General features: G+C 63.1%; 47 protein-coding genes and 5 tRNA genes (2 of these 52 cut by a window edge). 37 read left to right on the forward strand and 15 right to left on the reverse strand.

The genetic code is table 11. The features are described from left to right. Both recQ and ACQKPS_RS18565 read left to right on the forward strand, forming a co-directional pair. Window positions 1–1,418 carry the 3' portion of a DNA helicase RecQ gene (gene recQ / locus ACQKPS_RS18560; protein WP_254484095.1) on the forward strand. It extends 727 nt beyond the left edge of the window, so only the last 1,418 of its 2,145 coding nucleotides appear in the window; its start codon lies off the left edge, out of view; it ends in the stop codon at window positions 1,416–1,418. Between the two features lie 138 nt (window positions 1,419–1,556). Continuing rightward, a complete protein-coding gene (locus tag ACQKPS_RS18565) occupies window positions 1,557–1,994 on the forward strand; it encodes a MarR family transcriptional regulator (RefSeq protein ID WP_054886967.1) in 438 nt (145 codons plus the stop codon). A gap of 32 nt (window positions 1,995–2,026) precedes the next feature. Here the strand turns inward: ACQKPS_RS18565 and ACQKPS_RS18570 are convergent, their stop codons facing one another. Beyond that, a complete protein-coding gene (locus tag ACQKPS_RS18570) occupies window positions 2,027–4,213 on the reverse strand; it encodes a patatin-like phospholipase family protein (RefSeq protein WP_254484096.1) in 2,187 nt (728 codons plus the stop codon). Window positions 4,214–4,280: 67 nt separating this feature from the next. Here ACQKPS_RS18570 and ACQKPS_RS18575 point away from each other — a divergent pair, with 67 nt between their 5' ends. Next, on the forward strand, window positions 4,281–4,562 hold the full coding sequence (locus tag ACQKPS_RS18575) for a SelT/SelW/SelH family protein (RefSeq protein ID WP_054886965.1): 282 nt from the start codon (window positions 4,281–4,283) through the stop codon (window positions 4,560–4,562). On the opposite strand, the gene ACQKPS_RS18580 is transcribed toward ACQKPS_RS18575, so the two are convergent. Then, the gene (locus ACQKPS_RS18580; protein WP_427605302.1) at window positions 4,563–5,453 is read right to left on the reverse strand and encodes a DMT family transporter; all 891 of its coding nucleotides are present in this window, start codon (window positions 5,451–5,453) and stop codon (window positions 4,563–4,565) included. It lies immediately after the preceding gene. 117 nt (window positions 5,454–5,570) lie between these two features. Continuing rightward, window positions 5,571–6,335: a helix-turn-helix transcriptional regulator gene (locus ACQKPS_RS18585; RefSeq protein WP_283723702.1), complete on the reverse strand. Its 765-nt coding sequence runs from the start codon at window positions 6,333–6,335 to the stop codon at window positions 5,571–5,573. A gap of 126 nt (window positions 6,336–6,461) precedes the next feature. On the opposite strand from ACQKPS_RS18585, the gene ACQKPS_RS18590 reads away from it, so the two are divergent. Beyond that, window positions 6,462–7,274, forward strand: a complete 813-nt coding sequence (locus ACQKPS_RS18590) for a UDP-2,3-diacylglucosamine diphosphatase (RefSeq protein ID WP_254484100.1) — start codon at window positions 6,462–6,464, stop codon at window positions 7,272–7,274. Window positions 7,275–7,292: 18 nt separating this feature from the next. Here the strand turns inward: ACQKPS_RS18590 and ACQKPS_RS18595 are convergent, their stop codons facing one another. Continuing rightward, a complete protein-coding gene (locus ACQKPS_RS18595) occupies window positions 7,293–7,604 on the reverse strand; it encodes a DUF962 domain-containing protein (RefSeq protein WP_254484102.1) in 312 nt (103 codons plus the stop codon). Between the two features lie 155 nt (window positions 7,605–7,759). On the opposite strand from ACQKPS_RS18595, the gene ACQKPS_RS18600 reads away from it, so the two are divergent. Then, entirely contained in the window at window positions 7,760–8,821 is a 1,062-nt protein-coding gene (locus ACQKPS_RS18600; protein ID WP_254484103.1) for an AraC family transcriptional regulator, read from the forward strand. Here ACQKPS_RS18600 and ACQKPS_RS18605 read toward each other — a convergent pair. Continuing rightward, window positions 8,778–10,232, reverse strand: a complete 1,455-nt coding sequence (locus ACQKPS_RS18605; protein WP_254484105.1) for a TrkH family potassium uptake protein — start codon at window positions 10,230–10,232, stop codon at window positions 8,778–8,780. The two genes, ACQKPS_RS18600 and ACQKPS_RS18605, sit on opposite strands and share 44 nt — an antisense overlap. 102 nt (window positions 10,233–10,334) lie before the next feature. On the opposite strand from ACQKPS_RS18605, the gene ACQKPS_RS18610 reads away from it, so the two are divergent. Then, a complete protein-coding gene (locus ACQKPS_RS18610; protein ID WP_283723703.1) occupies window positions 10,335–10,892 on the forward strand; it encodes an NAD(P)H nitroreductase in 558 nt (185 codons plus the stop codon). Window positions 10,893–11,008: 116 nt separating this feature from the next. Here the strand turns inward: ACQKPS_RS18610 and ACQKPS_RS18615 are convergent, their stop codons facing one another. From ACQKPS_RS18615 to ACQKPS_RS18635, 5 genes are all read right to left on the reverse strand, one after another. Beyond that, window positions 11,009–12,349: a sensor histidine kinase gene (locus tag ACQKPS_RS18615; protein WP_283723704.1), complete on the reverse strand. Its 1,341-nt coding sequence runs from the start codon at window positions 12,347–12,349 to the stop codon at window positions 11,009–11,011. A 59-nt stretch (window positions 12,350–12,408) separates the two neighbouring features. After that, window positions 12,409–12,825, reverse strand: coding sequence for a Spy/CpxP family protein refolding chaperone (locus ACQKPS_RS18620; protein WP_254484109.1), 417 nt, complete (start codon window positions 12,823–12,825; stop codon window positions 12,409–12,411). Window positions 12,826–12,949: 124 nt separating this feature from the next. Next, the gene (locus ACQKPS_RS18625) at window positions 12,950–13,627 is read right to left on the reverse strand and encodes a response regulator transcription factor (protein ID WP_054886955.1); all 678 of its coding nucleotides are present in this window, start codon (window positions 13,625–13,627) and stop codon (window positions 12,950–12,952) included. A 144-nt stretch (window positions 13,628–13,771) separates the two neighbouring features. Continuing rightward, the gene (locus ACQKPS_RS18630) at window positions 13,772–14,071 is read right to left on the reverse strand and encodes a YciI family protein (RefSeq protein WP_008091826.1); all 300 of its coding nucleotides are present in this window, start codon (window positions 14,069–14,071) and stop codon (window positions 13,772–13,774) included. Between the two features lies 1 nt (window position 14,072). After that, the gene (locus tag ACQKPS_RS18635) at window positions 14,073–14,666 is read right to left on the reverse strand and encodes a septation protein A (RefSeq protein ID WP_254484110.1); all 594 of its coding nucleotides are present in this window, start codon (window positions 14,664–14,666) and stop codon (window positions 14,073–14,075) included. Between the two features lie 67 nt (window positions 14,667–14,733). Here ACQKPS_RS18635 and ACQKPS_RS18640 point away from each other — a divergent pair, with 67 nt between their 5' ends. The 7 genes from ACQKPS_RS18640 to ACQKPS_RS18670 all read left to right on the forward strand — a co-directional run bounded on the left by ACQKPS_RS18640 (window position 14,734) and on the right by ACQKPS_RS18670 (window position 25,859). Continuing rightward, complete coding sequence (locus ACQKPS_RS18640; protein WP_427605303.1) at window positions 14,734–15,594, forward strand: PHP domain-containing protein; 861 nt, start codon at window positions 14,734–14,736, stop codon at window positions 15,592–15,594. A 13-nt stretch (window positions 15,595–15,607) separates the two neighbouring features. After that, on the forward strand, window positions 15,608–16,237 hold the full coding sequence (locus tag ACQKPS_RS18645) for an L-threonylcarbamoyladenylate synthase (RefSeq protein ID WP_427605304.1): 630 nt from the start codon (window positions 15,608–15,610) through the stop codon (window positions 16,235–16,237). 125 nt (window positions 16,238–16,362) lie between these two features. After that, window positions 16,363–17,088, forward strand: a complete 726-nt coding sequence (locus tag ACQKPS_RS18650; protein ID WP_427605317.1) for a segregation and condensation protein A — start codon at window positions 16,363–16,365, stop codon at window positions 17,086–17,088. Then, window positions 17,075–17,842, forward strand: a complete 768-nt coding sequence (gene scpB, locus ACQKPS_RS18655) for an SMC-Scp complex subunit ScpB (protein WP_283723707.1) — start codon at window positions 17,075–17,077, stop codon at window positions 17,840–17,842. The genes ACQKPS_RS18650 and scpB overlap by 14 nt, the downstream gene beginning before the upstream one ends. A 212-nt stretch (window positions 17,843–18,054) precedes the next feature. Continuing rightward, the gene (gene rluB, locus ACQKPS_RS18660; protein ID WP_254484114.1) at window positions 18,055–19,119 is read left to right on the forward strand and encodes a 23S rRNA pseudouridine(2605) synthase RluB; all 1,065 of its coding nucleotides are present in this window, start codon (window positions 18,055–18,057) and stop codon (window positions 19,117–19,119) included. A gap of 644 nt (window positions 19,120–19,763) precedes the next feature. Further along, a complete protein-coding gene (locus ACQKPS_RS18665; RefSeq protein ID WP_254484116.1) occupies window positions 19,764–21,185 on the forward strand; it encodes an amino acid permease in 1,422 nt (473 codons plus the stop codon). 144 nt (window positions 21,186–21,329) lie between these two features. After that, window positions 21,330–25,859 carry an NEL-type E3 ubiquitin ligase domain-containing protein gene (locus ACQKPS_RS18670; protein ID WP_427605305.1) on the forward strand — a complete coding sequence of 1,510 codons (4,530 nt, stop codon included), beginning with the start codon at window positions 21,330–21,332 and terminating at the stop codon, window positions 25,857–25,859. A 31-nt stretch (window positions 25,860–25,890) separates the two neighbouring features. On the opposite strand, the gene ACQKPS_RS18675 is transcribed toward ACQKPS_RS18670, so the two are convergent. After that, on the reverse strand, window positions 25,891–26,775 hold the full coding sequence (locus ACQKPS_RS18675) for a LysR substrate-binding domain-containing protein (protein WP_254484119.1): 885 nt from the start codon (window positions 26,773–26,775) through the stop codon (window positions 25,891–25,893). Window positions 26,776–26,927: 152 nt separating this feature from the next. On the opposite strand from ACQKPS_RS18675, the gene ydiJ reads away from it, so the two are divergent. Further along, window positions 26,928–29,948 carry a D-2-hydroxyglutarate dehydrogenase YdiJ gene (gene ydiJ / locus ACQKPS_RS18680; RefSeq protein WP_427605306.1) on the forward strand — a complete coding sequence of 1,007 codons (3,021 nt, stop codon included), beginning with the start codon at window positions 26,928–26,930 and terminating at the stop codon, window positions 29,946–29,948. Window positions 29,949–30,086: 138 nt separating this feature from the next. On the opposite strand, the gene ACQKPS_RS18685 is transcribed toward ydiJ, so the two are convergent. The 3 genes from ACQKPS_RS18685 to phhA all read right to left on the reverse strand — a co-directional run bounded on the left by ACQKPS_RS18685 (window position 30,087) and on the right by phhA (window position 32,880). Beyond that, window positions 30,087–31,280 carry an MFS transporter gene (locus tag ACQKPS_RS18685; RefSeq protein ID WP_254484123.1) on the reverse strand — a complete coding sequence of 398 codons (1,194 nt, stop codon included), beginning with the start codon at window positions 31,278–31,280 and terminating at the stop codon, window positions 30,087–30,089. Window positions 31,281–31,695: 415 nt separating this feature from the next. Next, window positions 31,696–32,052 carry a 4a-hydroxytetrahydrobiopterin dehydratase gene (locus ACQKPS_RS18690; protein ID WP_060508389.1) on the reverse strand — a complete coding sequence of 119 codons (357 nt, stop codon included), beginning with the start codon at window positions 32,050–32,052 and terminating at the stop codon, window positions 31,696–31,698. Window positions 32,053–32,091: 39 nt separating this feature from the next. Continuing rightward, window positions 32,092–32,880: a phenylalanine 4-monooxygenase gene (gene phhA / locus ACQKPS_RS18695; RefSeq protein ID WP_313201540.1), complete on the reverse strand. Its 789-nt coding sequence runs from the start codon at window positions 32,878–32,880 to the stop codon at window positions 32,092–32,094. Between the two features lie 255 nt (window positions 32,881–33,135). On the opposite strand from phhA, the gene ACQKPS_RS18700 reads away from it, so the two are divergent. After that, window positions 33,136–34,695 (forward strand): sigma-54-dependent transcriptional regulator, encoded by a 1,560-nt coding sequence (locus tag ACQKPS_RS18700; RefSeq protein WP_254484127.1) that lies wholly within the window; start codon window positions 33,136–33,138, stop codon window positions 34,693–34,695. A gap of 88 nt (window positions 34,696–34,783) precedes the next feature. Here ACQKPS_RS18700 and ACQKPS_RS18705 read toward each other — a convergent pair whose 3' ends face one another. Next, window positions 34,784–35,038: a DUF2790 domain-containing protein gene (locus tag ACQKPS_RS18705; RefSeq protein WP_176509054.1), complete on the reverse strand. Its 255-nt coding sequence runs from the start codon at window positions 35,036–35,038 to the stop codon at window positions 34,784–34,786. A gap of 420 nt (window positions 35,039–35,458) precedes the next feature. Between ACQKPS_RS18705 and acs the strand changes: the two genes are divergently transcribed. The 22 genes from acs to mgtE all read left to right on the forward strand — a co-directional run. Beyond that, entirely contained in the window at window positions 35,459–37,420 is a 1,962-nt protein-coding gene (gene acs / locus ACQKPS_RS18710) for an acetate--CoA ligase (protein ID WP_254484129.1), read from the forward strand. A 487-nt stretch (window positions 37,421–37,907) separates the two neighbouring features. Then, window positions 37,908–38,693: an ABC transporter substrate-binding protein gene (locus tag ACQKPS_RS18715; RefSeq protein WP_054887054.1), complete on the forward strand. Its 786-nt coding sequence runs from the start codon at window positions 37,908–37,910 to the stop codon at window positions 38,691–38,693. Window positions 38,694–38,784: 91 nt separating this feature from the next. Further along, complete coding sequence (locus tag ACQKPS_RS18720; RefSeq protein ID WP_027921088.1) at window positions 38,785–39,474, forward strand: ABC transporter permease; 690 nt, start codon at window positions 38,785–38,787, stop codon at window positions 39,472–39,474. Then, entirely contained in the window at window positions 39,471–40,169 is a 699-nt protein-coding gene (locus ACQKPS_RS18725; protein WP_254484131.1) for an ABC transporter permease, read from the forward strand. Before ACQKPS_RS18720 ends, ACQKPS_RS18725 begins: the two co-directional genes overlap by 4 nt. 22 nt (window positions 40,170–40,191) lie before the next feature. Next, entirely contained in the window at window positions 40,192–40,956 is a 765-nt protein-coding gene (locus ACQKPS_RS18730; protein WP_254484133.1) for an ABC transporter ATP-binding protein, read from the forward strand. A 99-nt stretch (window positions 40,957–41,055) separates the two neighbouring features. Then, a complete protein-coding gene (gene argR, locus ACQKPS_RS18735) occupies window positions 41,056–42,036 on the forward strand; it encodes a transcriptional regulator ArgR (protein ID WP_254484135.1) in 981 nt (326 codons plus the stop codon). Window positions 42,037–42,378: 342 nt separating this feature from the next. Beyond that, a complete protein-coding gene (locus tag ACQKPS_RS18740) occupies window positions 42,379–43,599 on the forward strand; it encodes an aspartate aminotransferase family protein (RefSeq protein WP_254484137.1) in 1,221 nt (406 codons plus the stop codon). A 138-nt stretch (window positions 43,600–43,737) separates the two neighbouring features. Next, window positions 43,738–44,757 (forward strand): arginine/ornithine succinyltransferase subunit alpha, encoded by a 1,020-nt coding sequence (gene aruF / locus ACQKPS_RS18745; RefSeq protein ID WP_254484139.1) that lies wholly within the window; start codon window positions 43,738–43,740, stop codon window positions 44,755–44,757. A gap of 63 nt (window positions 44,758–44,820) precedes the next feature. Continuing rightward, window positions 44,821–45,849 (forward strand): arginine N-succinyltransferase, encoded by a 1,029-nt coding sequence (gene astA, locus ACQKPS_RS18750; protein WP_176509048.1) that lies wholly within the window; start codon window positions 44,821–44,823, stop codon window positions 45,847–45,849. Continuing rightward, the gene (gene astD / locus ACQKPS_RS18755) at window positions 45,850–47,313 is read left to right on the forward strand and encodes a succinylglutamate-semialdehyde dehydrogenase (protein ID WP_427605307.1); all 1,464 of its coding nucleotides are present in this window, start codon (window positions 45,850–45,852) and stop codon (window positions 47,311–47,313) included. A gap of 23 nt (window positions 47,314–47,336) precedes the next feature. Next, window positions 47,337–48,686: an N-succinylarginine dihydrolase gene (astB, locus tag ACQKPS_RS18760; RefSeq protein WP_254484146.1), complete on the forward strand. Its 1,350-nt coding sequence runs from the start codon at window positions 47,337–47,339 to the stop codon at window positions 48,684–48,686. A gap of 14 nt (window positions 48,687–48,700) precedes the next feature. Then, complete coding sequence (locus tag ACQKPS_RS18765; RefSeq protein ID WP_054886207.1) at window positions 48,701–48,991, forward strand: hypothetical protein; 291 nt, start codon at window positions 48,701–48,703, stop codon at window positions 48,989–48,991. Window positions 48,992–49,001: 10 nt separating this feature from the next. After that, the gene (astE, locus tag ACQKPS_RS18770) at window positions 49,002–50,009 is read left to right on the forward strand and encodes a succinylglutamate desuccinylase (protein WP_254485541.1); all 1,008 of its coding nucleotides are present in this window, start codon (window positions 49,002–49,004) and stop codon (window positions 50,007–50,009) included. A 323-nt stretch (window positions 50,010–50,332) separates the two neighbouring features. Continuing rightward, the gene (gene alaS / locus ACQKPS_RS18775) at window positions 50,333–52,957 is read left to right on the forward strand and encodes an alanine--tRNA ligase (protein ID WP_283723714.1); all 2,625 of its coding nucleotides are present in this window, start codon (window positions 50,333–50,335) and stop codon (window positions 52,955–52,957) included. Window positions 52,958–53,042: 85 nt separating this feature from the next. Next, the gene (locus ACQKPS_RS18780) at window positions 53,043–54,278 is read left to right on the forward strand and encodes an aspartate kinase (protein WP_099815407.1); all 1,236 of its coding nucleotides are present in this window, start codon (window positions 53,043–53,045) and stop codon (window positions 54,276–54,278) included. A 165-nt stretch (window positions 54,279–54,443) separates the two neighbouring features. Continuing rightward, entirely contained in the window at window positions 54,444–54,632 is a 189-nt protein-coding gene (gene csrA, locus ACQKPS_RS18785) for a carbon storage regulator CsrA (protein ID WP_003254503.1), read from the forward strand. Between the two features lie 72 nt (window positions 54,633–54,704). After that, window positions 54,705–54,795, forward strand: a tRNA-Ser gene (locus ACQKPS_RS18790). 106 nt (window positions 54,796–54,901) lie between these two features. Beyond that, window positions 54,902–54,978: transfer RNA gene (locus tag ACQKPS_RS18795), tRNA-Arg, on the forward strand. 72 nt (window positions 54,979–55,050) lie between these two features. Then, window positions 55,051–55,127: transfer RNA gene (locus ACQKPS_RS18800), tRNA-Arg, on the forward strand. A 71-nt stretch (window positions 55,128–55,198) separates the two neighbouring features. Continuing rightward, window positions 55,199–55,275: transfer RNA gene (locus ACQKPS_RS18805), tRNA-Arg, on the forward strand. Window positions 55,276–55,345: 70 nt separating this feature from the next. Beyond that, window positions 55,346–55,422, forward strand: a tRNA-Arg gene (locus ACQKPS_RS18810). A 378-nt stretch (window positions 55,423–55,800) separates the two neighbouring features. Continuing rightward, window positions 55,801–56,992: the 5' portion of a magnesium transporter gene (gene mgtE, locus ACQKPS_RS18815; RefSeq protein WP_054886203.1), read on the forward strand. It continues 251 nt past the right edge of the window; only the first 1,192 of its 1,443 coding nucleotides appear in the window; it begins with the start codon at window positions 55,801–55,803; its stop codon lies off the right edge, out of view.

A 56,992-nucleotide genomic window follows, 5' to 3' on the forward strand; every position in this document is an offset into this window, starting at 1 on the left:
AAACCGCAGCGTTCCTCTGCGAGCAGGGTTTCCCGGCGTTGCCCTACCACGCCGGCCTTGCCGCCGAGACGCGTGCTGCCAACCAGCACCGCTTCCTCAACGAGGAAGGGCTGATCATGGTCGCCACCATTGCCTTCGGCATGGGTATCGACAAGCCCAACGTACGCTTCGTTGCCCACCTCGACTTGCCCAAGTCGCTCGAGGCCTATTACCAGGAAACCGGCCGCGCCGGCCGCGACGGCTTGCCATCGGATGCCTGGATGGCCTACGGCCTGCAGGACATGGTGATGCTCAAGCAGATGCTGCAGAACTCCGAGGGTGACGAGCGCCACAAGCGCATCGAGCAGCACAAGCTCGACGCCATGCTGGCCCTGTGCGAAGAAACCCGCTGCCGCCGCCAGGCACTGCTGGCCTATTTCGACGAAACCCTCGAACACCCCTGTGGCCACTGCGACAACTGTGTCGACCAGGTGCAGACCTGGGACGCCACCGAGCCGGCCCGCCAGGCGTTGTCGGCCGTGTTCCGCACTGGCCAGCGCTACGGCGTCGGCCATCTGGTCGACGTGTTGCTGGGCAAGGACACCGAGAAAGTACGCAACTTTGGCCATGAGAAGCTTTCGGTGTTCGGCGTCGGCAAGGGCCTGGCCGAAGCCGAATGGCGTTCGCTGTTCCGTCAGCTGGTGGCACGCGGCCTGGTCGACATCGACCTGGATGGCTACGGTGGCTTGCGCCTGTCCGACAGCTGCCGGCCGCTGCTGCGTGGCGAGGTGAACCTGCAACTGCGCCGCGACCTCAAGCCACAGACCGTGGCCAAGACGTCCACCAGCGGCGGCAGCCCGGCCAGCCAGCTGGTGCGCACCGAAGAGCGCGAACTGTGGGAGGCGCTGCGCGCCCTGCGGCGCAAGCTGGCCGAAGAGCACAGCGTGCCACCCTACGTCATCTTCCCCGATTCCACCCTGCTGGAAATGCTCCGCAGCCAGCCGACCAGCCTCAGCGACATGGCACAGGTCAGCGGCGTCGGTGCGCGCAAGCTGGAGCGCTATGGCCAGGCCTTCCTCGAAGTGCTCAACGGCGCCGGGGGCACCGAAGAGGCGCCGAAGGTGGTGCTCGACCTGCGCCACGAACTGGTCAGCCTGGCCCGCGCCGGCATGACCCCGGCACAGATCGCCGGGCAGCTCAACTGCAGCGAGAAGAATGTCTACAGCCTGCTGGCCGAGGCCCTTGGCCGCCAGGAGCTGAGCCTGGAGCAGGCGCTGGACTTGCCGGAAGACCTGATGATGGAGGTGCAGGACGCCTTCCTCGACGGCGAGGGCGAGCTGCCGCCAGTATCGGCAATTGCCCCGTTGTTCGGCGCACGGGTACCAGAAGGCGTCCTGTATTGCGTGCGTGCGGCACTGGCAGCGGAGTTCGAGCTTTGATGGGCGGCATTTCAGTCAACTGCTGATGTTTGTCATCCTTTTTGACGATTATCGGAGGTTTCCGCAGCGGGCAGCCTTGCCTGATGCTCCGGAGCATGGTTAGCTGACTAATAATTAGTTCTAGTCTATGAGTTGCTTATGCCCCTGACCGACAACCAACACCGCTTCGGCATGCAGCTGGCGCAGATGTCCCGCGGCTGGCGTGCCGAGCTGGACCGCCGCCTGGCCGGGCTCAACCTGTCCCAGGCACGCTGGCTGGTGTTGTTGCACCTCGCTCGCTTCGAACAAGCGCCTACCCAGCGTGAGTTGGCGCAGAGCGTGGGTGTCGAAGGCCCGACCCTGGCGCGGCTGCTCGACAGCCTGGAAAGCCAGGGGCTGGTACGTCGCCAGGCGGTGCTGGAGGACCGACGGGCGAAGAAGATTCTGCTGTGCCCACCGGCCAAACCGCTGATCGAGCAGATCGAGACCATCGCCAATGCCCTGCGCCTGGAGCTGTTCACGGGCGTTGATGAGGCTGATCTGGAAGTGTGCATGCGGGTGCATGCAAAGATCCTCGCCAATCTCGAGAAGTCCTGAGCCCTGCGGGGCCGCAAGGCGGCCCCGGCCATCTAGAAGGTATGCCCCAGGTTCAGGTATACCGCCTGCTCATTCGCCGTGTTGGCGCCATAACTCAGATTCAACGGCCCCAATGGCGTTTCCAGCCCCAGGAAGATGCTCGCGGCGTTGATGTAGCCACTGTCGAATTCGTTGTCGTTGTTCCAAGCCCGCCCACGTTCCAGCGACCCGCCGATATACAGCGGGAAGTCCAGCGGCAGATAGGCCCGCGGGGTCAGGCGCCGGTAGTACACCATCCGCAGCAGGCTCACGTTCTGCCCTGACACCGAGCCCTGGCGGAAGCCGGAGAGTTCCCTCGCGCCTCCCATCACAAAGCTTGAGGTCACCACCTCGGTATCGTCCAGCGTGCGCCCATAGCGGCCACCCAGCACGAAGGTGTCCGGGCCAATGCTGAATGCCTTGTCCAGGTTCAGCAGCCACTGCCGGTAGTCCTCGTCAGAATCCAGCGACTTGTCATATTTGCGCACGGTCAGCCCGATGTCCTCGCCGGTGTGCGGGAAGTACACGTTGTCGAGGGTGTCGAACGAGTATTTCAGCTCGTAAAAGCCTTCGTTGAAGCTGACCGAGGGCAAGTCCTGATCGCCGATACGCACTTCGGCCTCGCCCCAGGCCTTGCCTACCCCCAAGCGCACTTCGCCGGAGGTGCCGATCTGGCGGCCGACATTGAGGCCGAAACCGTAGCGCTCGAGGCGGTACTCGGCTATCGGGTCGTTGTCCAGGGTCGCTTCGATGTTCTGCGAGCCAAGGTCCAGGTAAGGCGCGACGAAGTAGCGCGAACCTACGTCCAGCGGCTGGTAGAACTCACTGTAAAGCTCCTGCTGGTCGCCGATCTGGGCGCGTGTCAGCCACTCCGCGCCCAAGCGGTTGATGCCGTTCATGCGGTAGCTGGCGCCAAGGTTGAAGGCACTGTCACCGCGCAGGTCGTCGGACAGGTTCAGGCCCAGGCGCAGGTAGTCGGTGCCGCCGCGCTTGCCACGGGCATTGATCACCAGGGTGTTGTCATCGCCCTTGTGCACCACGCGGTACTGCACCCGGTCGAAGTAGTCCAGGCCATACAGGGTGCCCATGTCGGTCTGCAGGCGGTCGAGCGCCAGCGGCTCGCCGATGGGCTGGCGGATGTAGTAACGGATCACGTCATCGCTGACTTTCGAGTCGTTCTCTATCCTGATGGCGGTGATCACTGGCGTGCGCTGGCCCGGTGAGCGGGCCACGGCCAGGCTGGTGTCATGCTCCGGTTGGCGCAACGCGGCCAGACGCGTGTCGAGCAGGCGAGTCGCGCGGTAGCCGGCGTCGATCATGTCGTGGGCGCGGCCGAAATCGGTGACGCCATAGGCCGCCAGCTGCGGCTGTATGAGGATGTCGTCGCGGTGCAGGCTGGCCAGCTGTTCCTCGGAGTTGCGCCGGGTCATCAGGGTGATCGACTGGTTGAGCACGTCGACCACCGTGGCCAGTTGCTTGCGGTCGCGCAGCGGGGTGCCGATGTCGACCACGATGGCCAGGTCGACGCCCATTTCGCGGGCCACGTCGAGCGGGATGTTGTCGACCATGCCGCCATCCACCAGCAGGCGGCCGTCGAGTTCGACCGGGGCGAATACCGCCGGGATCGACATGCTCGCCCGAATCACCTGCGGCAGGTGGCCGCGGCGGAACACCACCTTTTCGCCGCTGGCGATGTCGGTGGCCACGGCGCGGAAGGGGATTGGCAGCTTGTCGAAGTCGCGGGTGTCGGCCGTGTGGGCCAGCTTGCTTTCCAGCAGCAGCGCCAGGTTCTGGCCCTGAATCACCCCCAGCGGCAGGCCGAGGCTGCCGTCGTCGCGAAAACTCAGCTTCTGCTTGACCAGGAAGTCGCGGTCGTCCTGCTTTCGCCGGAACGGCACGTCCTTGCGGGGTGGCGCGTCGGAGAGCGCCTGTTGCCAGTCCAGTGTGGTGGCGAGTTTCTCCAGTTCCTCGACGCTGTAGCCAGAGGCATACAGCCCGCCCACCACTGCGCCCATACTGGTGCCAGCGATGGCGTCGATGCGCACGCCCTGTTCCTCCAGCGCCTTGAGCACGCCAATATGAGCCAGGCCACGGGCCGCGCCGCCAGACAGCACCAGGCCGACCTTGGGGCGGGCAGGCTCGGCGGCGAATACGGTGAGGGTGGTGAGCGTCAGCAAAAAACAGAGCAGCAGGCGGCGCATCGTGAGTCTCAAACCGAAGGCTAAAGACCGCTAGTATAAGCGGCCCCTCACCTGGAGATGCTTCAGCATGGCCGACAACAAGCCGGAAATCGTCATCACTTATTGCACGCAATGCCAATGGCTGCTGCGCGCCGCCTGGCTGGCCCAGGAACTGCTCAGCACCTTCAGCGACGACCTTGGCCGGGTGGCGCTGGAGCCTGGCACCGGCGGCATCTTCCGCATCACTTGCAATGGCGTGCAGATCTGGGAACGCAAGGCCGACGGTGGCTTCCCCGAGGCCAAGGTGCTGAAGCAGCGCGTGCGCGACCAGATCGACCCGCAGCGCGACCTGGGCCACAACGATCGCTGATCAGGCGCCCTCGGCCGCGACCTTGTGCCGCGGCGGTTGCTCGGCGGCCATGCGGCTCGACAGCACGATGGCGAAAATGATCAGCACGCCGCCCAGCAGCATGCGCAGGGTGGGCGTTTCGGCGAACACCGCCCAGGCCACGGCGATGCCGTAGACCGGTTCCATGGCAAACACCACGGCGGCGGTGCGCGCCTTGATCACCCCCAGGCTGGCCACGAACAGGCTGTGGGCGACGCCGGTGCAGAAGACCCCGAGCAGGGCGATCCACAGCCAGTCGATGCGGGCGACCTGGCTCAGCCCCGGGCCGGCGAAAGGCAGCAGGCACACGCCGATCACCAGGTTCTGCCACAGCGCTGCCTGCACGGCCGGCAAGCGCCCGGAGCCGGCACGGTTGGTCAGCGACAGCAGCGAGAACAACAAACCGGAGAGCAAGGCCCAGAGCAGGCCACCGGTGGCCTGGCTGGCCAGGTCGAACTGTGGGGTGACCAGTATCAGGCCGATGCTGACCAGCACGACCAGCACACCTTCGTTGCGGCGGATGCGCTCGCGGAACAGCAGGCCTTCGAGGATCACGGTGAACGCCGGGAAGCTGGCGAATCCCAGGGTGGCGATGGCCACGCCGCCGACCTTCACGGCGATGAAGAAGCTGACCCAATGACCGGCCAACAGCACGCCGCCGAGCAGCAGGCGGCGTATGTCATGGCCGCTCAGGCGTCGCCAGCCGGGGCCGGTGAGGCTGGCGAACAACGCCAGGGCCAGCACGGCGAAGGCGGCGCGGCCGAAGACGATGATCGTCGGGCTGGCGCTGGCGGCCAGTTTGCCGAAGACGCCGGTCAGGCCGAAGAACAGCGCGCCGATGTGCAGGGCGCCGAGGGCGGTGCGGTGGTTCATTGCAAGTCCTTTAATTCTTTACGGGCTGTACGGGCCCTTTCGCGGGTTCACCCGCGAAAGGGCCGGTACAGCACAGTGTAAAGCCACAGGCCAACAGGTTCTGTCGCCATCCTGCCGTCAGTTGTCGCCAGACGCTCGCCGCAGCGCCAGCGGCGAGCAACCGAACGCCCGCAGCATCGCCGCCGAAAATGCACTCTGCGAGCTGTACCCCACCTGCGCCGCGATCTCCCCGATCGGCAGCAAGGTCTGCGTGACCAGCCGCCTGGCCTTGAGCAGGCGTCGCTGGCGAATGTAGTCCATCGGCGTCATGCCACATTCGGCGCTGAACCGTGCATGCAGCCGGGTACTGGACAAGCCGGCGATGCGCGCCAGGTCGGCCACCTGCAAGGGGTACGCCGCGTGCTGTTCGATATGCACATCGAATGCGGCATAGGGCAGGCGGTGGCTGGGCGTGACGATGGCCGAAGCGCTGGGGTTGAGGCTGGCCAACAACAGTACCGCGCCTTGCCGGGCGATCAGCGGGTCGTCCATGGGGCTCGCCGCCAGCCAGTCCACCAGTTGCTGCTGGCGCTCGTTCAGCCCTCGTGCGCCAGGCTGGTCGAGCAGGCGCCGGCTGGCATCGGCATGCGCGCCCAGCTGCTCGTGCAGCCAGTGTTCGTCCGGTACATCCAGCACCAGGCAATCGCTGCCGACGTCACTGCCGCACGTGTGGTGGGCACCAGCGGGCACCACCACCAGCCCCTGGCGGGCGACCTTGGCGCTGTGGCCCTGCACCTCGAAGTCCAGGCGGCCGTGCAGGCCGAACACCAGTTGCGGGTGTTCGTGACTGTGGGCGATCAGCTCATCGCGGTAATGACGCATGGAAAGTATCGGGCCGGCCATGGGGCTTCCTCGTGGGGCTGCCCGCCATTGTGCCGCATTCCTGGCAGACCATCACTCGTCACATCCCTGCCACCAACCTGTCATCTGTGCCTGCCAGTCTCCAGCAAACAGCGCCGGAGCCTGCCCATGACCCATGTCGAACTTTCTCGCCCGTCACGCAAGCAGCGCGTGCGCACGCTGTGGATATCCGATGTGCACCTGGGCACGCGAGACTGCCAGGCCGAACACCTGTCGCAGTTCCTCAAGGGTTACCAGGCCGACCGTATCTACCTGGTCGGCGATATCATCGATGGCTGGAAGCTGCGCAGCGGCATCTATTGGCCGCAAGCCCATACCAATGTGATCCGCCGCTTGCTGACCATGAGCAAGCGCGGCACCGAGGTGATCTACGTCACCGGCAACCATGACGAATTCCTGCGCCGTTATTCGAAGCTGATGCTGGGCAACATCCAACTGGTGGACGAGGCCGAGCACCTGACCGCCGATGGCCGTCGCCTGCTGGTGGTGCATGGCGACCAGTTCGACGTCATTACCCGCTATCACCGCTGGCTGGCCTTTCTTGGCGACCGTGCCTACGAATTCACCCTGGTGCTCAACCGCTGGCTCAACCATTGGCGTGCCCGCTATGGGTATGGCTACTGGTCGCTGTCGGCGTACCTCAAGCACAAGGTCAAGGGGGCGGTGAACTTCATCAGCGACTTCGAGGATGCGATTGCCCATGAATGCACCCGGCGCGGCTTTCATGGGGTGGTGTGCGGGCATATCCATCATGCCGAGATCCGCCAGGTGGGGGAGGTGGAGTACCTGAACTGCGGCGATTGGGTGGAATCGTGCACGGCGCTGATCGAGCACTGGGATGGCAGCATCGCGTTGTATCGGCTGGCCGATGCCCAGGCGCGGCTGGCCGCGCAAGCTGCTGCGCTGCGCGAGCCGGCATGAACCGGCTGCGCCCCCAGGCTAGAGGCTGATCCTGCCGAGCAGGATGTCGCGGAACATGGCGAAGTCGCCAATCAGGCTGTACCAGGGGTGGCTGAACGTCGCCGGCCGGTTCTTCTCGAAAAAGAAATGCCCCACCCAGGCGAAGCCGTAGCCGCAGAACGGTACCGCCAGCAGCAACAACCACTTGCCACTGCCAATGGTGTAGGCCAGCAAGGCAATCACCAGGCTGGTGCCGACAAAGTGCAGGCGCCGGCAGGTGGGGTTGCTGTGCTCGCCCAGGTAATACGGATAGAACTCGGCAAAACTGCGAAACTGCGCTGTGCTGGTCATGGGCAGTGCTCCGGGATTATCACTTTTGGACAGGATACACGGCGTGGAGCCTGATTCGAGTCTAGAGTCATTGGCGGGGCCGGCCAGTGACAATAGGCGCCAAATGAGTATCCTTGAGGTTCACCGCATGAAGCGGTCCGTACAAGAAGCCTGCCATGAGTGAGAGAACCACGTCAGCCAGCTGGGCATCAGGGATTGTGAAGGCGCTGGAGCTCGAAGGGCTCGATTGCCCGGCGATGTTCAAGCAGCTGGGGTTGGATTTCGCCGCACTCGACGATCCGGATGCACGTTTTCCGCAGGACGCCATGACCCGCCTCTGGCAGCTCGCGGTCGAGCTCTCGGGCAACGAGGCGATTGGCCTGAACATGGCGCGGGTGGTGCGCCCGGCTTCGTTCCATGTGGTGGGCTATGCGCTGATGTCCAGCCGCACCCTGGCCGAAGGCTTTGAGCGGCTGGTGCGTTACCAACGCATCATTGCCGAAAGCTCCGACCTGAGTTTCACCCTTGGCCCTGAAGGCTATTCGCTGATCCTGACCGTGCATGGCGATCACCTGCCCCCCACCCGGCACAGCGCCGAAGCGTCACTGGCCTGTGCGCTGGCCTTGTGCAAATGGCTCAGTGGCCGGCCGGTGCAGCCGCGGCGGGTGCTGGTGCAAGGGCCGCAGCCGAAGGATATCGAGCCGTACAAGGTGGCCTTTCATTCCCCGCTGGTATTCGGCGCGCCACACGATGCCCTGGTATTCGAACGGGCCGACATGGAAGCGCCGTTGCCCACCGCCAACGAAGCCATGGCCATCCTGCATGACCGCTTTGCTGGCGAATACCTGGCGCGTTTTTCCGAGAGCCGCGTGACCCATAGGGTGCGCCAGGTGCTGTGCCGTATCCTGCCCCAAGGCGAACCCAAGCGCGAAACGCTGGCCCAGGCCCTGCACCTGTCCCAGCGCACCCTGCAGCGCCGTTTGCAGGAAGAGGGCACCAGCTTCCAGGCGTTGCTCGACGACACCCGTCGTGAGCTCGCCGAACAGTACCTGGCCCAGCCGGGCATGACCCTGCTGGAAACCGCCTACCTGTTGGGCTTTGCCGACCCGAGCAACTTCTACCGGGCATTTCGCCGCTGGTTCGATGAGACCCCCAGCGAATACCGCGCCCGGCTGGGCGCGGAGCCTGCCGAGGTCAATGACGCCAGAACGCCGGCATACATAACACCAGCACGGTGATGATCTCCAGGCGACCAAGCAGCATGCCGGTAGCGAGAATCCACTTGGCGGCATCCGGCAACGTCGAGTAATTGCCCGAAGGACCGACCACTTCGCCCAGGCCCGGGCCAACGCCCGACACCGTTCCGGCAGCACCGGTCAGCGCGGTCATCCAGTCCACGCCCAGCAATGACAGCAGCAGCGCCATTACGCAGATGGTGATGGCGAAGAAGAACGAGAAGGTCAGGATCGAGCGCACGATCTCTTCGTCCAGGCGATGCCCGTTGTATTTCTGCTTGATCACCGCGCGCGGGTGGATCAGCTGGTTGAGGCTCGCCTTGAGCAGGATGTAGGCGACCTGGAAACGGAAAATCTTGATGCCGCCGGCCGTCGAGCCAGAGCAGCCACCGACGAAGCCCAGGTAGAAGAACAGCATCAGCGAGAAGTTGCCCCACAGGCTGTAGTCGCCCAGCGCGAAGCCGGTGGTGGTGACCACCGAGGTCACGTTCAATGCCACGTGGCGCAGGGCATCGAGCCAGTGCAGGTTGGTGGTGTACCAGTACCAGGTGCCGAGCACGATCCAGGTCACCACCAGCATGCCCAGCAAACCCTGCACCTGCTGGTCGCGTATCAGCGCCTTGCGGTTGCCGCGCAGGGTGGCCACGTACAGCGTGAAGGGCAGGCTGCCGAGGATCATCACCACCACCGCGACCCAGTGCACGGCGGGGATGTCCCACTTGGCCAGGGACTGGTCAGAGGTGGAGAAACCGCCAGTGGAGATCGCTGACATGGCGTGGTTGATGGCATCGAACGGGCTCATGCCGGCCCACCAGAAGGCCAGTGCGCCAAAGATGGAGAAGCCGACGTATACGCCGACGATCGACTTGGCGACCATGTGCGAGCGCGGCATGACCTTTTCCGAACGGTCCGACGATTCGGTCTGGAACAGGCGCATGCCCCCGATGCGCAGCAGCGGCAGGATCGCCACCGCCATGGCGATGAAACCGATGCCACCGAGCCAGTGCAGCATCGAGCGCCACATCAGGATGCCCGGCGACATGCTGTCCAGCCCGCTGAGCACCGTGGCGCCGGTGGCGGTGATACCGGACATGCTCTCGAAGAAAGCGTCGGTGTAGCTGATGTGCTGGGTCAGCAGGAAGGGCAGTGCGGCGAAGACGCACACCACCACCCAGCTGCTGACCGTGAGCAGGTACATGTCGCGCGGGCGCAGGTGGACGTGCTCGGGGCGCCCCTGCAGCACCATGGCCAGGCCGGCGATGAAGGTGATCAGGCTCGACCAGAGGAACGACGGCATGTCGCCGGTGCGTTCGAACACCACCAGGGTCGCCATGGGCACGACCATGCTGACCGCCAGGGTGATCAGGAAGATGCCGATGATGAAACCAATGATCCTTAAGGTCGGCATCGCCATGTGATCTGCTCTGACTCGAAACGGAAGGGCGCCATTCTACCTATGGGTCTGGTGATGTAAACGCTAGAATGGCCGCACATTTACCTGCCAGGAGGGTAGCCGATGGAGGCTCTCGACGCATTGCTCAACCGTGTTTCCGTGCCACGCCTGACCGACCCTGCGCCCAACGAGGCCCAGCGTGAGGCGCTGTTCCAGGCCGCCTTGCGCGCACCGGACCACGGCCAGCTGCGGCCATGGCGCTTCCTGACCATCGAGGGCCAGGGCCGCGACAAGCTCGGTGAACTGTTTGCCGAAGCGTTGCAGCACAAGGGCGACGCCAGTCAGGCTGCGCTGGACAAGGCGCGGGCCATGCCGTTGCGTGCACCGTTGCTGATCGTGGTGATCGCCAAGCTGCAGGACCACTTCAAGGTACCCAAGTCGGAGCAGCGCCTGGCTGCGGGTTGCGCGGCCCATGGCATCCTGATTGCGGCCCATGCCCAGGGGATCGGTGCGGTATGGCGTACCGGCGACATGGCGTTCGATGCCCATGTGCACAAGGGTTTGGGCCTGGCTGAAAACGAAGAGCTGATCGGCTACTTGTACGTCGGCACGCCAATGGCCGAGCCGCGCACGGCGCCGATTCTGGAGACTGCCGAGTACGTCAGCGCCTGGGGCGAATAACGCGCCGGATTCTTCGCGGGCAAGCCCGCCCCACAGGTACAGCGCTGGCTCCAGGCCTGAGGCGATCCCTGTGGGAGCGGGTTTACCCGCGAAAGGGCCGGTAGCCCACTATCACTTCAACTGCCAGTCACCACCACCAGCGGCAATTCCAGCCGGGCCACAAACCCGCCCTGCGGGTGATTCTCCAGCACCAGGCTGCCGCCATGCCGCTCTGCCGCCTTGCGCGCAATCGCCAGCCCCAGCCCATGACCTGCCGCTTCCTGCCCCGGCGCCCGGAAGAACGGCTCCCCTAATTGCGCCAGGTGCTCCGGCGCAGCCCCCGGCCCATGGTCACGCACACTCAGCACGATCGTGTCCTGCTCGCGCTGCGCGCTGATTTCGATCGGCTGCCCTTGCGGGTTGAAGCGCAGGGCATTGCGCACCAGGTTGTCCACGGCACGCTCGATCAGCGTCGGCCAGCCTTGCAGCGTCAGCCCCGGCTGCGCCTCCAGTTTCACCTCCTGCTCTGGTGCGCTGAGCTGAGCGTCCTTGCGCACGCTGCCGAGCAAGGCGTTGAGGTCGACAGGCTCGGCGTGGGCCTGCTCGGCATCGACCCGGGCCAACGTCAGGATTTCGCTGATCAGGTCTTCCAGGCGGTCGCATTCACGGGTCAAGCGTGGCCACAAGGCCTGGCGCTGTTCGGTTTCGGCGCGCTCGGCCAGGGCCAAGGCAATGCGCAGGCGGGCCAGCGGCGAACGCAGCTCGTGAGACACGTCACGCAGCAGCTGGCGCTGGCTGCCGATCAGGCTCTGCAGGCGCGCGCCCATCTTGTTGAAGTCCTTGGCCAGCACGCCGAACTCGTCACGCCGGGCGGCCAGGCGGGCCAGGCTGTTCTGTTGGTAGCTGGCCTGGCCAAGGTCGTGCACGGCGCTGCGCAGGCGGCTCAGGGGGCGAGTGATCGACAGGGTCACCAGCAAGCTGAACAAGGTCAGCACCACCAAGGCAATGCCCAGCGCACTCAACGGCCAGAGCAGGCTCTCACGGTGCCAGGCGTCCAGCTCTGGGTGCGGGATGCGGTAGATAAGCAAGTAGGTATTGCCGGTGTCGGGGCTGGTGTATTCCTCGGTCAGGCGCCGCCACGGCAGGTGGCGCTCGTCATTGTGCTGGCGCGCCTCGAACGCCGCAGCGCGGCGCGGGAAAGTCCCGGGCACCACCGCATCGCCGCTGTCGTCCAGCACCTGCACATCGATCTTGTAGCGCTGCTTGCGTCGCTCGAGGAAGGCCTGGGCAGACTCCAGGCCTTCTTGCTCGTAATGCTTGGCCCAATGGCTGGCCATGGTCTTGAGGCCCGGGTGGCGGCTGAGGATCCAGGCGTCCTGGTTAAGCACGTGGCCGAGCAGGATCGACAAGCCTGCGACCAGGGTGATGGCCAGCCAGAAACTGGCCAGGATGCGCCAGAACAGAGAACGCAAGAGCACCTCCTGTAAACGGGAAAAGCCCGGCCCGCTTGAGGCGGGCCGGGCATTGCGGAGGAAGCTTACTGGGCCTTGGCGGCTTTTGCAGCTTTCCAGTCCTGGAACTCCTTCCATTCAGCCTTGCGGGCTTCGCGTTCCTTTTGCAGTTCGTCGAACTTCTTCTGCTGGTCAGGCTTGAGCAGCGCGCGGACTTGGCTGTCGGTCTTGTCGTGGCTGGCCTTGAGCTCGTCCTTCATGGCCTTCTGCTCGGCGGCTGGCAGCTTGTTCAGGTAGCGCTCGGTGATTTCGCGGCGGTGCTGCATCTGCTCGCCCATCAGCTTGCCGATCTGCTGGCGCTGGTCGCGGCTCAGGTCCAGTTGGGCGAAAGGCGCATCACCGCGATGATGCGGGCCGTCGTGACGCGGGCCGCCTTCAGGCATGGCCATGGCCACGGTCGGCAGAGCGGCGGCGAACATCAGGGCGATAAGGGTCTTGCGCATGGCGTCTCTCCTGTCATGGGCCGGTGGTTACCGGATGAGCTCAGTCTAGGGAGATCAAGGTCAAGCGCAGTCAGCGGACGGTAAAGGCAGGGTAAAGATGGGGCGCGGGCGGCCCCATGCTGGCTTACAGGCAGTAGTAGTAACCGCGGCTACGCAGCGCGACGATCCGCGCCCGCCCATCGGCATGCGGGCCGATCTTCTTGCGCAGGTTGCTGACATGCATGTCCAGGCTGCGGTCATACAGGGTCAGCTTGCGCCCCAGGGCGATCTGCGCCAGTTCCTGCTTGTCCAGCGGCTCGCCCGGTTGGCGCAGCAGCGCTTCGAGGATGCGGCTTTCGGACAGGGTCAGGCTCATGTCGCGGCCATCGATGCTGACCACGCCGCGCACCGGGCTGAACGCCAGATCACCGATCTCCAGCTGGGTGGTGGTGGCGGTGGGGTGGCTGCGGCGCAGCACGGCGCGCAGGCGGGCGGTGAGCTCACGAGGGTCACAGGGCTTGGCCAGGTAATCATCGGCACCCAGCTCCAGGCCGAGGATGCGGTCCAGGGGTTCGCCACGGGCCGACAGCATCAGTACCGGCAACTCGGCATGCTCGCTGCGCAGTTGCTTGAGCAGCTCCAGGCCGCTGCCGTCGGGCAGCATCACATCCAGCACCACGGCCGCCGGGGCATGCTCGGCCAAGGCCTGGCGCGCGCTCAGCCCATCGTGGCAGGCGCGTACCGCAAACCCTTCCTGGGTCAGCCAGCTGCCGAGCAGCTCGCAGAGTTCCTGGTCATCATCAATCAGTAACAGCTCGCTCATGACTCACTCAATTCAACCATTGACGGCGTCTTCTGTGTCCGCCAGCGGCAAAGATACCGCAGACTGGGCACGAGCGTGCAATTCAAGCCTGCGATCAGGGCGGGGCAGGGCACGTCGCCGGCTTTAAAGGCGACGTGCTGCAGCTCAAGGCAGGACTTGCTTGAACGGCTTGACGATGACCTTGTCGTACACGCCGGCGGCGATGTACGGGTCGGCATCGGCCCAGGCCTGGGCCGCTGCCAGGGAGTCGAACTCGGCGACGATCAGGCTGCCGCTGAAGCCGGCTTCACCTGGGTCGTTGCTGTCGATGGCCGGGTGCGGGCCGGCCAGTACCACGCGGCCTTCGGCCTTGAGCTGCTGCAGGCGCTCGATGTGCGCCGGGCGTGCGGCCAGGCGTTTTTCCAGGGAGTTCGCGACGTCGCTGGCGATGATGGCGTAGAGCATGTCAATCCTTGGGTTTGGAGGTTGAAGGGTCGTCGTGCAAGTGACGCGACAGGTAAACACCCTGCGCCACCAGGAAGATCACGGTCATGCCCAGGCTGCCGAACACCTTGAAGTCGACCCAGAAGTTCTGGAAGGTAAAGGCAACGAACAGGTTGGCGGCGCCGCAGAACACGAAGAAGGCGACCCAGGCCACGTTCAGGCGCGACCAGATGGCATCGGGCAGGGTCAAGGCGTGGCCCATGATGCGCTTGATCAGCACCCGGTCGCCGATGAAGTGACTCCCGGCGAAGCCCAGGGCAAACAGCCAGTTGACCACCGGCGCTTTCCACTTGAGGAAGGTTTCGCTGTGAAAGGTCAGGGTCAGGCCACCGAACACCAGGCAGGCGATCAACGTCAGCCACTGGCCCTTCTCCAGCTTGCGCTGGCGCAGGAACAGTGCGCCGTAAACCACCAGCGAGCTGATGATCAGCATCGCTGTGGCGCTGTAGATGCCGCCGAATTCGAAGCTGTGACCGGCGACGTCCACCGGGCGCGGGTCGAGCTTGTAGACGATGAAGAACAGCAGCAGCGGGATGAAATCGATGAATTGTTTCACAATGGCAGCCAGGATCGGGATGTGACGGCATAATAACAAACATCGATTCCAGCGAAAGCGCTCCTCCATGAATGTTGATCTGCACTGTCACAGCACGGCCTCCGACGGCGCCCTGTCGCCTACGGACCTGGTCGCCCGGGCCCATGAGCACGGGGTGCAAACGCTGGCACTGACCGACCACGATACCCTCGAAGGGCTGGCCGAGGCGCGCCAGGCCTGCCACGCGCGTGGCATGCGCTGGGTCAGCGGCGTGGAGCTGTCGTGCACCTGGGGTGGCGCGACCATTCACGTGCTGGGCTACAACTTCCCGCTCGATGCGCCGCCCTTGCTCCAGGCCATCGAGGCCTTGCACCGCGGCCGCTGGTTGCGCGCCGAGGAAATCGACAAACGGTTGGCGGCCAAGGGCATGCCGGGTGCCCTCGACGGCGCACGGGCCGTGCAGCAGGAACTGGGTGACAGCGGCAACGCCCCGGCGCGGCCACACTTTGCCGAATTCCTGGTGCGCGCCGGCCATGTCAAGGACCGCGCCGAGGCCTTCCGCAAGTGGCTCGGGGCCGGCAAGCTGGGCGACGTCAAGCAGCACTGGCCGACGCTCGATGAAACTGTCGCCACCCTGCGCCAGTCCAACGCCTGGGTGAGCCTTGCGCATCCCATGCATTACGATCTGACCCGCAGCAAGCGCAGGCGCCTGATTGCCGACTATATTCAGGCAGGCGGGCAGGCACTTGAAGTGGTCAACGGGATGATGCCGGCCGAGCAGGTGGGCACGATGTCCATCCTTAGCCGTGAGTTCGGCCTGCTGGCAAGCGCTGGCAGCGATTTCCACGGCCCCGGCACCTGGGGCGAGATCGGTGCCTACCGGCCATTGCCCGAGGACCTGCCACCTCTGTGGCGTCGATTCAGCCATGAACAGCCTATGGCGCTATGAACAGGACGACTTTGTGAGCCAATTTTTCCAGATTCATCCGGAGAACCCACAACCGCGCCTGATCCGCCAGGCGGTGGAGATCATCCGCAAGGGCGGCGTGGTGGTCTACCCGACCGACTCGGCCTACGCCCTGGGCTGCCAGATCGGCGACAAGGCGGCGATCGAGCGCGTGCGCCGCCTGCGCGGCCTGGACAAGACCCACAACTTCACCCTGATGTGCTGCGACATGTTGCAACTGGGGCTGTACGCCAAGGTCGACACCGGCACCTTCCGCCTGCTCAAGGCCCACGTGCCCGGGCCCTACACCTTCATTCTCAACGGTACCCGCGAAGTGCCGCGCCTGCTGCTGCATGAAAAGCGCCGCACCATAGGCCTGCGCGTACCTGACCACGGCATCACCCTGGCGCTGTTGGCCGAACTGGGCGAGCCGCTGATGAGCGTGAGCCTTATCCTGCCGGGCGACAGCGAGCCGATGACCGATCCCTACGAGATTCGCCAGCGCCTGGAGCACCATGTGGACCTGGTCATCGACGGCGGCTTTGGCGACCTCAAGGCCTCGACCATCATCGACCTGTCCGGCGACGAACCTGAGCTGATCCGCGAAGGTTGCGGCGACCCCACGCCGTTCATGGTCAACGCGTGAGTCAGGTGGAGGTAGCCGGGGCGCCGGCCGGGCAGGGCGCTTCGCCCCAGCAGTTGCAACTGGCGCTGGTCTACGGCGAAGCACTGACCGAAATGCCGGTGGACCTGTACATCCCGCCGGACGCCCTGGAGGTCATCCTCGAAGCCTTCGAGGGGCCGCTGGACCTGCTGCTGTACCTGATCCGCAAGCAGAACATCGACATCCTCGACATTCCCGTGGCGGAGATCACACGCCAGTACATGGGCTATGTCGAGCTGATGAAGAGCGTGCGCCTGGAGCTGGCCGCCGAGTACCTGGTGATGGCCGCGATGCTGGCCGAAATCAAGTCGCGCATGCTGTTGCCGCGCTCGGTCGAGGTCGAGGAAGAGGAGGGCGACCCGCGCGCCGAGCTGATCCGCCGCCTGCAGGAGTACGAGCGGTTCAAGGCTGCCGCCGAAGGCATCGACGAGTTGTCGCGGGTGGGCCGCGAGATCGTCGTGCCGCGTCTTGAGGCCCCCCAGGCCAAAGTGCGCAAGCTGCTGCCACAGGTCAGCCTGGAAGAGCTGCTGGTGTCCATGGCCGAAGTCATGCGCCGCAACGATCTGTTCGAGAGCCACCAGATCACCCGCGAGACGCTGTCCACCCGCGAGCGCATGAGTGATGTGCTGGAGCGCCTCAAAGGTGGCGCTTTCGTGCCGTTTGTCGAGTTGTTCGCTTCGGACGAGGGTAAGCTTGGCGTGGTGGTGACCTTCATGGCGGTCCTCGAGCTGGTGAAGGAATCGCTGGTCGAACTGGTGCAGAATGCGCCCTTTGCGCCGATCCATGTGCGGCTGCGTCCCGAGTCTGTCGAAGAACCTGATGAACCTGAATGAACCCCGCGACCTGGCGTCGCTGATCGAAGCTTTCCTGCTCGCTTCGGGCAAGCCGCAGTCCCTCGAACGCCTCTACGAGCTGTTCGAGGAGGCCGAGCGCCCCGAGCCGAAGGTGTTCAAGAAAGCCCTGGAAGTGCTCGCCAAGTCCTGCGCCGGGCGAGCGTTCGAGCTCAAGGAGGTGGCCACCGGTTACCGCCTGCAGATTCGTGAAGACTTCGCGCCCTGGGTCGGAAGGCTGTGGGAGGAGCGCCCCCAGCGTTATTCCCGTGCGTTGCTCGAGACCATGGCGCTGATCGCCTACCGCCAGCCCATCACCCGCGGCGAGATCGAGGATGTGCGGGGCGTGGCGGTCAACAGCAACATCATCAAGACGCTGATGGAGCGTGAGTGGATTCGCGTGGTCGGCTACCGCGAGGTACCCGGGCGACCGGCGATGTTCGCCACCACCAAGGCGTTTCTCGATCACTTCAACCTCAAGAGCCTGGACGAGCTGCCAGCGCTGGCCGAACTGCGCGAGATGGAGCCGGCGCCGCTGCTGGACCCGGATGATGCCCCGGTGCCGGCGCACATACAGGCCTTGGCCGATGCCAGCCTGGGTGACGAAGAGATGCAGGCTGAGCCCAAGGAAGAGACCAGTTTCCGCAGTTTGCTGGTGGAGCTCGATGCCATGGAGGAGGGGCTGAAGACCGACTTCGACGACCTGCGCGAGGAAGAGCCCGAGGCCTCGGTGGAAGAGGGCAAGTCGCAGCCCTGACTCTTCTGCTGCCTGTGCCGGCCTCTTCGCGGGTAAACCCGCGAAGAGGCCGTTACTGCCTACTCATCACCATTAGGCAGAATTCACTCCCAAAGCCGACAAAACCCTCTACCCTGCAGTGCGTTCCCCCAGCGAACCGCGTATGATGCGCGGCCCTTTGGCGCGTTCGCTGCCAAGACCCTTATTTCATTCCTACACCGGGAGGTGCCCAGATGAGTGAGCAAGACCTGCAAAATACCGAAATTACCCCGCCAGCCGGCGAAAAGCTGCAGAAGGTGCTGGCGCGCATTGGCGTCGGTTCGCGCCGTGACGTCGAAGCCTGGATCAGCCAGGGCCGTATCAAGGTCAACGGCGTCGAGGCCACCCTCGGCCTGCGCGTCGACCTGCACGACGCCATTACTGTCGATGGCAAGCTGATCAAGCGTGAGGAGGCCGCCGAGGCCACGCGCCGGGTGATCATGTACAACAAGCCCGACGGCGAGATCTGCACCCGTGACGACCCGGAAGGCCGCCCGACCGTGTTCGACCGACTGCCGCGGCCTAAAGAAGGCCGCTGGATCAACATCGGCCGCCTCGACATCAACACCACCGGCCTGCTGCTGTTCACCACCGACGGCGAACTGGCCAACCGCCTGATGCACCCGTCCTACGAGATGGACCGCGAGTACGCCGTGCGCGTGCGGGGTGAAGTCGATGACGAAATGATCGATCGCCTCAAGGCCGGCGTGATGCTCGAAGACGGCCCGGCCAAGTTCACCGACATCCAGAAGGCGCCAGGCGGCGAAGGCTTCAACCACTGGTACCACTGCGTGGTGATGGAAGGCCGTAACCGTGAAGTGCGCCGCCTGTGGGAATCCCAGGGCATGGTGGTCAGCCGCCTGAAGCGCGTGCGCTTCGGCCCGGTGTTCCTCAACTCCGACCTGCCGATGGGCCGCTGGCGTGAAATGACCCAGGGCGAAATCGACATCCTCGCCGCTGAAGTCGGCCTGCAGCCGGTTGCGCTGCCAGCCATGAACCTCAAGGCCAAGGACAAGATGGAACGCCTGCAGCGCAAATCGAGCCGCCCACTGGGGCGCAACGAGCGCGTGCGCAGCCTGCGTCCGGCCCATGAGGGTGCCGCAGCCGAGCGCCCTGCACGTCAGCCGCGTGACGAAGCGCCGCGCAAGGGCAGCCGTGGCAGCGCTGTGGCCGAGCGGCCGAGCGAAATGCGCAAGCGCCCGGGCAAGCCTGACGGTGACAAGCCGGCTGGTCGCGGTCGTGGCAAGCCTCGCGGCTGATGGGTCACAGCGGTAATGAGAACCAGCCTTCGGGCTGGTTTTTTTATGCCTTTAAGATTTTTGGGGCTGCGCAGCAGCCCAAGATATTGAAGAAAAAGAAAATTTCGGACGACTGGCAAGTTTCCAAACCACCCTGTAAAAAAATTTATACAGAACTGGCCGAATTCGGCCCGCAATTCGGATTTTTCCTGTCCGTGTAAACAGAACTTGCCGCGGCACCCATCAAGAATCCCCTCCCTCCATCTCGTCCAGTCTTGCTCAAACCCCCGTACCACGGTGATATAGCACTCATTGCCATGTGCAAAAAGCCCGTCCACAGAGCCGGGCCAACAGAACAACAAATGGAGGCGCCATGTACGCCGATCACTTCGCCTTTTCAGGCTCCTACCACAGGATCGCTGCGTTTTTTCCCAGGGAAACGATGCAACGCGTTGACGCCTGCGCGTTTGCAGGGGTATACAGTGCGCCGCGTTTTACCTGTGACCCTCTTGCGTACCGCGCACTCCTGCCCACACCTGGCTGATCCGCCCCGGCGGCATCCGTTGGCAGGAAACCCAAGGTAACCACCTTGCCCATTCCGCTGCGCCACGAGCGCGGTGGGTCCGATTCCGTCACAGATAAAAACAATGCAGGTGACTTCGTTCATGAGTGGACAAAACATGCATTCAGGCGAGCTCAAGCGGGGCCTGAAGAACCGCCACATCCAGTTGATCGCCCTCGGCGGCGCGATTGGTACCGGCCTGTTCCTCGGTTCGGCAGGCGTGATGAAATCCGCCGGCCCGTCGATGATCCTCGGTTACGCCATCTGCGGCTTCATCGCCTTCATGATCATGCGCCAGCTCGGCGAGATGATCGTCGAAGAGCCGGTGGCCGGCTCGTTCAGCCATTTCGCCCACACCTACTGGGGCGGCTTCGCCGGCTTCCTGTCGGGCTGGAACTGCTGGGTGCTGTACATCCTGGTGGGCATGTCGGAGCTGTCGGCGGTGGGCAAGTACGTGCATTACTGGTGGCCGGAGATCCCGACCTGGGTCACGGCGGCTGCGTTCTTCGTGCTGATCAACGCCATCAACCTGATGAACGTGAAGTTCTTTGGTGAGGCAGAGTTCTGGTTCGCCATCATCAAGGTCGTGGCCATCGTCAGCATGATCGGCTTGGGGGCGTACCTGCTGACCAGCGGCAACGGCGGCCCTGACGCCTCGGTGAGCAACCTGTGGAGCCACGGTGGCTTCTTCCCGCATGGGGTCAGCGGCCTGGTGATGGCCCTGGCGTTCATCATGTTCTCGTTCGGTGGGCTGGAGATGCTCGGTTTCACTGCCGCCGAGGCCGACAAGCCAAAGACCGTGATCCCGAAAGCGATCAACCAGGTCATCTACCGCATCCTGATCTTCTATGTAGGCGCTCTGGTCGTGCTGCTGTCGCTGACCCCATGGGACAACCTGGTCGCCAGCATCGATGCGTCCGGCGGCAGCTACGGCAGCAGCCCGTTCGTCCAGGTGTTCTCGCTGCTGGGCAGCGACGTGGCGGCCAACCTGTTGAACTTCGTGGTGTTGACCGCAGCGCTGTCGGTCTACAACAGCGGCACCTACTGCAACGCCCGCATGCTGCTGGGCATGGCCGAGCAGGGTGATGCCCCGGCCTCGCTGGCCAAGGTCGACAAGCGCGGCGTGCCGGTGCGTTCGATCCTGGTGTCGGCGGGCGTGACCCTGATCGCCGTGCTGCTCAACTACCTGATGCCGCAGAATGCCCTGGAGCTGCTGATGTCGCTGGTGGTCGCGACCCTGGTGATTAACTGGGCGATGATCAGCTACTCGCACCTGAAGTTCCGCCAGCACCTTGACCGCATCGGCCAGAAGCCGCTGTTCAAGGCATTGTGGTACCCGTACGGCAACTACCTGGTACTGGCTTTCGTGGTACTGATCCTGGGCATCATGCTGATGATCCCCGGTATCCAGGTATCGGTGTACGCGATCCCGGTGTGGCTGGCAGCGATGCTGGTTGCCTACCTGCTCAAGGAGCGCCGCCGGCCACGGGCCAGTGTCATTGCTGGCACGCCTGTCGCCAAGTAGGTCGCCACAGGCGCTGCACAAGGCCCGATGCCTGCTTGCAGGTATCGGGTTTTTTTCGCCCTGCCATTTACCTATCTACCGCCTGATTCGCCTGCCTGTTACCTACCTTGGCCCGCTTCATTAAAGTAGATGAAGGCGAGGCATATGGTTACCGACAATGAGCAGGCCCGGCAGTCCGACGTGATCGCTCAACTGCAGGGCTTCCAGGACGAGCTGATCGCCAGGCGGCTACCCGCCTGGTTGAAGAGGCTGAACCCGGAGCATTTTGCCTTGCTGGGCGAGGCATTGCAGGCGGGTCTTGCCGCGCGCTACCAGCTGTCTGCGATATTTTCCCGGGTTCAGGACATCGATCGCTTTGCCGAACAGCAGCTTGCCGGGCGGTTGCAGCTGACGACCCCCGTCGATCAGCTGTACCTGCGCCAGTGGTATGACTATGCATCGCCGTCGAAGAGTTACTTCACCAGTCGGTTACCGACCCTGGAGCGTGACTGGTACGACACATCGTTACTCTGGGCGGCCATGCAGAACTTCACCGCGGACCATGTCGTCGCGAAAGCGGACTGTGTGGTCGACGCGACCGGTAGCACGATCGATTCGCTCTCGGCCAAGGCGTTTGTCAAGGCTTGCCGAAGCCTGGACATTGGCGGGAAATACCGCGAGCACTTGCAGTCGACACTTGAGGCTCCCCCGCAAGAAGGGCAGCAGGGCTTTGCTGCATTGCTGGAGAGCCAGATACGTTCGATGATGCTGGTCGATGCGTTCAAGGCGCACGTCGATGGCGTGCTCCGCGATGCGCATTTGCAGTGGGTGATCGACCTGTATCGCCAGGGCAGCCCCGGCCCCTTCGCGGAGCGCCCTGTGGTCGCCAGGCAGCTCGAGGCATTTGGCTGCCAGTTGCAGCAGATCGTGGTCTTCGATGTGGTGAATGAAGGCTGGCTGCGTAATACCAGCCTGTGCGTGCTCGTCTACATTCCGGCAGACCCGGTGGCCCCGTGGAGCATCAGCGAAGATCTTGAACAGTTTGCCCGCAAGGTGCTGGGGCGGCGCCTGCGTGACAAAGCGTATCAACAGTTCTTCAGGCGATTTGTACGCCGGCGTGACAGCCAGCATTTCTTTTCCAGCGTGCAGGAGCGTCTCGGTGACCTCGCGGCCTTTGCCACCCGGTCGCTGGACCAGCACATGAAGGCATACCCTGAGCCTTTGTTTTCAGCCTTGGCCACTGCACGCATCACGCAGATCAAGGACGACGCCGCGATGATCGCCGTCCCGGTCGCTGAAATCGACCTTGCCGCTCAGCTCAGCCATGACCAGCGCTTGCAGGCGGAAGGTTGGTCGGGGCTGGTGCTGGCCAGCCTGTTCGTGCCGCAACTGGGGGTGATCCTGCTGGCCGTCATGGCGTGGGACTTGCTCGATGAAACATTCCTGGCAGTGAAGGATTGGCGCGAAGGTGATAGCGCTGCTGCCCTGGATCACTTGGTCAATGTGGGCAAGACCGCAGCCTGGGTAGCGGCAGTATCGGCAGGCAGTGTTGCTGTACGAGAGGCCTGGCAGCGGGCAGTGGTGGTCGACGACATGGTGCCTGCCGTGCTCGGTGACGGTACTGAAAAATTGTGGAACCAAGACCTTGCCCCCTACGTGAGCGCCCCGCCACCTGCGCAGGCACAGCTGGATACCAGCGGGGTCTACCGCCTGGGCGACGAAAGCTGGATCGAGATGGCGGGGGCCTATTACAAGGTGTGGCAGGAGGCTGACGGTGACTGGTACTTGAACCCCTATGGCAGCCATTCGCCACAGCTCGAGCACAACGGCGCGGGCGCCTGGCGGTTGTGGAGCGAGCAGCCGGCCGACTGGAGCGATACGCACCAGTTGTTCAGCCGCCTGGGCGGCGCATGCGCAAGCCTGCCACGCCACCTGATCGACCACGTGCTTGCCGTGCATGGCCTGGACGATGAGGCGCTGAGGGCATTGCATGTGTTCGACCAGGCACCGGAAGTCGAATTGATCGATACGGTGGACCGCTTTGCGATAGCCGCGCGGGTGACGGACCTGGAGCAGCGTTTGCGTGCCGGCGCAGTGATCGAGGACCAGGCCTTGTTGCACAGCGCCCGCGCACTTGCCGATGAGCAGGGCCTGGCACATGACGCGTTGGCGCAAGTCGTCGCCGATCACCGGCGGCAACTGTTCCAGATGCTCTATGCGCGCACGGACACCATCGATCAAGCCACCGTCCCGTTGCGTCAGGCCTTTGCCAGCCTGCACCGGCTCGCTGCGCAACAGGTGCTGGAGCAGGCGAGCGAGGCGCAGCGGACGCTGATGGCGGATTCACAGCGTGTGCCGTTGGCCATGGCGCTGGCCGCCCGGGAGCGCGTTGTGCGCATCAGGGTGGCGCGCGCCGGGGAGGGGTTGTGGATCGATGTGCCGCAGACGCTGGATTTTGCCAGGGCGGTGGTCAAGCTGGTGCAGGGCTTGCCAGGCGTGGCGCCGGACAAGCATTGGCAGGTGCTGGATGCGCACGGTCAATGGGCTGCGTCTGCTTCCGACAGCCCTGCCGGTGCATTGAGCGTGATGTACCAGGAAGGCGCGTTCTGGCTGCGAGATGGCAAAGGGGCAGACCTCGGTGCACCCGGTGAACTGTTCGAAACCCTTGCCGACAGTTTCTCTGCCCGGGAGCGCGCAGCCATGGCAATCGGTGAGCCGTTTGCCGCCAACCTGCGTGTGGCGGTGGCCGGGCAATGGCGGGCGCGGCGTCAAGAGGTGGAGGACCTGTTCAGTGCCGATCATCCGGCGCCTTCTTTTCTGCTGCCCAAGCGTCTACTGGATGGCAGGCTGGGTTATCCATTGTCTGGTGGCCGCGGCCTGTTCGGGCGTGGGAGGCCTGCCGCGCTGCAAACCCGGTTGCGCTGGTTATGCCCTGACGTCACCGAGGCGCAGGTTGATCGATGGCTGCGTGCCGCAGGCGCGGACAACGCCTCGACGGCTCTGGATGAGCTTGAGCGGCAATTCAAGGTCCTGCGAACGACCTTGACGCATTGGCAGCGGCTTGGCGTCTTGCGGCTGGAATGGTTGGCCCGTTACGGTTTGCGCAAGACCTTGATCAGCCGTTGGCGCTATGCAGTGCTCGGCAGGTTCCTCGACCTCGAACTTCCGAGCGCCATCTGGGATATCGGCCTCGGCCTGGGGCAACTTCCCGACCTGCCTGAGCCGATAGTCTTTCCGCACATTACCCAGCTGGCGTTAAGGGACTCCGAGCTGCGTGCGATGCCTGATGGTTTCCTGCGTGCATTTCCCAATCTCAAGGCGCTGGAGCTGACCAATGGCGACTTGCGTAAATTTTCCCTGCCGACCTTTCTGCGGGCGCAGTTAACCTCGTTGGACCTGTCTGGCAACAAGATCGTGCTGGATGCCGGTCAGGTAGAGCAGTTGGAGAACTGCACGGCCCTGCTGTACTTGAACTTGTCGAACAACCCGCTGCAGGCTGGTTTTTCAGTCGACAAGATGCCGGAATTGAGGTCGCTGCTACTGCGCTCCACGCGTTTAAGGGCACTGCCGGCAGGGGTAACGACCCATGCCACATTATCCAGGCTCGAGATAACGGACAGTTCGATCGGCCCTTTGCCGTCCGGGTTCTGGACATCGCGCATATGGCAGACGGGCAGGGTCCGCACAGGCGCGCGGGATGAGGCGGCCAGCCACTGGCACGACCCTGAAGATGTGCTCAACCCAGTACCCGCTCGTTATCAGTGGGAAGATGCCGTTGACGAAGAAGACAGAGACGACCTGGCGTCGTTATGGCAGTTTCTCGAGGAGCAGCCAGGTTCGCACAACTTCTTCAACTTGCTCAAAGTCCTGGCCAGCTCCGAGGAGTTCGCCCATGACAACGGAGCGTATCAACTGGCGTACCGGGTGTATGACATGATGACCGGGATCAAGGAAGACGGCGACCTGATCGTGCTCACGGACAGTGAGTTGGCCACGATCGTCGACAGCAAGCTGGCCCGCGGGTTGACCCAAGAGCAGGCATTGGTTGAAGCCCGTGAGGAGAGCGCTTTCAGGGCTCAACTGTTCAGTTTGTCGGAAATCGATGGCTGCGGTGATGATGCCATTTCGCGCTTCACCGACCTTGAGTTGTACATCAAGACCTGGAGGCTGCTGCGCGATACCGGCAACCCGCTGACCGAGGTGCAGCTACTGGAGAAGGGCGGGCAGTTCTGGCGACTGGAGCAGCTGGATGACTTTTCCAGGCGTAAGGCCTATGCGCTCGACCTCGGCGCGCAACTGGTCGATGTCGAGTTGCTGTACCGCATGAAGCTGTTCGATGACCTGCAGCTCCCCATCCGGCGCCCCGAGATGCGCTTCGAACAGGCGCTGCAACTGCAAGCGAGCCGTGATGAGGCGTTGAACTACATCCGCGCACGCCAGACGGTACCGGTGATGGCCAGGTGGTTCTGTGATCAGTCCTGGTGGCGCCAATACCTGGAGCGTACATCGCCCGCGCGCCTGCAGTTGCCGGCCAGTAAACGCATCGAAAAGGACCTGTTGCATGAAAACGATGATGTCGAGGGGATGCAGGCTTTCAATGTCTGGGAAGCAGGCTGGCTGCTAGAGCAGCGTATGACGCTGACTGAAGAGGCCATGCAGCGTGCTGTGCACGCTTGGAATATCTACATTCCTTGATGAGCCCTGGAAACAAGCGGGGGCAGAGCCTTCAGATCTGCCCCAGCAGCCAGCTGCGAAACGCTTTCAGCGACGGCAACGCTTCATTCCTCGCCGGGTAGATCAGGTAGTAGCTGCGCTGGCTGGCGAACGCGTTGCCTGGGCTGAACAGCTCACCCTTGGCCAGTTCCTCTTCGACCAGGATACGCGGCACCAGGCCGATACCGATCCCGGCCCGGACTGCCTGGATCAGGTGCGAGGTCAGCTCGAAACTCGGCCCCAGGCGCATCGCCCGGTGCGGCAGGCCATGGTGGGAAAACCACTCGCCCCAGGCATGCGGGTTATTGGCCACGTTGAGCAGCACTTCTTCGCTGATTCGCCCCGGGCCCCAGGCTTGGGCATCGCCAGCCGCCTCCGGCGGCAGGATGACCACCAGCTCCTCGGCGTGCAACCGGTGGCAGATCAGGCCCGGCAAGTCATGGCTGGCCACGCCGATGGCGGCGTCGATCTCGCTGGTGTCGAAGTTGATCGCTTCGATGCGTGAATGAATGTGCACCAGCATCCCCGGGTGGGCGCTGTAGAACGCATGCAGGCGCGGCAGCAGCCACTTCGAGCCGAACGTGGGCAGGGTGGCCAGGCGCAGGGTGCCGACCCCGGACTGGTAGGCCAGCGCCTGCAAGGTGGCGCTGCGGATGCGCCCCAGCGCCTCGCTCAGCTCGCGCTGGTACAGCCGGCCGACGTCGGTCAGCTGCACCTGGCGGCCCTCGCGGCGGAACAGGGTCAGGCCCAGTTGCTGCTCCAGGGCCTGCACCTGACGGCTGACCGCGCTCTGGGTCAGCGACAGTTCGGCGGCGGCGCGGGTGTAGCTTTCATGCCGGGCGGCGGCCTCGAAAGCCAGCAGCAGCGACATGGACGGAGTGAGGTGGCGGTAGTTCATTCATAAAAGTCATTGATAGCGGCAGGATTATCCGTTTGCCCCTCAAGCGAAACTACAGGAACATTGGCCTATACGTCATCCCCGCATGAAACCATGCATGCCGGAACGACAGGATTCCCGTGAATTAGCCTATATCAAGAGGCCATCCTTCGATGATCGCCCAGCTGTCGACCCTTGCGCCGAGCGCCAACTACCCCGAATTCCTCGAAGCCCTGCGCAACAGTGGCTTCCGTGGCCAGATCAGCGCCGACTACGGCACCCGTACAGTGCTGGCCACCGACAACTCGATCTACCAGCGCCTGCCCCAGGCGGCGGTGTTCCCGCTGGACGCTGATGACGTGGCGCGTGTCGCCACCCTGATGGCTGAGCCGCGTTTCCAGCAAGTCAAGCTGACCCCGCGCGGTGGCGGGACCGGCACCAATGGCCAGTCGCTGACCGACGGCATCGTCGTAGACCTGTCGCGGCACATGAACCAGATCCTCGAAATCAACGTCGAGGAACGCTGGGTGCGGGTCCAGGCCGGTACCGTCAAGGACCAGCTCAACGCCGCACTCAAGCCATACGGCCTGTTCTTCGCCCCTGAGCTGTCCACTTCCAACCGCGCCACTGTTGGCGGCATGATCAACACCGATGCCAGCGGCCAGGGCAGCTGCACCTATGGCAAGACCCGCGACCACGTGCTGGAACTGCACAGTGTGTTGCTCGGCGGCGAGCGCCTGCACAGCCTGCCGATCGACGATGCCGCGCTGGAGCAGGCCTGCGCCGCGCCCGGCCGGGTCGGCGAGGTGTACCGCATGGCCCGGGAGATTCAGGAAACCCAGGCCGAACTGATCGAGACCACCTTTCCCAAGCTCAACCGCTGCCTGACCGGCTATGACCTGGCGCACCTGCGTGACGAACAAGGCCGCTTCAACCTCAACAGTGTGCTGTGCGGTGCCGAAGGTTCGCTGGGCTATGTGGTCGAAGCCAAGCTCAATGTGCTGCCGATCCCCAAGTATGCCGTGCTGGTCAACGTGCGCTACTCAAGCTTCATGGACGCCCTGCGCGACGCCAATGCGCTGATGGCGCTCAAGCCGCTGTCGATCGAGACGGTCGACTCCAAGGTGCTGATGCTGGCGATGAAGGACATCGTCTGGCACAGCGTTGCCGAGTATTTCCCGGCAGACCCCGAGCGCCCGACCCTGGGCATCAACCTGGTGGAGTTCTGCGGCGACGAGCCGGCCGAGGTCAACGCCCGGGTCAAGGCGTTCATCGACCACCTGCAGCGCGACACCAGTGTCGAGCGGCTGGGCCACACCCTGGCCGAGGGTGCCGAAGCGGTGACCCGCGTCTACACCATGCGCAAACGCTCGGTAGGCCTGCTCGGCAACGTCGAAGGCGAGGTGCGCCCGCAGCCGTTCGTTGAGGACACCGCCGTGCCGCCGGAGCAACTGGCCGACTACATCGCCGACTTCCGCGCGCTGCTCGACGGCTACGGCCTGGCCTATGGCATGTTCGGCCACGTCGATGCCGGCGTGCTGCACGTGCGCCCGGCGCTGGACATGAAAGACCCGGCCCAGGCTGCCCTGGTCAAGCCGATCTCCGACGCCGTGGCCGCGCTGACCAGACGCTATGGCGGTCTGCTGTGGGGCGAGCACGGCAAGGGCCTGCGTTCGGAATACGTGCCGGAGTACTTCGGCGAGCTGTACCCGGCCTTGCAGCGCCTGAAGGGCGCCTTCGACCCGCACAACCAGCTCAACCCGGGCAAGATCTGCACGCCGCCTGACAGCGCCGAAGGCCTGACCAAGGTCGACGGCGTGACCCTGCGTGGCGACCTCGACCGCACCATCGACGAGCGCGTATGGCAGGACTTCCCCAGCGCCGTGCACTGCAACGGCAACGGCGCCTGCTACAACTACGACCCCAACGACGCCATGTGCCCGTCGTGGAAGGCTACCCGCGAGCGCCAGCACTCGCCCAAGGGGCGTGCCTCGCTGATGCGCGAATGGCTGCGCCTGCAGGGCGAGGCCAACATCGACGTGCTGGCGGCGGCGCGCAACAAGGTGTCGTGGCTCAAGGGGCTGCCGGCCCGGCTGCGCAACAACCGAGCCCGCAACCGGGGCCAGGAAGACTTCTCCCATGAAGTGTACGACGCCATGGCCGGCTGCCTGGCCTGCAAGTCGTGCGCCGGGCAGTGCCCGATCAAGGTCAACGTGCCGGACTTCCGCTCGCGCTTCCTTGAGCTGTACCACGGTCGCTACCAACGCCCGCTGCGTGACTACCTGATTGGCTCGCTGGAGTTCACCATTCCGTACCTGGCCCATGCGCCTGGCCTCTATAACGCAGTGATGGGCTCGAAGTGGGTCGGCAAGCTGCTGGCGGACAAGATCGGCATGGTCGACAGCCCGCTGATCAGCCGCTTCAACTTCCAGTCGACCCTGACCCGCTGCCGCGTCGGCGTGGCCAGCGTGCCGGCCCTGCGCGAGCTGACCCCGGCCCAGCGCGAGCGCAGTCTCGTGCTGGTGCAGGATGCCTTCACCCGCTATTTCGAAACGCCGCTGCTGGCCGCGTTCATCGAGCTGGCCCATCGCCTGGGGCACCGGGTGTTCCTCGCGCCCTACAGCGCCAACGGCAAGCCGCTGCATGTGCAGGGCTTCCTGGGCGCCTTCGCCAAGGCGGCGATCCGCAACGCGACCCAGCTCAAGGCCCTGGCTGACTGCGGCGTGCCGCTGGTGGGGCTGGACCCGGCGATGACCCTGGTCTACCGCCAGGAGTACCAGAAGGTGCCGGGCCTGGAAGAATGCCCGCAGGTGCAGCTGCCACAGGAGTGGCTGATGAACGTGCTGCCGGAGCAGGCGCCTGCTGCGCCGGGCAACTTCCGCCTGATGGCGCACTGCACCGAGAAGACCAACGTGCCGGCCAGCACCAAGCAGTGGGAACAGGTGTTTGCCCGCCTGGGGCTGAAGCTGGTGACCGAGGCAACCGGCTGCTGTGGCATGTCCGGTACCTACGGGCACGAAGCGCGTAATCAGGAGACTTCGCGAACAATCTTCGAGCAATCGTGGGCGACCAAGCTGGACAAGGAAGGCGAGGCGCTGGCGACTGGCTACTCGTGCCGCAGCCAGGTCAAGCGCATGACCGAGCGGCAGATGCGCCACCCGCTGGAAGTGGTGTTGCAGTACGCCAAGCGCTGACCTGCAAGGCCCCGGGGGCTGCTTCGCAGCCCATTCTCGACACAAGGCCGCTCCCACAGGATTCGTGTTTAGCTCAAGAACAACTCAGTATCTGTGGGAGCGGGCTTGCCCCGCGAAGAGGCCGGTACAGGCGATCCGTTATTCGGCTTGCTTGTGCCGGTTACGAGCCTGGCGATACAGATACAGGCTCAACACCAGCCCACAACACGCCGCTGCGGCCGCAAACAGAAACATCGAAGCAAACCCGAACCCCGATGCCACCGCACCCACCAGCGGCCCGGTAATCCCCAGCGACAGATCGATGAACAGCGAATACGCCCCCACGGCCGCCCCGCGGTTGGCCGCCGACACCTGGTTCACCGCCTCCACGCCCAGCGCCGGGAACACCAGCGAGAAGCCGAACCCGCTCAGTGCCGCCCCCGCCAGTGCCATTTCGGCATTCGGTGCCAGCCACAGCATCAGCAGGCCAAGGGTTTCCACCGAAAGGCAAACGATTGCCACCCTGAACCCGCCAATCCGGTTGATCAGGTTGCCAAACAGCAACCGCGCGCAGATGAAACTGGCGCCGAACAGGCTCAGGGTGAGCGCCGCATTGGCCCAGCCGCGGCTGGCGTAATACAGGGTGATGAAGGTGGCGATGGTGCCGAAGCCGATCGAGCCCAGGGCCAGCCCCGAACCATGCGGGAACACCTTGCCCAGTACCTGCATGAACGGCAGGCGCTTGCCGCTGACCACCGGTGCAGCGCGTTTTGGCCAGGCCAGCAGCAGGCCCAGCGTGCACAGCAGGAGGATGCTCACCCCCATGCTCCACAGCCCCAGGCTCTTGACCATCAGCACGCCCAGTGGCGCACCGATGGCCAGCGCGCCATAGCTGGCGATGCCGTTCCAGGAAATGACCTTGGCGGTGTGCTCGGCACCGACCCGTCCGATGCCCCAGCCGATAGAGCCGGAACCCACCAGGCTTTCCGCGCTGCCCAGCACCAGGCGGCCGACCAGCAGGCAGCCGAGGCTGACCCAAGGCAGGTCGGTGAGGAAGGCACAGGCCAGCATGAACACGCCGCTCAGGCCGCAACCGGCGAGGCCGATCATGACCGCTTTCTTGCTGCCATGGTTGTCGATGATACGGCTGGCGGTCGGGCGGCTGAGCAGGGTGGCGAGGTACTGCACGCTGATCACCAGGCCCGCGATCACGGCACTGAAGCCGAGGTCGTTGTGGACATAGCCGGGCAGTACGGCGAGGGGGATGCCGATGTTCAGGTAGCCGATGAAGGTGAACAGGACGATGGAAACGACTTGCAGGGTGACCGCAAGAGGGCGCGGTGAGTCAGGCATGGGGGTCTTCGTGGCAGAGGTTCGTGACGGTGTGAAAACGTGATGACGGGGTAGCCCGCAGGTCAGCCGTTTTCACACAGTCGCAGGGATGCGCGGTTTATTCCTGGTCAGCGCTGGATTGATCGTCACCATCCTGATCGACGGCAGGCGTCGGTTCGGCGTGGACGGTAACGGTTGGCTCTTCTGGGTTCAGGCTTGGGAAGGGAAGATTCGGGATTTCATGCATCTCGTCGTTCCTCGCAAGTGTGAGTGAAAAGTCTGCGCCAGGCGCGTTTGGAGCTTCGTGAAGCTCGGGCAGGATACACAAGTCTGGATGACAGTTTGTAACTTTTCCCGGTCGCTTGTCGGTTTTGCGGGCGGATACCGGACGGCCTGCGGGCAAAAAAACAGGGCCATCAGGCCCTGTTGTTGGTGATTACTTGCGGCCTTCAGCCGTCTCGGCGACCTTGTCGGTGCGTGCGCACATGATGAAATCATTGCGGTGCAGGCCCTTGATCGAGTGGCTCCACCAGGTCACGGTGACCTTGCCCCATTCGGTCATCAGGCCAGGGTGGTGGCCTTCGGCTTCGGCGATCTCGCCTACGGCATTGGTAAAGGCCAGGGCCTGCTTGAAGTTCTTGAACAGGAACACGCGCTCCAGTTCCATGTGGCCGTCGCGGACTTCGATATTCCAGTCCGGGATCTCGCGGATCAGTTCCGCCAGTTCCTCGTCGGTGACCTTGGGTGCGTCAGCGCGGCAGGCTTCGCAGTGGGCTTGGTTCAAGGCATTCATGAGTGTGTTTTCCGCTTCGAGTTGTTATCGGCAAGGCGCTCAGGCAGCGACCTTGGGTGGAAATTTCGGTGCGTGCAGCCCCAGCTGCATGGCTTGCCGGACCATGGCCATGATGTCTTCGTGGGCCAGGTCGAACAGGCGCTTCATGTTCGGCAGCACAAAGTACAGCGGCTGCAGGATGTCGATACGGTACGGCGTGCGCATGCACTCGATCGGGTCGAAGGCCTGGTGCTCAGGCTCGCCAGACAGACTGTAGACGGTCTCTTTTGGCGAAGAGAGGATGCCGCCGCCATAGATCTTGCGGCCCTGCGCGGTTTCCATCAGGCCGAACTCGATGGTCATCCAGTACAGGCGCGCCAGGTAGACGCGTTGTTCCTTGGTCGCGGCCAGGCCGAGCTTGCCGTAGGTGTGAGTGAATTCGGCAAAGAACGGGTTGGTCAGCAGTGGGCAGTGGCCGAAGATCTCGTGGAAGATATCCGGTTCTTGCAGGTAGTCCAGTTCTTCCGGTGTGCGGATAAAGGTGGCGACCGGGAAGCGCTTGCTGGCCAGCAGCTCGAAGAATGTCTGGAAAGGGATCAGCGCCGGTACGCGGGCAACCTGCCAGCCGGTGGTGGCACCCAGCACCTTGTTGATTTCGCCCAGCTGAGGAATGCGCTCATGGGGCAGTTTGAGCTGGTCGATGCCGTCCAGGTATTCCTGGCACGCGCGGCCTTCGATGACCTTCATTTGGCGCGTGATCAGGGTGTTCCATACCGCATGCTCTTGCTGCGGGTAATCGATAAAACCGTGCGCATCGGGCTCGCGTGCCACGTATTGCGTCTGTTTCATGTGGCTCTCCTGGTGAGGCTTTTCTTGTTATGTCCACGACATGACCTAGGAATATCCCTTCACCGGGTGATTTGCACGAGGGGCGAGGCTGCTGGCGAGTGCCCTGGGGCCTGTCTTGCGTAACGATTATTTTACAAAATACCGCACATGCCGGAAAATCCGGCTCATCAAGCTGCCGTTTATAGCGTTTTTGTCAGCTTATCTTTACGACTTTTCTGTGCGAGGTCGAAAAATCTCGCCGCTTCGAGAGCATCCATGCGTATCAAAGTGCACTGCCAGAACCGCATCGGCATTCTTCGCGACATCCTCAACCTGCTCGTGGAATACGGCATCAACGTGCTGCGCGGCGAGGTGGGGGGAGACCATGGCAATGCCATCTACCTGCATTGCCCGAACCTGATCAATCTGCAGTTCCAGGCATTGCGGCCCAAATTCGAGTCGATCGCTGGCGTATTCGGCGTCAAGCGCGTCGGCCTGATGCCAAGCGAGCGTCGGCACATGGAGCTGAACGCGTTGCTTGGTGCGCTGGATTTCCCGGTATTGTCGATCGACATGGGTGGCAGCATCGTCGCGGCCAACCGCACTGCGGCGCAGTTGCTCGGGGTGCGCGTCGACGAAGTGCCGGGCATGCCGCTGGCGCGCTATGTCGAGGATTTCGACCTGCCTGAACTGGTGCGTGCCAACAAGTCGCGCATCAATGGCCTGCGCATCAAGGTCAAAGGTGACGTGTTCCTGGCCGATATTGCGCCGCTGCAGTCCGAGCATGATGACAGTGAGGCCCTGGCCGGTGCCGTGCTGACCCTGCATCGCGCTGACCGCATCGGTGAACGTATCTATAACGTGCGCAAGCAGGAATTACGCGGCTTCGACAGCATCTTCCAGAGTTCGCGGGTGATGGCGGCGGTGGTGCGTGAGGCGCGGCGCATGGCGCCGCTGGATGCGCCTCTGCTGATCGAAGGCGAGACCGGCACCGGCAAGGAGTTGCTGGCCCGCGCCTGTCACCTGGCCAGCCCGCGTGGCCAGGCGCCCTTGATGGCCCTCAACTGCGCCGGCTTGCCCGAGTCGATGGCCGAGACCGAGTTGTTTGGTTATGGCCCCGGGGCTTTCGAGGGCGCGCGTGCCGAGGGCAAGTTGGGGCTGCTGGAATTGACCGCCGGCGGGACCCTGTTCCTCGACGGGGTAGGGGAAATGAGCCCGCGCCTGCAGGTCAAGCTGCTGCGCTTCTTGCAGGACGGTTGCTTCCGCCGCGTCGGCAGCGACGAAGAGGTGTACCTGGATGTGCGGGTGATCTGCGCCACCCAGGTGGACCTGTCCGAACTGTGTGCCCGTGGCGAGTTCCGCCAGGACCTGTATCACCGGCTCAACGTGCTGTCGCTGCACATTCCGCCACTGCGCGAGTGCATGGATGGGCTGGAAGGGCTGGTACAGCATTTCCTCGACCAGGCCAGCCGGCAGATCGGCTGCGCCATGCCTCGCCTGGCACCGGCGGCCATGGACAAGCTCAGTCAGTATCACTGGCCGGGCAATGTGCGGCAGTTGGAAAACGTGTTGTTCCAGGCGGTTTCATTATGTGAAGGCGGGGTGGTGAAAGGCGAGCATATTCGATTGCCGGATTACGGTGCGCGGCAACCGTTGGGCGAGTTTTCGCTGGATGGCGACCTGGCGCAGATTGTCGGGCGATTTGAAAAGGCGGTGCTGGAAAGCTTGATGAGCGAGTTTCCCAGCAGCCGGGCTTTAGGGAAAAGATTGGGGGTTTCGCATACTACGATTGCCAATAAGTTAAGGGATTACTCACTGGGCAAGTCTGCAGATTAAATCGGGTCATTAATTAACTGTTAATCTTGTGCAATATTTTTCACGGGCTTGCCCGCGAAGGGCCCCGCAGGGGGCCCAATCTCGAGGCTTAGCCGTTGGAGCAGCCGTTCCCCATCACGCGGTATTCGAGAATGTGCTTCTGGCCCTTGGAGTCCTCGTAGGTCATGCGGGCGGGCACGACTTCACACACGTTGGGCACTTCGCTCATGGAAATGACGCGGGCAATGTCCAGGTGCTGCGAGTAACTGTACTGTTCAACCGGAATCTGCTCGACATTGTTTGCTTCGTCGGCCATCGCCGCGCCGCAAAGACCGCCAAGTACCAATACCAGTAAAGCTTTCATTTTCATTTTACCTGTCTAAGGTCGTGAGGGGGCACGCGGCGCTTGTGGCGCCGCGAGTACTGCAAAAGTTCAACTATCGGGATTAGAGGGGGATTAACTGATTGCCTTCGTGGGGGCTGTTTCCAGTAGTTAATCGCCTTGCCGTTGCTGGCGAGGTGAATCTTATGCCTGGGCAACTAAGGGAAACAGATAGCGTTTTGATAAAGTTTTTTTGCCTTTTTCCATAATCTGTAACAATCCGCTCGCAGGCGCTGTCGCATTTTTCCCTTGCCGGGCCGACAGCGGCGGGCTAGAGCCATTTGTGCCGTTCGCGTGAAGATTTTGCTGTCGCGCTACTACCATCGTCGTATGGTTTTTCCCGCTCTGGTACAGTTACAAACGGTTCCATACAAAAACAACTATTACACCGAGGTAACACAGATGAGTGCGGCTCCACTGTATCCCGTTCGTCCCGAGGTTGCGGCCACTACCCTGACCGACGAGGCCACCTACAAGGCCATGTACCAGCAATCGGTGATCAACCCGGACGGCTTCTGGCGTGAGCAGGCCCAGCGTCTGGACTGGATCAAGCCGTTCACCAAGGTCAAGCAGACCTCGTTCGACGACCACCATGTCGATATCAAGTGGTTTGCCGACGGCACTCTGAACGTCTCCTCCAACTGCCTGGACCGCCACCTCGAAGAGCGCGGCGACCAACTGGCAATCATCTGGGAAGGCGACGATCCTTCCGAACACCGCAACATCACCTACCGTGAGCTGCACGAGCAGGTCTGCAAGTTCGCCAATGCCCTGCGCGGCCAGGACGTGCACCGTGGCGATGTGGTGACCATCTACATGCCGATGATCCCCGAGGCCGTGGTTGCCATGCTGGCTTGCGCCCGCATCGGCGCGATCCACTCGGTGGTGTTCGGCGGCTTCTCCCCGGAAGCACTGGCCGGCCGCATCATCGACTGCAAGTCGAAAGTCGTCATCACCGCCGACGAAGGCCTGCGTGGTGGCCGTCGTACCCCGCTCAAGGCCAACGTCGACCTGGCGCTGACCAACCCGGAAACCAACAGCGTGCAGAAGATCATCGTGTGCAAGCGCACCGGTGGCGATATCGCCTGGCACCAGCACCGCGACATCTGGTTCGAAGACCTGATGAAGGTTGCTTCCAGCCACTGTGCGCCGAAGGAAATGGGTGCCGAGGAGCCGCTGTTCATCCTTTATACCTCGGGCTCCACCGGCAAGCCGAAGGGCGTGCTGCACACCACCGGTGGTTACCTGGTGTATGCCGCGCTGACCCATGAGCGCGTGTTCGACTACCGCCCGGGCGAAGTCTACTGGTGCACGGCCGATGTCGGCTGGGTCACCGGCCACAGCTACATCGTCTACGGCCCGCTGGCCAACGGTGCAACCACGCTGCTGTTCGAAGGCGTGCCGAACTACCCGGACATCACCCGCGTGTCGAAAATCGTCGACAAGCACAAGGTCAATATCCTCTACACCGCGCCGACCGCGATCCGCGCCATGATGGCCGAAGGGCAGGCTGCCGTGGCGGGCGCCGACGGTTCCAGCCTGCGCCTGCTGGGCTCGGTGGGCGAGCCGATCAACCCTGAGGCCTGGAACTGGTACTACAAGACCGTTGGCAAGGAGCGTTGCCCGATCGTCGATACGTGGTGGCAAACCGAGACCGGTGGCGTGCTGATCAGCCCGCTGCCGGGCGCCACGGCGCTCAAACCGGGGTCGGCGACCCGTCCGTTCTTCGGCGTGGTGCCGGCGCTGGTGGACAACCTGGGCAACCTGATCGAAGGGGCAGCCGAGGGCAACCTGGTGATCCTCGATTCCTGGCCGGGCCAGTCGCGTTCGCTGTACGGCGACCACGACCGTTTCGTCGACACCTACTTCAAGACCTTCCGCGGCATGTACTTCACCGGTGACGGCGCACGTCGTGACGAGGATGGCTACTACTGGATCACCGGCCGCGTGGACGATGTGCTCAACGTGTCCGGCCACCGCATGGGCACCGCCGAGATCGAAAGCGCCATGGTCGCCCATGCCAAGGTGGCGGAAGCTGCAGTGGTCGGCGTGCCGCACGACATCAAGGGGCAAGGCATCTATGTCTATGTCACCCTCAATGCCGGCATCGAGCCAAGCGAACAACTGCGCCTGGAGCTGAAGAACTGGGTGCGCAAGGAGATCGGCCCGATCGCCTCGCCGGATGTGATCCAGTGGGCGCCGGGGCTGCCGAAAACCCGTTCGGGCAAGATCATGCGGCGTATCCTGCGCAAGATCGCCACCGGCGAATACGATGCCCTGGGTGACATTTCGACCCTGGCCGACCCAGGCGTGGTGCAGCACCTCATCGATACCCACAAAGCGATGAGCCTGGCTTCGGCCTGACCCTGCGCTGACACCTACCTTAAACCCCGCCAGGGCAACCGGCGGGGTTTTTGCTTTACTGTTACCCGACAATCATCGGTAACTATTCTGTCACCGATTTCGCACAGGATCGGGGCGCAGGGAAACAGGTCCGTGCCATTTCGGTGCGTTCGCCTGGACGTTTTCAGCAAGGTGAAACGCTGCACTTGCCGTATCGCAAGGGTTTGCCAATAATAGGCCCGGTAATTGCTTGGCTTACAGGTTATTTCTCTCGAGCTCTTGCATGTTTTGCAAAAGCTGTCAACATCGCCCGCCGCGATTTCAAGCGCTTCTGTAAGTAGTTGTCGCTTTGAAGAAATATCGACTACCGGGCTGTCGTTAAAATGCCACTCACTCGCTCGTGGTCTGCGACCTTGGTCGAAACCTGCGCGGCTCGCGTTGTACCCATTCGCATATCGGGCAGTTGTTACCCCTGCCTCGTATTGCCCCGTACCGATGGAGTTACCTGATGAAGAAGCTCGCACTGCTTGGCGCTCTGGCGCTTTCCGTGTTTTCCCTGGTATCGCAGGCCGATGAAAAACCGTTGAAGATCGGCATCGAAGCCGCTTACCCACCGTTCGCCTTCAAGCAGCCAGATGGCAGCATCGCCGGTTTCGACTACGACATCGGCAACGCCCTGTGTGAAGAGATGAAGGCCAAGTGCACCTGGGTCGAGCAAGAGTTCGACGGCCTGATCCCGGCGCTGAAGGTGCGCAAGATCGACGCCATCCTGTCGTCGATGTCGATCACCGACGACCGCAAGAAATCGGTCGACTTCACCAAGCGCTACTACCTGACTCCAGCGCGCCTGGTCATGAAGGAAGGCACCACCGTCAGCGACAGCCTCGACGAGCTCAAGGGCAAGAAGATCGGCGTGCAGCGCGGCTCGATCCACGACCGCTTCGCCAAGGAAGTGCTGGCTCCCAAGGGCGCGACAGTCGTTCCTTATGGCACCCAGAACGAAATCTACCTGGACGTCGCCGCCGGTCGCCTTGACGGTACCGTGGCCGACGCTACCCTGCTCGAAGACGGCTTCCTGAAAACCGATGCCGGCAAAGGCTTCGCGTTCGTCGGCCCATCGTTCACCGACGTGAAGTACTTCGGTGACGGCGTCGGCATCGCCGTGCGCAAAGGCGACGACGCCAACCGCGAGCGCATCAACAAGGCCATCGACGCCATCCGCGCCAACGGCAAGTACAAAGAAATCGAGAAGAAGTACTTCAACTTCGACATCTACGGTCCAGACTCGAACTAAGACGTCGGGTTTCACCTGTGCAATGGTGCAAACAGCAGAGGCTCTGAGGTTTGCACCATTTTTCATTCCCAAGCCCTGAGGAATCCCAATCATGTTGAAAGGCTATGGGGCAGTCATCCTCGACGGGGCGTGGCTGACGCTACAGCTCGCCTTGTCGTCGATGGCCCTGGCCATCGTCCTCGGCCTGATCGGCGTGGCGCTGCGTTTGTCGCCGGTGCGCTGGCTGGCCTGGCTGGGGGATCTGTATTCCACGGTGATCCGTGGCATCCCCGACCTGGTCCTGATCCTGCTGATCTTCTACGGCGGCCAGGACATCATCAACCGGGTGGCGCCGCTGCTCGGCTATGACGACTACATCGACCTGAACCCGCTGGTGGCCGGTATCGGCACGTTGGGCTTCATTTTCGGTGCGTACCTGTCGGAGACCTTCCGTGGTGCGTTCCTCGGTATCCCCAAGGGCCAGGCCGAAGCCGGCGTGGCCTATGGCATGAGCGCGCGCCAGGTGTTCTTCCGCATCCAGGTGCCACAGATGATCCGCCTGGCCATCCCGGGCTTCACCAACAACTGGCTGGTGCTGACCAAGGCCACGGCGCTGATCTCGGTGGTCGGCCTGCAGGACATGATGTTCAAGGCCAAGCAGGCGGCCGATGCCACCCGCGAGCCTTTCACCTTCTTCCTGGCCGTGGCTGCGCTGTACCTGGTGATCACCAGTATTTCGCTGCTGGCGCTGAAGTATCTGGAGCGGCGCTACTCGGTAGGCGTCAAGGTGGCTGAGCTATGATTTTTGACTACAACGTCGTCTGGGAGGCCATGCCGCTGTATCTCGGGGGCCTGCTGACCACCCTGAAGCTGCTGGCGCTGTCGCTGCTGTTCGGGCTGCTGGCGGCGATTCCGCTGGGCCTGATGCGGGTATCCAGGCAGCCGCTGGTGAACATGAGCGCCTGGCTGTACACCTACGTCATCCGCGGCACGCCGATGCTGGTGCAATTGTTCCTGATCTACTATGGCCTGGCCCAGTTCGAGACCGTGCGCGAAAGCATCTTCTGGCCGTGGCTGTCCAGCGCGACCTTCTGCGCCTGCCTGGCCTTCGCCATCAATACCAGTGCCTACACTGCGGAAATCATCGCCGGCAGCCTCAAGGCCACGCCCCATGGCGAGATCGAAGCGGCCAAGGCCATGGGCATGTCGCGCATGAAGATGTACCGCCGCATCCTGCTGCCATCGGCCCTGCGCCGGGCCCTGCCGCAGTACAGCAACGAAGTGATCATGATGCTGCAGACCACCAGCCTGGCGTCGATCGTCACCCTGATCGACATCACCGGTGCTGCGCGCACGGTCAATGCCCAGTACTACCTGCCTTTCGAGGCCTACATCACGGCGGGCGTGTTCTACCTGTGCCTGACCTTCATCCTCGTGCGCCTGTTCAAGATGGCCGAACGCCGCTGGCTCGGCTACCTGGCGCCGCGCAAGCACTGAACGCTCTGTGAGAACCGACAGCATGTACAAACTCGAAGTCCAAGACCTGCACAAGCGCTACGGCAGCCATGAAGTGCTCAAGGGCGTGTCCCTGGCGGCCAAGGCAGGCGACGTGATCAGCATCATCGGCTCCAGCGGTTCGGGCAAGTCGACCTTCCTGCGCTGCATCAACCTGCTCGAGCAGCCCCATGCAGGCAAGATCCTGCTCAATAACGAAGCGCTCAAGCTGGTGCCTGGCAAGGATGGCGCACTCAAGGCCTCGGACCCGCGCCAGCTGCAGCGCATGCGCTCGCGCCTGTCGATGGTGTTCCAGCATTTCAACCTGTGGTCGCACATGACCGCGCTGGAAAACATCATCGAAGCGCCGGTGCACGTGCTGGGCGTGAACAAGAAAGAAGCCCTGGAGAAGGCCGAGCACTACCTGGCCAAGGTGGGCGTGGCGCACCGCAAGGACGCGTTCCCCGGCCACATGTCCGGCGGTGAGCAGCAGCGTGTGGCCATTGCCCGGGCCCTGGCCATGGAGCCAGAGGTCATGCTGTTCGACGAGCCAACCTCGGCGCTCGACCCGGAGCTGGTGGGGGATGTGCTCAAGGTGATGCAGGCGCTGGCCCAGGAAGGCCGCACCATGGTGGTGGTGACCCACGAAATGGGCTTTGCCCGCGAGGTCTCGAACCAGCTGGTATTCCTGCACAAAGGCCTGGTCGAAGAAACCGGCTGCCCGCGTGAAGTGCTCGCTAACCCGCAATCGGAGCGGCTCAAGCAGTTCCTCTCCGGCAGCCTGAAGTAAAGGCTGCACCTTTGCACCAGAATAGGGCATGCTGCGCAGCGAGCGCAGCGTGACCCGGCGCCACAGACTCGAACGAACTCAGGTTTCGGACCGTACCCTATGACCACCCAGCGAATCGGTTTTCTCATCTGGCCAAGCACCAAGCCTTTGACCCTGGCGCTGGCGGAGGAAGTGTTGCTGGTGGCCCAGCGGGTGCACCCGGAGGTGGTCTACGAGATCGCCTTTCTTCAGGCGGAGCCCGCCGGGGAGGGCGCCTGGCGCCTGCCGGGCGAGCCGTGGAACGGGCGCCTGGAGGGCTGCCACAAGCTCTTTTTGCTGGCCGACGACCTGCCCCAGGCAGTGGGATCGGCGCTTTCGGCGGCGCTCAAGCAGCTGGCGCGCAGTGGTTGCATGATTGGCGGCCTGTCCGCCGGGGTTTACCCGCTGGCCATGCTCGGCCTGCTCGACGGCTATCGTGCTGCGGTGCACTGGCGCTGGCAGGACGACTTTGCCGAACGATTCCCCAAGGTGATTGCTACCAGCCACCTGTTCGACTGGGACCGTGACCGCCTGACGGCCTGTGGTGGCATGGCCGTGACCGACCTGCTGCTGGCGGTGCTGGCCCGCGATCACGGGGCCGAGCTGGCCGGGGCGGTGTCGGAAGAACTGGTGGTCGAGCGCATTCGCGAAGGGGGCGAGCGCCAGCGCATTCCGTTGCAGAACCGCCTGGGTTCGAGCCATCCGAAGCTGACCCAGGCTGTGCTGTTGATGGAGGCCAATATCGAAGAGCCGCTGACTACCGACGAAATCGCCCAGCATGTGTGCGTATCGCGTCGGCAGCTGGAACGGATCTTCAAGCAGTACCTGAACCGCGTGCCGAGCCAGTATTACCTGGAGCTGCGGCTGAACAAGGCGCGGCAGATGCTGATGCAGACCAGCAAGTCGATCATCCAGATCGGCTTGTCCTGCGGCTTCTCCTCGGGGCCGCATTTTTCCAGCGCCTATCGCAACTTCTTCGGCGCCACTCCGCGCGAGGACCGTAACCAGCGGCGCAGCAGCAGCCCGTTCGAACTGAGCTCGGCGCCGGCCGAAAAGGGCTGACATGTGCTTCTCCTGTGGCGACCCTTTCGCGGCTAAAGCCGCTCCCACAGGACCCGTGCAGGGCTTGAAGCTTGTGCGGTCCCTGTGGGAGCGGCTTTAGCCGCGAAAGGGCCGGCACAGGCAGCCATCTTAGTTAATGTGCACACCCGTTCACCCAGCCCCCTCTCTCCCGTACACTGCGCGATTGCGACAGTGTTTGTCGCATTGCCGAAAGCCTGGGTAAAACTGGGTTTTGCGCTGTAACAAGTTGTCGCTTGGCCGCAAGGACAGGCGCGGTTCAGTCCTTACAATCCCCCCATCGCTCGCCACTTCCAGGCCAGCGTTCCTCTTCAGGAGACTCAGATGTCCGTTGAGCAAGCCCCGGTGCAACGTGCCGATTTCGACCAGGTCATGGTCCCCAACTATTCTCCGGCGGCCTTCATTCCTGTGCGAGGCGAGGGTTCCCGCGTCTGGGACCAGTCGGGCCGCGAACTCATCGACTTTGCCGGCGGCATCGCGGTGAACGCCCTGGGCCATTGCCATCCGGCCCTGGTCAAGGCCCTGACCGAACAGGCCAACACCCTCTGGCACGTATCCAACGTGTTCACCAACGAACCAGCCCTGCGCCTGGCGCACAAGCTGGTCGATGCCACCTTTGCCGACCGGGCGTTCTTCTGCAACTCCGGCGCCGAGTCCAACGAGGCCGCCTTCAAGCTGGCCCGTCGCGTCGCCCATGACCGCTTCGGCCCTGAGAAGCACGAGATCATCTCCACCGTGAACAGCTTCCACGGTCGCACCCTGTTCACCGTCAGCGTCGGTGGCCAGCCCAAGTACTCCGACGGCTTCGGGCCGAAGATCACCGGCATCAGCCATGTGCCCTACAACGACCTGGAAGCGTTGAAGGCACAGATTTCCGACAAGACCTGCGCCGTGGTGATCGAACCGATCCAGGGCGAGAGCGGTGTGGTACCGGCCGACAAGGCTTACCTGGAAGGCGCGCGCAAGCTGTGCGACGAGCACAACGCCCTGCTGATCTTCGACGAAGTGCAGACTGGCGTTGGTCGTACCGGCTCGCTGTACGCCTACCAGCACTTCGGCGTGACCCCCGACATCCTGACCAGTGCCAAGAGCCTGGGCGGCGGTTTCCCGATTGGCGCCATGCTGACCACCAGCGACATCGCCAAGCACCTGGCTGTCGGCACCCACGGCACCACCTACGGCGGCAACCCGCTGGGCTGCGCCGTCGCCTGCGCGGTGCTGGATGTGGTCAATACCCCGCAAACCCTGGCGGGCATCAAGGCCAAGCACGAGCGTTTCAAGTCCCGCCTGGAAAAGATCGGCCAGCAGTACGGGCTGTTCAGTCAGGTGCGTGGCGTCGGCCTGCTGATCGGCTGTGTGCTGTCCGAAGCCTGGAAGGGCAAGGCCAAGGATGTGCTCAACGCTGCTGAAAAAGAAGGCGTGATGGTGCTGCAGGCCGGCCCGGATGTGGTCCGCTTCGCGCCAAGCCTGGTGGTCGAAGATGCCGACATCGACGAAGGTCTCGATCGCTTCGAACGCGCTGTGGCGCAACTGACCAAGGGCTGATCGGCCTGCGGTCCGTTCACCGGCCGTGGCCGTTCGAGGCCCCGGGCCGGTGAACCTCGAATTCCAGTGCGGGGGCTCATGCGCCCGCCGATTTTCCGTGCCGTCGTGAATGGCCCGTTTTTCCAAAGGAGTGACACCATGCTGGTGATGCGCCCCGCGCAAATGGCTGATCTGAACGAAGTGCAGCGCATGGCTGCCGACAGCCCCGTTGGTGTCACCTCGCTGCCGGACGATGCCGCCCGCCTGGGCGACAAGATTGCCGCCTCGGAAACCTCCTTCGCCGCTGAAGTCAGCTTCAACGGTGAAGAAAGCTACTTCTTCGTGCTCGAGGACAGCGAGACGGGCAAGCTTGCGGGGTGTTCGGCCATCGTCGCCTCGGCTGGCTATTCCGAGCCGTTCTACAGCTTCCGCAACGAGACCTTCGTGCATGCTTCGCGTGAACTGAAGATTCACAACAAGATCCACGTCCTCTCGTTGTGCCACGACCTGACCGGCAACAGTTTGCTGACCAGCTTCTATGTGTTGCCGGAACTGGTGAACAGTGGCTGGGCCGAGCTCAACTCCCGTGGCCGCCTGCTGTTCATGGCCTCGCACCCGGAGCGCTTCGCCGACTCGGTGGTCACCGAGATCGTCGGCTATAGCGACGAACAAGGCGAATCGCCGTTCTGGGATGCCATCGGTCGCAACTTCTTCGACCTCAACTACGCCCACGCCGAGCGCCTGTGTGGCCTCAAGAGCCGCACCTTCCTCGCCGAACTGATGCCGCATTACCCGATCTACGTGCCGCTGCTGCCCGACGACGCACAAGAAGCAATGGGCCAGGTGCACCCGCGGGCACAGATCACCTTCGACATCCTCATGCGCGAAGGTTTCGAGACCGAGCACTACATCGACATCTTCGACGGCGGCCCGACGCTGCATGCGCGTACCTCGGGGATCCGCTCGATCGCCCAGAGCCGCGTGGTGCCGGTCAAGGTGGACGACACCCCGGTAAAGGGCGGTCGTCCTTACCTGGTGTGCAACGGCCAGTTGCAGGATTACCGCGCCGTGCTGCTGGAACTGGACTGGGTGCCGGGCAAGCCGGTCAACCTGGGCAGCCAGGCGGCCGAAGCCCTGGGTGTGGGTGAAGGCGCCAGCGTGCGCCTGGTCGCCGCCTGAGCTTCGCACACGCCGGAACGTTGAGTTTCGCGGCAGGCACAGGCCGCCGCACTAGGAGATAGCATGATCGTTCGTCCTGTACGCAGCAGCGATTTACCCGCGCTGATCGAATTGGCCCGCAGCACCGGCACCACCGGGCTGACAACCCTGCCGGCCAACGAGGAGCGCCTTGGCCACCGCGTCGGCTGGGCCGAAAAGAGCTTCCGCGGCGAAGCCGAGCGTGGCGACACCGACTACCTGTTCGTGCTGGAGAACGATGAGGGCCTGGTGGTCGGCATCAGCGCCATCGCCGGCGCCGTGGGCCTGCGTGAGCCCTGGTACAACTACCGGGTCGGCCTGACGGTCAGCGCCTCCCAGGAGCTGAAGATCTACCGCGAAATCCCCACGCTGTTCCTGGCCAACGACCTGACCGGCAACTCCGAGTTGTGCTCGCTGTTCCTGCGCAGCGATTACCGCTCCGGGCTCAACGGCCGCCTGCTGTCGCGTGCGCGCATGCTGTTCATTGCCGAGTTCCCTGAACTGTTTGGCAACAAGATCATCGCTGAAATGCGCGGCATGTCCGACGAGCAAGGCCGTTCGCCCTTCTGGGAAAGCCTGGGCCGGCACTTCTTCAAGATGGAATTCAGCCAAGCCGACTACCTCACTGGCGTGGGCAACAAGTCGTTCATTGCCGAGCTGATGCCCAAGTTCCCGCTGTACACCTGCTTCCTGTCCGAAGCTGCGCGCAATGTCATCGGTCGTGTGCACACCGACACCGAACCTGCGCTGGCGATGCTCAAGCAGGAAGGCTTCAGCTACCAGGGCTACGTCGACATCTTCGACGCAGGCCCGGCCATCGAATGCGAGACGTCGAAGATCCGCGCCGTGCGCGAGAGCGAAACCCTCGTGCTGGCCGTGGGCACGCCCGGTGATGACGCGACCCCTTACATCATTCACAACCGCAAGCGCGACGACTGCCGCATCACCGCAGCCCCCGCGCGCCTCGCCGCGGGCACCCTGGTGGTCGACCCGCTGACCGCCAAGCGCCTGCGCATGGGCGCCGGCGACAATGTACGCGCCGTGCCGCTGTCGGCAAGCCGGGAGGCCCAGTAAATGACTACGCATTACATCGCAGGCCATTGGCTGGCTGGCCAGGGCGAAGCCCTGCAGTCGCTCGATCCGGTGACCCAGGCGGTTGTCTGGCAAGGGCAGGGGGCCGATGCCGGCCAGGTCGACGCAGCCGTCAAGGCGGCCCGCCAGGCATTCCCGGCCTGGGCTCAACTGAGCCTGGACGCCCGCATCGAGGTGCTGGAGAAGTTCGCCGATCAGCTGAAGCAGCATGCCGAGGCACTGGCACATTGCATTGGTGAGGAGACTGGCAAGCCACTGTGGGAATCGGCCACGGAAGTGACCAGCATGGTCAACAAGGTGGCGATTTCGGTGCAGAGCTACCGCGAGCGTACCGGCGAGAAGAGCGGCCCGCTGGCCGATGCCACCGCCGTGCTGCGGCACAAGCCCCACGGCGTGGTGGCAGTGTTCGGCCCTTACAACTTCCCTGGCCATTTGCCCAATGGCCACATCGTGCCGGCACTGCTGGCGGGCAACTGCGTGGTGTTCAAACCCAGCGAGCTGACCCCGAAGGTCGCTGAACTGACGGTCAACTGCTGGATCGCCGCTGGCCTGCCGGCCGGTGTGCTCAACCTGGTGCAGGGCGCCCGTGAAACCGGTGTGGCGCTGGCTGCCAACCCGGGTATCGATGGCCTGTTCTTCACCGGCTCCAGCCGCACCGGCAACCTGCTGCACCAGCAGTTCGCCGGCCGCCCGGAGAAGATCCTTGCCCTGGAAATGGGCGGTAACAACCCGCTGGTGGTGGATGAGGTCAAGGACCTTGATGCTGCGGTGTACACCATCATCCAGTCGGCATTCATTTCTGCCGGCCAGCGCTGCACCTGTGCGCGCCGTCTGCTGGTGCCGCAAGGTGCCTGGGGCGATGCGCTGATCGCGAGGCTGGTCGAGGTGTGCCGCAGCATCACCGTCGGCGCCTTCGACCAGCAACCGGCGCCGTTCATGGGGTCGGTGATCTCGCTGCAGGCAGCGCAGGCATTGATTGCGGCCCAGGCCGAACTGCTGGCCAAGGGCGCCGTGACGCTGCTGGCAATGACCCAGCCGCAGGCCGGCGCCGCACTGCTGACGCCTGGCATTCTCGATGTCACGGCCGTGGCCGGGCGCCCGGACGAAGAGTTCTTCGGCCCGCTGTTGCAGGTCATCCGCTACGCCGACTTCGATGCCGCCATCGACGAGGCCAACAACACCCAGTACGGCCTGGCCGCCGGCCTGCTGTCCGATTCCCGGGCGCGCTACCAGTACTTCTGGCTGCGCAGTCGCGCCGGTATCGTCAACTGGAACAAACAGCTGACCGGCGCCGCCAGCAGTGCGCCGTTCGGTGGGGTCGGTGCCAGTGGCAACCATCGCGCCAGTGCCTACTACGCAGCCGATTACTGCGCTTACCCCGTGGCTTCGCTGGAGACCGCCAGCCTTGCCCTGCCGGCGACCCTGACGCCGGGCGTCACCCTATAACAACAGGTCACGGAGCCTAGCCGATGAAATCCTATGAAGTGAATTTTGATGGCCTGGTGGGGCCAACCCACAACTACGGCGGCCTGTCCTACGGTAACGTGGCTTCGCAGAGCAACAGCCAGCAAGGGTCAAACCCGCGGGAAGCGGCACGCCAGGGCCTGGCCAAGATGAAAGCGCTGGCCGACATGGGCTTCAAGCAGGGCGTGCTGGCGCCGCAAGAGCGCCCTGACGTGGCCGCCCTGCGCCGCCTGGGCTTCAGCGGCAGCGATGCCGAGGTGATTCGGCGTGCCGCCAAGGAGGCCATGCCACTGCTGGTCGCCAGCTGCTCGGCCTCGAGCATGTGGGTGGCCAATGCCGCCACCGTCAGCCCGAGCGCCGACACCGCCGATGGTCGCGTGCACTTTACGGCTGCCAACCTCAACTGCAAGTACCACCGTAGCATCGAGCACCCGACTACCAGCCGTGTGCTGGCGGCAATGTTCAACAACGACAAGCACTTCGCCCACCACGAAGCGCTGCCCGCTGTGGCGCAATTCGGCGATGAAGGCGCGGCCAACCATACGCGCTTCTGCCGCGAATACGGTGAGGCCGGTGTGGAGTTCTTCGTCTATGGCCGCAGTGCCTTCGATAGCCGCTACCCCGCGCCGCAGAAGTATCCGGCGCGGCAAACACTGGAGGCCTCCCAGGCTGTGGCGCGGCTGCACGGCCTGAACGAGGACGGTGTGGTCTACGCTCAACAGAACCCGGCGGTGATCGACCAGGGCGTGTTTCACAACGATGTGATTTCGGTCGGTAACGGTGAAGTGCTCTTCTACCATGAGGACGCGTTCCTCGAGACCGACGCGGTGCTTGGCCAGCTGCAGGCTAAACTGGCCAGCAAGGGTGGCAACTTCCAGGCCATCCGTGTGCCGCGTGCGGCGGTGACGGTAGAAGATGCAGTGCGCTCCTACCTGTTCAACAGCCAGCTGCTCAGCCGTGACGATGGCTCGATGCTGCTGGTGGTGCCGGAAGAGTGCCGCAACAACGAGCGGGTCTGGGCCTATCTGGGGCAGTTGACCGCCCAGGGCGGTGCGGTGAAGGAGGTCAAGGTGTTCGACCTCAAGCAGAGCATGCAGAACGGCGGTGGCCCGGCTTGCCTGCGATTGCGCGTGGCATTGAAGGAATCGGAACTGGCAGCGGTCAATCCAGGCGTTATCATGACCGCCCCGCTGTACGACACCCTGCTGCAGTGGGTCGACAAGCATTACCGCGATCGCCTTGGCGAAGCCGACCTTGCCGACCCGCAGCTGCTGCTGGAGTGCCGCACCGCACTGGATGAATTGACCCAGATCCTGAAGTTGGGCTCGGTGTACCCGTTCCAACGCCAACCTTGAAGAGAGAATTTGCAATGACCGACGCCCTGCGCCTGATCCTCGAAGATGTAGACGGCACCCAGCTGGAAACCTCCTGCACCCGTTTTGCCATTGTCTGGCAAGGCAAGGAAGTGTGGGTTCAGCAGGACGGCCGTGGCCAGCTGCTGATCGGCGTGGATGTCGAGGAAGGCGATGTCGAGTACGCCAACCTGCTGCTGCGCCCGATGGCCACCAACCTGGTCAGCCTGCAGCTGGAAATGGAGCCGGCGGAAGTCGGCGAAGAGGACGATCACGTCCATGGCCCTGACTGCGGCCACCACCACTAAGGAAGCGCCTATGCTCGCCCTTGGCAAATTGCTCGAGCTGACCCTGACCGATCACGAACCGGCCGAGAAGACCCAAGTGACAACCAAGGGCGTGCGGTTGCGCTGGTTGGGGGAGGGCGCACTGGAAGTGCGTCCGCCCGAAAACGAGGATTGTGGGCTCGACCTGCTGCTGTCGGCTGGTATTCATGGTAACGAGACGGCACCGATCGAACTGCTCGAAAGGCTCCTGCATGGCGTGGCCAACGGCAAGATCAAGCCGCGTGCGCGGATTTTGTTCCTGTTTGGCAACCCGGTCGCCATCCGCAAGGGCGAGCGTTTCGTCGAGCAGGACATCAACCGGCTGTTCAACGGTCGGCACGAGCTCTCCAGTGGTTTCGAGGCGTTGCGCGCCGCCGAGCTGGAACAGTTCGCCCGGGTATTCTTCAGCAAGCCTGGGCGTACCCGCCTGCATTACGACCTGCATACCGCCATCCGTGGCTCGAAGATCGAGCAGTTCGCCCTTTACCCTTACAAGGAGGGGCGCACGCATTCCCGTCGCGAGCTGGCCCGCCTGGCTGCTGCCGGCATGGAGGCGGTGCTGTTGCAAAGCAAGTCATCCATCACCTTCAGTGCCTTCACCTACGAGCAACTGGATGCCGAGGCGTTCACCCTGGAGCTGGGCAAGGCGCGGCCGTTCGGGCAGAACGAGCACGTCAACCTCGACAAGCTCGAAGAGCGGTTGATCCATATCATCGAGGATACCGAGCCTGAAATCGACGGCTCGCTGCATGGCCTCAAGCTGTTCAGCGTCGCCCGCGAGATCATCAAGCACAGCGACAGCTTCCACCTGCACCTGCCGGCGGACATCGAGAACTTCTCCGAGCTGAGCAAAGGGTACTTGCTGGCCGAAGACCTGGCGGAGATGCGCTGGGTGGTCGAGGAGGAGGGGGCGCGGATCATTTTTCCCAATCCCAAAGTCAAGAATGGCCTGCGCGCCGGCATCCTGATCGTGCCGGATTCTGGGCAGCGACTGGGCTGAGACCTGCGTTGTCTTCTTCGCGGGCTTGCCCGCGAAGCAGCCGGCCCGGTTTCGGATCCAGGCGCTCATGAAAACCTTTTAATTCATCGCCTGTTCCATTTTCCCTTCCCTTGGGCGGTAATTGGCTTGCCAGTGGCGAAAGGCTGCAATTAGCATCCGCTCATGTCATTTTCGTTTGCAAGCGCCTTGAAAGCCGTCCAATCGACGCTTTCTATCGCATAAACACACTGCACCTTGCTTGCAGGACCGATATAATGCGGCCCTTTGCCGTCGTTTCGTCGACGTGTTTGCCCCCAAGGGCCGCCGTTTCCGTGGAAGAACCTATGAAAAGCGCAGAAATCCGTGAAGCCTTCCTCCGCTTCTTCGAAGAGCAGGGCCATACCCGAGTCGCCTCCAGTTCGCTGATCCCGAACAACGACCCGACCCTGCTGTTCACCAACGCTGGCATGAACCAGTTCAAGGACTGCTTCCTCGGTGCCGAGAAGCGTGCCTACACCCGCGCTGTCAGCAGCCAGAAGTGCGTGCGTGCCGGTGGCAAGCACAACGACCTGGAAAACGTCGGCTACACCGCGCGTCACCACACCTTCTTCGAAATGCTGGGCAACTTCAGCTTCGGCGACTATTTCAAGCGCGATGCGATCACCTTCGCCTGGACCTTCCTGACCTCAGACAAGTGGCTGAACCTGCCAAAGGAAAAGCTCTGGGTCACCGTCTACGCCTCCGACGACGAAGCCTACGACATCTGGACCAAGGAAGTCGGCGTGCCGGCCGAGCGCATGGTGCGCATCGGCGACAACAAAGGCGCCCCATACGCCTCCGACAACTTCTGGACCATGGGTGACACCGGCCCGTGCGGCCCTTGCACCGAGATCTTCTACGACCACGGCGCCGACATCTGGGGCGGCCCACCCGGCTCGCCGGAAGAAGACGGCGACCGCTACATCGAGATCTGGAACAACGTCTTCATGCAGTTCAACCGCACCGCCGACGGTGTGCTGCACCCGCTGCCAGCGCCGTCGGTGGATACCGGCATGGGCCTGGAGCGCATCAGTGCGGTCATGCAGCACGTGCATTCGAACTACGAGATCGACCTCTTCCAGAACCTGCTGTCTGCCGCGGCCAAGGCCATCGGCTGCAGCAACGACGGCCAGGCTTCGCTGAAAGTGGTTGCCGACCACATCCGTTCCTGCGGCTTCCTGATTGCCGACGGTGTACTGCCGTCCAACGAAGGCCGTGGCTACGTGCTGCGCCGCATCATTCGCCGCGCTTGCCGTCACGGCAACAAGCTGGGCGCCAAGGGCAGCTTCTTCTACCAGATCGTCGCTGCGCTGGCCGCCGAGATGGGCGAGGCCTTCCCCGAGCTCAAGAGCCAGCAGGCGCACATCGAGCGCGTGCTCAAGGCCGAGGAAGAACAGTTCGCCAAGACCCTGGAGCAGGGCCTGCGCATCCTCGAGCAGGACCTGGCCCAGCTCAAGGGCGACGTGGTCCCGGGCGACGTGGTGTTCAAGCTGTATGACACCTACGGTTTCCCGATGGACCTGACCGCCGACATCGCCCGCGAGCGCGAGCTGACCATCGACGAAGCCGGCTTCGAGCGTGAAATGGAAGCCCAGCGCGAGCGTGCCCGCTCTGCCAGCAGCTTCGGCATGGACTACAACAGCCTGGTCAAGGTCGACAGCGCCACCGAGTTCCTCGGCTATGACGCCACCGAAGGCCAGGGCAAGATCATCGCCCTGTACAAGGACGGCCAGTCTGTCGACCAGTTGGGTGAAGGCGAGCAGGGCGTCGTGGTGCTCGACCGCACCCCGTTCTATGCCGAATCCGGTGGCCAGGTCGGCGACAGCGGCTTCCTCCAGGCCGGCGCTGCACGCTTCGACGTGCGCGACACGACCAAGACCGGCGGTGCCTTCCTGCACCACGGCGTGGTCGCCAGCGGTGCGCTGGTCATCGGCTCGCCTGTCGAGGCCAAGGTCGATGCCGAGGTGCAGCACGCCACCTCGCTGAACCACTCGGCCACTCACCTGCTGCACGAAGCGCTGCGCCAGGTGCTGGGCGAGCACGTACAACAGAAGGGCTCGCTGGTCGACAGCCAGCGCCTGCGTTTCGACTTCAGCCATTTCGAGGCGGTGAAGCCGGAGCAGATCAAGGCCCTGGAAGACATCGTCAACCGTGAAGTGCGCAAGAACACCCCGGTTGAAACCGAGCTGACCGATATCGAAACCGCCAAGGCCAAGGGGGCCATGGCCCTGTTCGGCGAGAAGTACGGTGACACCGTGCGCGTGCTGAGCATGGGCGGCGATTTCTCCGTCGAGCTGTGCGGCGGCATCCACGCCAAGCGCACCGGCGATATCAGCCTGTTCAAGATCATCAGCGAAGGCGGCGTGGCCTCGGGCGTGCGCCGTATCGAAGCGGTTACCGGTGCCGCTGCGCTGGACTACCTGAACGCTGCCGAAGAGCAGGTCAAGGAAGCCGCGCAGCTGGTCAAGGGCAACCGTGACAACCTGATCGACAAGCTGTCGGCTGTGCTCGAGCGCAACCGCCAGCTGGAAAAGCAGCTCGAGCAGCTGCAGGCCAAGGCCGCCAGCGCCGCCGGGGACGATCTCTCCAATGCGGCCGTTGAGGTCAAAGGTGCCAAGGTGCTTGCCGCCCGCCTGGATGGGCAGGATGGCAAGGCACTGCTGGCGCTGGTCGATCAGCTGAAGAACAAGCTCGGCCACGCAGTGATCCTGCTGGGCAGCGAGCATGAGGGCAAGGTCGTGCTGGTGGCCGGCGTGACCAAGGACCTCTCCAGCCAACTCAAGGCTGGTGACCTGATGAAACAAGCCGCTGCGGCAGTGGGTGGCAAGGGCGGTGGCCGTCCGGACATGGCCCAGGGTGGTGGCGTCGACGTCGCTGCACTGGACCAGGCGCTGGCGCTGGCCGTGCCGTTCGCAGAGCAGGGACTTTGAGATGAAGGGGCCGACGGTCTAGTCGTCGGCTCCTTCATGTTGGATGGTTTTTTTGAGGCCCGGTACGGGCTGAGGCACCATTGAAATGGCGTTGATCGTACAGAAATTTGGCGGCACCTCTGTCGGTTCCATCGAGCGGATCGAGCAGGTTGCCGAAAAGGTCAAGAAACACCGTGAAGCGGGCGACGACCTGGTGGTTGTGCTGTCGGCCATGAGCGGTGAAACCAATCGCCTGATCGATCTGGCCAAGCAGATCACCGATCAGCCGGTTCCGCGTGAGCTGGATGTGATCGTGTCGACCGGTGAGCAGGTCACCATTGCCCTGTTGACCATGGCCTTGATCAAGCGTGGTGTGCCAGCGGTGTCCTACACCGGCAACCAGGTGCGCATCCTCACCGACAGCGCGCACAACAAGGCGCGCATCCTGCAGATCGACGACCAGAAGATCCGTGCCGACCTCAAGGAAGGCCGCGTGGTCGTGGTGGCCGGTTTCCAGGGTGTCGACGAGCACGGCAGCATCACCACCCTCGGCCGTGGTGGCTCCGACACCACCGGCGTAGCCCTGGCGGCTGCGCTGAAGGCTGACGAGTGCCAGATCTACACCGACGTCGATGGCGTCTACACCACCGACCCGCGCGTTGTGCCGCAAGCGCAGCGCCTGGAGAAGATCACCTTCGAAGAGATGCTGGAAATGGCCAGCCTCGGTTCCAAGGTGCTGCAGATCCGTTCGGTGGAGTTCGCCGGCAAGTACAACGTACCGCTGCGCGTGCTGCACAGCTTCAAGGAGGGTCCGGGTACCCTCATTACCATTGATGAAGAGGAATCCATGGAACAGCCGATCATTTCCGGTATCGCCTTCAACCGTGATGAGGCCAAGCTGACCATTCGTGGCGTGCCGGACACCCCGGGCGTTGCCTTCAAGATCCTCGGCCCGATCAGCGCTTCGAACATCGAAGTGGACATGATCGTGCAGAACGTTTCCCACGATAACACCACCGACTTCACCTTCACCGTGCACCGCAACGAGTACGAGAAGGCCTACAGCGTGCTGGAAAACACCGCGCGTGAGATCGGTGCCCGTGAAGTGATCGGCGACACCAAGATCGCCAAGGTGTCGATCGTCGGCGTTGGCATGCGCTCCCACGCGGGCGTTGCCAGCCGCATGTTCGAAGCCCTGGCCAAGGAGAGCATCAACATCCAGATGATCTCCACCTCCGAAATCAAGGTCTCGGTGGTCATCGAAGAGAAGTACCTGGAGCTGGCCGTACGTGCGCTGCACACCGCGTTCGAACTTGACGCTCCGGCCCGACAGGGCGAGTAACGCCTTGCCTGGAGGGCGCGGCTTAGCCGCGCCCTTCGCGTTTCTGGTCGCCACGCAGGCCTTGTCCTGCCGGCGGGGCGATCATCCAGGCCATGTGCGTTGTCCGCGCTCAGGCCTGACATCCCAAGACTGTAATCCCTGAATGTTTTGCGTAAGGAGAAAGCTATGTTGATTCTGACTCGTCGGTGCGCCGAGAGCCTGATCATTGGAGACGGCGAGATCACCGTGACGGTGCTCGGCGTGAAAGGCAACCAGGTGCGTATTGGTGTCAGCGCCCCTAAAGAAGTGGCCGTTCACCGCGAAGAAATCTACCTGCGGATCAAGAAAGAGAAGGACGAGGAGCCAAGCCTTTAATTTTTTTGAAGTTTTTTTCAAAAAAAGGGTTGCAAACGAGGAAGAGCCTGTTTAATATTCGCCTCGTGTTGCGGTGAGGTGGCCGAGTGGCCGAAGGCGCTCCCCTGCTAAGGGAGTATACCTCATAAGGGTATCGGGGGTTCGAATCCCCCCTTCACCGCCATTATTTGCGTAGGGCGCTGTAAACGGTAAGAACGCTAACTCGTTGAATTTAGACGAAAAAGTTCTTGCAAAAATGTTTCAGCGAACTATCATGCGCGGCAAGACACGGACTCATAGCTCAGCTGGATAGAGTACTCGGCTACGAACCGAGCGGTCGCAGGTTCGAATCCTGCTGAGTCCGCCACTTTTGAAGTGGCTTTGCATGCAGAGCTGCTTCAAATCACCAGTGGTAACCTGGTCTAAAATTACCAATCGCGGACTCATAGCTCAGCTGGATAGAGTACTCGGCTACGAACCGAGCGGTCGCAGGTTCGAATCCTGCTGAGTCCGCCACTTTTTGAAGTGGCTCTGCTTGCAAGGTCGCTTCATTCACCAGCGGTATCTGGTTTAAAACTGCCAACCACGGACTCATAGCTCAGCTGGATAGAGTACTCGGCTACGAACCGAGCGGTCGCAGGTTCGAATCCTGCTGAGTCCGCCACTTTTGAAGTGGCTCTGCTTGCAAAGTCGCTTCACTCGCCAGCGGTATCTGGTTTGAAACTGCCAACCACGGACTCATAGCTCAGCTGGATAGAGTACTCGGCTACGAACCGAGCGGTCGCAGGTTCGAATCCTGCTGAGTCCGCCATACACGACAAGAAGCCCGCTCACTTGAGCGGGCTTTTTGTTTTCTCTTTCACTGATTTGTCAGTGATGCCTGACTAGACTGCACAGTAACCAGCCCGACAGACTTTTGCACGGTGAATGTGTTTTTTTTCACGCGCATGCCGTCGCACAGGTGGCATCGAGCGTTGTCCCAGCTTTATCTCGCAAACGATTGTTCTGGCCGAAATTTTAAGCGATCTGACAGCTTAGGCAGTGTATGATTGCGCCCGTCAGCCCCGCCGGGGCTTGTGGAAAACCACCATGGACTTACCCAGTAGTTACTCCTTAACAAGTTTCTTACAGCTAGATCTGACTGATTGATTCTCCCGGCGTGCTCCGCTGCTGGGAGTGGAGTTCGCCTATGACTGAAGTAGAAGTAAAGAAAGCGCAAGAGAGCCTGCAGGATCGCCTGGCCCAGGTGGTCGAACTGCTGCAGCGCCAGCGTGTGGTGGAAGACCTGACGCATCGTCAGGAAGGTCAGCACAACGACCTGGTGGAAAACCTTGTCCACCGTCAGAATCTGGTCGACCTGCAGCGCAAGCTGGACGACCTGCACCCTGCCGACATCGCCTACATCCTCGAAGCCTTGCCCCTGCAAGACCGTCTGACGGTCTGGCAGTTGGTGCGCTCGGACCGTGACGGCGACATCCTCCTCGAAGTTTCCGACTCTGTTCGTCAATCGCTGATCGCCGACATGGACGATCACGAGATCCTGGCTGCCGCCAAGGAAATGGACGCCGACGAACTGGCCGACCTGGCGCCAGAGCTGCCGCGTGACGTGGTTCACGAGCTGATGGAAAGCCTCGATGCCCAGCAGCGCGAGCGGGTGCGTTCGGCACTGAGCTATGACGAGGAGCAGGTCGGTGCGCTGATGGACTTCGAGATGGTCACCATCCGCGAAGACGTCAGCCTGGAAGTGGTGCTGCGTTATTTGCGCCGCCTGAAAGAGCTGCCCAACCACACTGACAAGCTGTTCGTGGTCGACTATGAAGGCATTCTCAAGGGCGTGTTGCCAATCAAGCGCCTATTGGTCAACGACCCAGAGAAGAAAGTGGCGGAGGTCATGGCGACCGACCCCGTATCTTTCCATCCTGAGGAAGATGCCTACGACGCGGCTCAGGCCTTCGAACGTTATGACCTGGTTTCGGCGCCCGTGGTGGACAAGGGCGATCGTCTGATCGGCCGTCTGACCATCGACGAGATGGTTGACCTGATTCGTGAGGAGAGCGAAAGCGAAGTCCTCAACATGGCCGGTCTGCGTGAAGAGGAAGACATCTTTGCCTCGGTCTGGCGTTCGCTGCGCAACCGTTGGGCCTGGCTGGCGATCAATCTGATTACCGCCTTTGTCGCCTCACGGGTAATCGGCTTGTTCGAAGGTTCGATCGAGAAGCTGGTGGCGCTGGCTGCGCTGATGCCTATCGTTGCCGGTATTGGTGGCAACTCGGGCAACCAGACCATCACCATGATCGTCCGTGCCATGGCGCTGGACCAGGTGTCGCCGGGCAATACCAGCCGGCTGATGCGCAAGGAGTTGGCGGTGGGGCTGCTCAATG

It is taken from the genome of Pseudomonas sp. NPDC086566, assembly GCF_050280885.1.
GTDB lineage: Bacteria > Pseudomonadota > Gammaproteobacteria > Pseudomonadales > Pseudomonadaceae > Aquipseudomonas > Aquipseudomonas vlassakiae.

Coding starts and splice junctions, on each gene's coding strand:
- argR (WP_254484135.1), top strand. CDS start 41,056: ATGACCACCCAGCGAATCGGTTTTCTCATCTGGCCAAGCACCAAGCCT.
- ACQKPS_RS18665 (WP_254484116.1), top strand. CDS start 19,764: ATGAGTGGACAAAACATGCATTCAGGCGAGCTCAAGCGGGGCCTGAAG.
- ydiJ (WP_427605306.1), top strand. CDS start 26,928: ATGATCGCCCAGCTGTCGACCCTTGCGCCGAGCGCCAACTACCCCGAA.
- ACQKPS_RS18700 (WP_254484127.1), top strand. CDS start 33,136: ATGCGTATCAAAGTGCACTGCCAGAACCGCATCGGCATTCTTCGCGAC.
- ACQKPS_RS18765 (WP_054886207.1), top strand. CDS start 48,701: ATGACCGACGCCCTGCGCCTGATCCTCGAAGATGTAGACGGCACCCAG.
- acs (WP_254484129.1), top strand. CDS start 35,459: ATGAGTGCGGCTCCACTGTATCCCGTTCGTCCCGAGGTTGCGGCCACT.
- ACQKPS_RS18595 (WP_254484102.1), bottom strand. CDS start 7,604: ATGACCAGCACAGCGCAGTTTCGCAGTTTTGCCGAGTTCTATCCGTAT.
- astE (WP_254485541.1), top strand. CDS start 49,002: ATGCTCGCCCTTGGCAAATTGCTCGAGCTGACCCTGACCGATCACGAA.
- ACQKPS_RS18730 (WP_254484133.1), top strand. CDS start 40,192: ATGTACAAACTCGAAGTCCAAGACCTGCACAAGCGCTACGGCAGCCAT.
- ACQKPS_RS18780 (WP_099815407.1), top strand. CDS start 53,043: ATGGCGTTGATCGTACAGAAATTTGGCGGCACCTCTGTCGGTTCCATC.
- csrA (WP_003254503.1), top strand. CDS start 54,444: ATGTTGATTCTGACTCGTCGGTGCGCCGAGAGCCTGATCATTGGAGAC.
- rluB (WP_254484114.1), top strand. CDS start 18,055: ATGAGTGAGCAAGACCTGCAAAATACCGAAATTACCCCGCCAGCCGGC.
- astA (WP_176509048.1), top strand. CDS start 44,821: ATGATCGTTCGTCCTGTACGCAGCAGCGATTTACCCGCGCTGATCGAA.
- ACQKPS_RS18720 (WP_027921088.1), top strand. CDS start 38,785: ATGTTGAAAGGCTATGGGGCAGTCATCCTCGACGGGGCGTGGCTGACG.
- ACQKPS_RS18715 (WP_054887054.1), top strand. CDS start 37,908: ATGAAGAAGCTCGCACTGCTTGGCGCTCTGGCGCTTTCCGTGTTTTCC.
- ACQKPS_RS18610 (WP_283723703.1), top strand. CDS start 10,335: ATGGAGGCTCTCGACGCATTGCTCAACCGTGTTTCCGTGCCACGCCTG.
- ACQKPS_RS18575 (WP_054886965.1), top strand. CDS start 4,281: ATGGCCGACAACAAGCCGGAAATCGTCATCACTTATTGCACGCAATGC.
- ACQKPS_RS18600 (WP_254484103.1), top strand. CDS start 7,760: ATGAGTGAGAGAACCACGTCAGCCAGCTGGGCATCAGGGATTGTGAAG.
- ACQKPS_RS18625 (WP_054886955.1), bottom strand. CDS start 13,627: ATGAGCGAGCTGTTACTGATTGATGATGACCAGGAACTCTGCGAGCTG.
- scpB (WP_283723707.1), top strand. CDS start 17,075: ATGAACCTGAATGAACCCCGCGACCTGGCGTCGCTGATCGAAGCTTTC.
- ACQKPS_RS18585 (WP_283723702.1), bottom strand. CDS start 6,335: ATGGCCGGCCCGATACTTTCCATGCGTCATTACCGCGATGAGCTGATC.
- ACQKPS_RS18590 (WP_254484100.1), top strand. CDS start 6,462: ATGACCCATGTCGAACTTTCTCGCCCGTCACGCAAGCAGCGCGTGCGC.
- ACQKPS_RS18565 (WP_054886967.1), top strand. CDS start 1,557: ATGCCCCTGACCGACAACCAACACCGCTTCGGCATGCAGCTGGCGCAG.
- ACQKPS_RS18725 (WP_254484131.1), top strand. CDS start 39,471: ATGATTTTTGACTACAACGTCGTCTGGGAGGCCATGCCGCTGTATCTC.
- ACQKPS_RS18685 (WP_254484123.1), bottom strand. CDS start 31,280: ATGCCTGACTCACCGCGCCCTCTTGCGGTCACCCTGCAAGTCGTTTCC.
- ACQKPS_RS18580 (WP_427605302.1), bottom strand. CDS start 5,453: ATGAACCACCGCACCGCCCTCGGCGCCCTGCACATCGGCGCGCTGTTC.
- ACQKPS_RS18740 (WP_254484137.1), top strand. CDS start 42,379: ATGTCCGTTGAGCAAGCCCCGGTGCAACGTGCCGATTTCGACCAGGTC.
- astB (WP_254484146.1), top strand. CDS start 47,337: ATGAAATCCTATGAAGTGAATTTTGATGGCCTGGTGGGGCCAACCCAC.
- astD (WP_427605307.1), top strand. CDS start 45,850: ATGACTACGCATTACATCGCAGGCCATTGGCTGGCTGGCCAGGGCGAA.
- ACQKPS_RS18670 (WP_427605305.1), top strand. CDS start 21,330: ATGGTTACCGACAATGAGCAGGCCCGGCAGTCCGACGTGATCGCTCAA.
- ACQKPS_RS18630 (WP_008091826.1), bottom strand. CDS start 14,071: ATGCTCTACGCCATCATCGCCAGCGACGTCGCGAACTCCCTGGAAAAA.
- ACQKPS_RS18690 (WP_060508389.1), bottom strand. CDS start 32,052: ATGAATGCCTTGAACCAAGCCCACTGCGAAGCCTGCCGCGCTGACGCA.
- aruF (WP_254484139.1), top strand. CDS start 43,738: ATGCTGGTGATGCGCCCCGCGCAAATGGCTGATCTGAACGAAGTGCAG.
- ACQKPS_RS18640 (WP_427605303.1), top strand. CDS start 14,734: ATGAATGTTGATCTGCACTGTCACAGCACGGCCTCCGACGGCGCCCTG.
- ACQKPS_RS18620 (WP_254484109.1), bottom strand. CDS start 12,825: ATGCGCAAGACCCTTATCGCCCTGATGTTCGCCGCCGCTCTGCCGACC.
- ACQKPS_RS18705 (WP_176509054.1), bottom strand. CDS start 35,038: ATGAAAGCTTTACTGGTATTGGTACTTGGCGGTCTTTGCGGCGCGGCG.
- ACQKPS_RS18570 (WP_254484096.1), bottom strand. CDS start 4,213: ATGCGCCGCCTGCTGCTCTGTTTTTTGCTGACGCTCACCACCCTCACC.
- alaS (WP_283723714.1), top strand. CDS start 50,333: ATGAAAAGCGCAGAAATCCGTGAAGCCTTCCTCCGCTTCTTCGAAGAG.
- ACQKPS_RS18605 (WP_254484105.1), bottom strand. CDS start 10,232: ATGGCGATGCCGACCTTAAGGATCATTGGTTTCATCATCGGCATCTTC.
- ACQKPS_RS18675 (WP_254484119.1), bottom strand. CDS start 26,775: ATGAACTACCGCCACCTCACTCCGTCCATGTCGCTGCTGCTGGCTTTC.
- phhA (WP_313201540.1), bottom strand. CDS start 32,880: ATGAAACAGACGCAATACGTGGCACGCGAGCCCGATGCGCACGGTTTT.